General features: G+C 40.2%; 52 protein-coding genes and 1 pseudogene (2 of these 53 only partly in view). 13 read left to right on the forward strand and 40 right to left on the reverse strand.

Going from position 1 to position 57,671, the window contains the following annotated elements:
• Nucleotides 1–1,464, reverse strand: partial view of an AAA family ATPase gene (locus EHQ49_RS15775; protein ID WP_135580768.1) — the beginning only. The gene continues 1,554 nt to the left of window position 1, outside the view; 1,464 of the gene's 3,018 nt are visible here — the first part of the coding sequence; the start codon lies at nt 1,462–1,464; its stop codon lies beyond the left edge, outside the window.
• An 81-nt stretch (nt 1,465–1,545) separates the two neighbouring features.
• Here EHQ49_RS15775 and EHQ49_RS15780 point away from each other — a divergent pair, with 81 nt between their 5' ends.
• Genes EHQ49_RS15780 through pdxH form a run of 3 tightly spaced genes read left to right on the forward strand, consistent with a single transcriptional unit; the run spans nt 1,546 to nt 4,164 of the window.
• Complete coding sequence (locus EHQ49_RS15780; RefSeq protein WP_208732227.1) at nt 1,546–2,643, forward strand: pyridoxal phosphate-dependent aminotransferase; 1,098 nt, start codon at nt 1,546–1,548, stop codon at nt 2,641–2,643.
• A gap of 41 nt (nt 2,644–2,684) precedes the next feature.
• Nucleotides 2,685–3,533: a prepilin peptidase gene (locus tag EHQ49_RS15785; protein WP_135580586.1), complete on the forward strand. Its 849-nt coding sequence runs from the start codon at nt 2,685–2,687 to the stop codon at nt 3,531–3,533.
• Complete coding sequence (gene pdxH, locus EHQ49_RS15790) at nt 3,526–4,164, forward strand: pyridoxamine 5'-phosphate oxidase (RefSeq protein ID WP_208732236.1); 639 nt, start codon at nt 3,526–3,528, stop codon at nt 4,162–4,164. The genes EHQ49_RS15785 and pdxH overlap by 8 nt, the downstream gene beginning before the upstream one ends.
• A 113-nt stretch (nt 4,165–4,277) precedes the next feature.
• Here the strand turns inward: pdxH and EHQ49_RS15795 are convergent, their stop codons facing one another.
• A complete protein-coding gene (locus tag EHQ49_RS15795) occupies nt 4,278–5,486 on the reverse strand; it encodes a bifunctional 3,4-dihydroxy-2-butanone-4-phosphate synthase/GTP cyclohydrolase II (protein ID WP_135580587.1) in 1,209 nt (402 codons plus the stop codon).
• A 118-nt stretch (nt 5,487–5,604) separates the two neighbouring features.
• Here EHQ49_RS15795 and EHQ49_RS15800 point away from each other — a divergent pair, with 118 nt between their 5' ends.
• Complete coding sequence (locus EHQ49_RS15800; RefSeq protein WP_135580588.1) at nt 5,605–5,982, forward strand: STAS domain-containing protein; 378 nt, start codon at nt 5,605–5,607, stop codon at nt 5,980–5,982.
• Here the strand turns inward: EHQ49_RS15800 and EHQ49_RS15805 are convergent.
• The 17 genes and pseudogenes from EHQ49_RS15805 to rplM form a co-directional block, all read right to left on the reverse strand.
• A complete protein-coding gene (locus EHQ49_RS15805; protein WP_135580589.1) occupies nt 5,979–6,587 on the reverse strand; it encodes a riboflavin synthase in 609 nt (202 codons plus the stop codon). The genes EHQ49_RS15800 and EHQ49_RS15805 overlap by 4 nt on opposite strands.
• 4 nt (nt 6,588–6,591) lie before the next feature.
• A complete protein-coding gene (locus tag EHQ49_RS15810; protein ID WP_135580590.1) occupies nt 6,592–7,893 on the reverse strand; it encodes a bifunctional diaminohydroxyphosphoribosylaminopyrimidine deaminase/5-amino-6-(5-phosphoribosylamino)uracil reductase in 1,302 nt (433 codons plus the stop codon).
• Nucleotides 7,894–7,903: 10 nt separating this feature from the next.
• Nucleotides 7,904–8,842 (reverse strand): protein translocase subunit SecF, encoded by a 939-nt coding sequence (gene secF, locus EHQ49_RS15815; protein ID WP_135580591.1) that lies wholly within the window; start codon nt 8,840–8,842, stop codon nt 7,904–7,906.
• Nucleotides 8,835–10,769: a protein translocase subunit SecD gene (secD, locus tag EHQ49_RS15820; RefSeq protein ID WP_135580592.1), complete on the reverse strand. Its 1,935-nt coding sequence runs from the start codon at nt 10,767–10,769 to the stop codon at nt 8,835–8,837. The genes secF and secD overlap by 8 nt, the downstream gene beginning before the upstream one ends.
• Nucleotides 10,770–10,790: 21 nt before the next feature.
• Nucleotides 10,791–11,414, reverse strand: coding sequence for an SRP-less Sec system protein (locus EHQ49_RS15825; RefSeq protein WP_135580593.1), 624 nt, complete (start codon nt 11,412–11,414; stop codon nt 10,791–10,793).
• Nucleotide 11,415: 1 nt separating this feature from the next.
• Nucleotides 11,416–11,739, reverse strand: a complete 324-nt coding sequence (yajC, locus tag EHQ49_RS15830) for a preprotein translocase subunit YajC (RefSeq protein WP_002973971.1) — start codon at nt 11,737–11,739, stop codon at nt 11,416–11,418.
• A 26-nt stretch (nt 11,740–11,765) separates the two neighbouring features.
• Nucleotides 11,766–12,794 (reverse strand): anthranilate phosphoribosyltransferase, encoded by a 1,029-nt coding sequence (gene trpD, locus EHQ49_RS15835; protein WP_135580594.1) that lies wholly within the window; start codon nt 12,792–12,794, stop codon nt 11,766–11,768.
• The gene (pgsA, locus tag EHQ49_RS15840; protein ID WP_135580595.1) at nt 12,775–13,521 is read right to left on the reverse strand and encodes a CDP-diacylglycerol--glycerol-3-phosphate 3-phosphatidyltransferase; all 747 of its coding nucleotides are present in this window, start codon (nt 13,519–13,521) and stop codon (nt 12,775–12,777) included. Before pgsA ends, trpD begins: the two co-directional genes overlap by 20 nt.
• The gene (locus EHQ49_RS15845) at nt 13,521–14,867 is read right to left on the reverse strand and encodes a MiaB/RimO family radical SAM methylthiotransferase (protein WP_135580596.1); all 1,347 of its coding nucleotides are present in this window, start codon (nt 14,865–14,867) and stop codon (nt 13,521–13,523) included. Before EHQ49_RS15845 ends, pgsA begins: the two co-directional genes overlap by 1 nt.
• A complete protein-coding gene (locus EHQ49_RS15850; protein ID WP_135580597.1) occupies nt 14,867–15,967 on the reverse strand; it encodes a helix-turn-helix domain-containing protein in 1,101 nt (366 codons plus the stop codon). The genes EHQ49_RS15845 and EHQ49_RS15850 overlap by 1 nt, the downstream gene beginning before the upstream one ends.
• Before the next feature lie 17 nt (nt 15,968–15,984).
• Nucleotides 15,985–16,626, reverse strand: a pseudogene (locus tag EHQ49_RS15855) (LolA family protein); the annotation flags it as partial.
• 100 nt (nt 16,627–16,726) lie between these two features.
• On the reverse strand, nt 16,727–19,738 hold the full coding sequence (locus tag EHQ49_RS15860) for a DNA translocase FtsK (RefSeq protein ID WP_135580599.1): 3,012 nt from the start codon (nt 19,736–19,738) through the stop codon (nt 16,727–16,729).
• Between the two features lie 66 nt (nt 19,739–19,804).
• The gene (locus EHQ49_RS15865) at nt 19,805–20,302 is read right to left on the reverse strand and encodes a YajQ family cyclic di-GMP-binding protein (protein WP_100742611.1); all 498 of its coding nucleotides are present in this window, start codon (nt 20,300–20,302) and stop codon (nt 19,805–19,807) included.
• A gap of 29 nt (nt 20,303–20,331) precedes the next feature.
• A complete protein-coding gene (gene alaS, locus EHQ49_RS15870; RefSeq protein WP_167483018.1) occupies nt 20,332–23,091 on the reverse strand; it encodes an alanine--tRNA ligase in 2,760 nt (919 codons plus the stop codon).
• Between the two features lie 49 nt (nt 23,092–23,140).
• Nucleotides 23,141–24,346 (reverse strand): MFS transporter, encoded by a 1,206-nt coding sequence (locus tag EHQ49_RS15875; RefSeq protein ID WP_135580600.1) that lies wholly within the window; start codon nt 24,344–24,346, stop codon nt 23,141–23,143.
• Nucleotides 24,347–24,414: 68 nt separating this feature from the next.
• Nucleotides 24,415–24,810 (reverse strand): 30S ribosomal protein S9, encoded by a 396-nt coding sequence (rpsI, locus tag EHQ49_RS15880; RefSeq protein ID WP_135580601.1) that lies wholly within the window; start codon nt 24,808–24,810, stop codon nt 24,415–24,417.
• Nucleotide 24,811: 1 nt separating this feature from the next.
• On the reverse strand, nt 24,812–25,264 hold the full coding sequence (gene rplM, locus EHQ49_RS15885) for a 50S ribosomal protein L13 (protein ID WP_002973943.1): 453 nt from the start codon (nt 25,262–25,264) through the stop codon (nt 24,812–24,814).
• Between the two features lie 77 nt (nt 25,265–25,341).
• Here rplM and thiL point away from each other — a divergent pair, with 77 nt between their 5' ends.
• A complete protein-coding gene (gene thiL, locus EHQ49_RS15890) occupies nt 25,342–26,250 on the forward strand; it encodes a thiamine-phosphate kinase (RefSeq protein WP_135580602.1) in 909 nt (302 codons plus the stop codon).
• A gap of 74 nt (nt 26,251–26,324) precedes the next feature.
• On the opposite strand, the gene pcnB is transcribed toward thiL, so the two are convergent.
• Nucleotides 26,325–27,812: a polynucleotide adenylyltransferase PcnB gene (gene pcnB, locus EHQ49_RS15895; protein ID WP_135580603.1), complete on the reverse strand. Its 1,488-nt coding sequence runs from the start codon at nt 27,810–27,812 to the stop codon at nt 26,325–26,327.
• A 67-nt stretch (nt 27,813–27,879) separates the two neighbouring features.
• Here pcnB and EHQ49_RS15900 point away from each other — a divergent pair, with 67 nt between their 5' ends.
• Nucleotides 27,880–28,881, forward strand: coding sequence for a M23 family metallopeptidase (locus tag EHQ49_RS15900; protein ID WP_135580604.1), 1,002 nt, complete (start codon nt 27,880–27,882; stop codon nt 28,879–28,881).
• A gap of 136 nt (nt 28,882–29,017) precedes the next feature.
• Here the strand turns inward: EHQ49_RS15900 and EHQ49_RS15905 are convergent, their stop codons facing one another.
• Entirely contained in the window at nt 29,018–29,464 is a 447-nt protein-coding gene (locus EHQ49_RS15905) for a DoxX family protein (protein ID WP_135580605.1), read from the reverse strand.
• 137 nt (nt 29,465–29,601) lie between these two features.
• On the opposite strand from EHQ49_RS15905, the gene EHQ49_RS15910 reads away from it, so the two are divergent.
• Nucleotides 29,602–30,528 carry a prolipoprotein diacylglyceryl transferase gene (locus tag EHQ49_RS15910; RefSeq protein WP_135580772.1) on the forward strand — a complete coding sequence of 309 codons (927 nt, stop codon included), beginning with the start codon at nt 29,602–29,604 and terminating at the stop codon, nt 30,526–30,528.
• Nucleotides 30,525–31,355, forward strand: coding sequence for a crotonase/enoyl-CoA hydratase family protein (locus tag EHQ49_RS15915; RefSeq protein WP_135580606.1), 831 nt, complete (start codon nt 30,525–30,527; stop codon nt 31,353–31,355). The genes EHQ49_RS15910 and EHQ49_RS15915 overlap by 4 nt, the downstream gene beginning before the upstream one ends.
• Here the strand turns inward: EHQ49_RS15915 and EHQ49_RS18745 are convergent, their stop codons facing one another.
• Nucleotides 31,356–31,511: a hypothetical protein gene (locus tag EHQ49_RS18745; RefSeq protein WP_167483019.1), complete on the reverse strand. Its 156-nt coding sequence runs from the start codon at nt 31,509–31,511 to the stop codon at nt 31,356–31,358.
• Between the two features lie 80 nt (nt 31,512–31,591).
• On the opposite strand from EHQ49_RS18745, the gene EHQ49_RS15920 reads away from it, so the two are divergent.
• Together EHQ49_RS15920 and EHQ49_RS15925 are read left to right on the forward strand one after the other, a co-directional pair.
• Nucleotides 31,592–32,443, forward strand: a complete 852-nt coding sequence (locus EHQ49_RS15920; protein ID WP_135580607.1) for a tetratricopeptide repeat protein — start codon at nt 31,592–31,594, stop codon at nt 32,441–32,443.
• On the forward strand, nt 32,428–34,254 hold the full coding sequence (locus EHQ49_RS15925) for an AAA domain-containing protein (protein WP_135580608.1): 1,827 nt from the start codon (nt 32,428–32,430) through the stop codon (nt 34,252–34,254). The genes EHQ49_RS15920 and EHQ49_RS15925 overlap by 16 nt, the downstream gene beginning before the upstream one ends.
• A gap of 87 nt (nt 34,255–34,341) precedes the next feature.
• On the opposite strand, the gene EHQ49_RS15930 is transcribed toward EHQ49_RS15925, so the two are convergent.
• Nucleotides 34,342–34,995 carry an adenylate/guanylate cyclase domain-containing protein gene (locus tag EHQ49_RS15930; RefSeq protein ID WP_135580609.1) on the reverse strand — a complete coding sequence of 218 codons (654 nt, stop codon included), beginning with the start codon at nt 34,993–34,995 and terminating at the stop codon, nt 34,342–34,344.
• 188 nt (nt 34,996–35,183) lie between these two features.
• Between EHQ49_RS15930 and EHQ49_RS15935 the strand changes: the two genes are divergently transcribed.
• On the forward strand, nt 35,184–35,576 hold the full coding sequence (locus EHQ49_RS15935) for a DoxX family protein (RefSeq protein ID WP_135580610.1): 393 nt from the start codon (nt 35,184–35,186) through the stop codon (nt 35,574–35,576).
• 163 nt (nt 35,577–35,739) lie between these two features.
• Here EHQ49_RS15935 and EHQ49_RS15940 read toward each other — a convergent pair whose 3' ends face one another.
• From EHQ49_RS15940 to rlmN, 13 genes are all read right to left on the reverse strand, one after another.
• Nucleotides 35,740–36,309: a hypothetical protein gene (locus tag EHQ49_RS15940; RefSeq protein ID WP_135580611.1), complete on the reverse strand. Its 570-nt coding sequence runs from the start codon at nt 36,307–36,309 to the stop codon at nt 35,740–35,742.
• A complete protein-coding gene (locus EHQ49_RS15945; RefSeq protein ID WP_135580612.1) occupies nt 36,306–36,761 on the reverse strand; it encodes a MarR family winged helix-turn-helix transcriptional regulator in 456 nt (151 codons plus the stop codon). Before EHQ49_RS15945 ends, EHQ49_RS15940 begins: the two co-directional genes overlap by 4 nt.
• 247 nt (nt 36,762–37,008) lie before the next feature.
• Nucleotides 37,009–37,524 carry an Lsa16 family lipoprotein adhesin gene (locus tag EHQ49_RS15950; RefSeq protein WP_135580773.1) on the reverse strand — a complete coding sequence of 172 codons (516 nt, stop codon included), beginning with the start codon at nt 37,522–37,524 and terminating at the stop codon, nt 37,009–37,011.
• A 10-nt stretch (nt 37,525–37,534) separates the two neighbouring features.
• On the reverse strand, nt 37,535–38,785 hold the full coding sequence (locus EHQ49_RS15955; RefSeq protein ID WP_135580613.1) for a hypothetical protein: 1,251 nt from the start codon (nt 38,783–38,785) through the stop codon (nt 37,535–37,537).
• A gap of 8 nt (nt 38,786–38,793) precedes the next feature.
• On the reverse strand, nt 38,794–39,381 hold the full coding sequence (locus tag EHQ49_RS15960; protein WP_135580614.1) for a c-type cytochrome: 588 nt from the start codon (nt 39,379–39,381) through the stop codon (nt 38,794–38,796).
• Nucleotides 39,378–39,944 (reverse strand): DUF3341 domain-containing protein, encoded by a 567-nt coding sequence (locus EHQ49_RS15965; protein ID WP_135580615.1) that lies wholly within the window; start codon nt 39,942–39,944, stop codon nt 39,378–39,380. The genes EHQ49_RS15960 and EHQ49_RS15965 overlap by 4 nt, the downstream gene beginning before the upstream one ends.
• 1 nt (nt 39,945) lies before the next feature.
• On the reverse strand, nt 39,946–41,319 hold the full coding sequence (nrfD, locus tag EHQ49_RS15970; RefSeq protein ID WP_135580616.1) for an NrfD/PsrC family molybdoenzyme membrane anchor subunit: 1,374 nt from the start codon (nt 41,317–41,319) through the stop codon (nt 39,946–39,948).
• A 19-nt stretch (nt 41,320–41,338) separates the two neighbouring features.
• Nucleotides 41,339–44,467, reverse strand: coding sequence for a TAT-variant-translocated molybdopterin oxidoreductase (locus tag EHQ49_RS15975; RefSeq protein WP_208732239.1), 3,129 nt, complete (start codon nt 44,465–44,467; stop codon nt 41,339–41,341).
• A 24-nt stretch (nt 44,468–44,491) separates the two neighbouring features.
• Nucleotides 44,492–45,004: a cytochrome c3 family protein gene (locus tag EHQ49_RS15980; protein WP_081581578.1), complete on the reverse strand. Its 513-nt coding sequence runs from the start codon at nt 45,002–45,004 to the stop codon at nt 44,492–44,494.
• 273 nt (nt 45,005–45,277) lie between these two features.
• Nucleotides 45,278–47,278, reverse strand: coding sequence for a methyl-accepting chemotaxis protein (locus EHQ49_RS15985; RefSeq protein WP_135580618.1), 2,001 nt, complete (start codon nt 47,276–47,278; stop codon nt 45,278–45,280).
• Nucleotides 47,279–47,524: 246 nt separating this feature from the next.
• Nucleotides 47,525–49,231, reverse strand: coding sequence for an ArnT family glycosyltransferase (locus EHQ49_RS15990; RefSeq protein ID WP_135580619.1), 1,707 nt, complete (start codon nt 49,229–49,231; stop codon nt 47,525–47,527).
• A complete protein-coding gene (locus EHQ49_RS15995) occupies nt 49,228–49,512 on the reverse strand; it encodes a Cys-rich protein (protein WP_135580620.1) in 285 nt (94 codons plus the stop codon). Before EHQ49_RS15995 ends, EHQ49_RS15990 begins: the two co-directional genes overlap by 4 nt.
• Complete coding sequence (gene rlmN / locus EHQ49_RS16000; RefSeq protein ID WP_135580621.1) at nt 49,499–50,557, reverse strand: 23S rRNA (adenine(2503)-C(2))-methyltransferase RlmN; 1,059 nt, start codon at nt 50,555–50,557, stop codon at nt 49,499–49,501. Before rlmN ends, EHQ49_RS15995 begins: the two co-directional genes overlap by 14 nt.
• A 214-nt stretch (nt 50,558–50,771) precedes the next feature.
• On the opposite strand from rlmN, the gene EHQ49_RS16005 reads away from it, so the two are divergent.
• A complete protein-coding gene (locus EHQ49_RS16005) occupies nt 50,772–52,091 on the forward strand; it encodes a sterol desaturase family protein (RefSeq protein ID WP_135580622.1) in 1,320 nt (439 codons plus the stop codon).
• On the opposite strand, the gene EHQ49_RS16010 is transcribed toward EHQ49_RS16005, so the two are convergent.
• Both EHQ49_RS16010 and EHQ49_RS16015 read right to left on the reverse strand, forming a co-directional pair.
• The gene (locus EHQ49_RS16010; RefSeq protein WP_244241514.1) at nt 52,075–54,090 is read right to left on the reverse strand and encodes an LTA synthase family protein; all 2,016 of its coding nucleotides are present in this window, start codon (nt 54,088–54,090) and stop codon (nt 52,075–52,077) included. The genes EHQ49_RS16005 and EHQ49_RS16010 overlap by 17 nt on opposite strands.
• A gap of 22 nt (nt 54,091–54,112) precedes the next feature.
• On the reverse strand, nt 54,113–55,348 hold the full coding sequence (locus EHQ49_RS16015) for a PQQ-dependent sugar dehydrogenase (RefSeq protein WP_135580624.1): 1,236 nt from the start codon (nt 55,346–55,348) through the stop codon (nt 54,113–54,115).
• Nucleotides 55,349–55,421: 73 nt separating this feature from the next.
• Between EHQ49_RS16015 and EHQ49_RS16020 the strand changes: the two genes are divergently transcribed.
• Nucleotides 55,422–55,724: a transmembrane 220 family protein gene (locus tag EHQ49_RS16020; RefSeq protein WP_135580625.1), complete on the forward strand. Its 303-nt coding sequence runs from the start codon at nt 55,422–55,424 to the stop codon at nt 55,722–55,724.
• Between the two features lie 42 nt (nt 55,725–55,766).
• Here EHQ49_RS16020 and sufB read toward each other — a convergent pair whose 3' ends face one another.
• Both sufB and EHQ49_RS16030 read right to left on the reverse strand, forming a co-directional pair.
• Nucleotides 55,767–57,161: a Fe-S cluster assembly protein SufB gene (gene sufB, locus EHQ49_RS16025; protein WP_135580626.1), complete on the reverse strand. Its 1,395-nt coding sequence runs from the start codon at nt 57,159–57,161 to the stop codon at nt 55,767–55,769.
• Nucleotides 57,162–57,193: 32 nt separating this feature from the next.
• Nucleotides 57,194–57,671 carry the 3' portion of a peroxiredoxin gene (locus EHQ49_RS16030; protein ID WP_135580627.1) on the reverse strand. The gene runs 116 nt beyond the window's last position, so 478 of the gene's 594 nt are visible here — the last part of the coding sequence; the start codon falls outside the window, past its right edge; its stop codon occupies nt 57,194–57,196.

A 57,671-nucleotide genomic window follows, 5' to 3' on the forward strand; every position in this document is an offset into this window, starting at 1 on the left:
TACCGATTTGGATGCACGAAATGATTTCATTCCAAACACAATGGATTTTTCTGTAAGTTGGATGGGAAGATACTCACCCGACTCTGGAGGCAGAGTGAGGGAACGTGCATCATCCGTTAACATATTCATTTTTTCTACAAGTTCAGCACCGGCGGATTCAAGTCCTGAGATCAGAATGATATGACCTTTTCGAATGGACCTTGTTAGGGGCCCGTCTACCCAAGTCACACTTTCGATATTTCCTTCTTCTGTAGGTTTTAAGGCACCCACTACATCGGAGGTATGCATCCCTTTGGATAACATCACCGACTCAAGTTCAATTCCTGTGAGTTCTGTAAATAATGGTAAAAACTCTTGCGGGTCTTGGTCTTCTCTATATTCAATTAAGATATTTTCTTTTGCTTGGATGGCAGTGAAAACCTGGTCGAGAAAATGTAATACAGGTTCTGGTGTGGGATAAGTAGAAAGAAGGGAGATTGTTTTTTTCTCGTCCCAGGTTTTGATTTCTTTATCGTTCCAAAAAATGGTAGAACTTTGCACATAACCTTTGGTAGGAACCAGTTTCACCGATCCACCAAACTCGGATTCGATGAGTTCTCTTTGTTTGACTTTGTCTTCTTTTTTACGAAACGGTTCTTCGAATAAATAGAGTGCTTCTCTTGCCGCAACCGTTTTGTCCTGTGAACCAAATAGAACCAAACGATTACAATACTTTTGTAAGGTTCTTAAATTAAAATGATACTTTTCTAAATCACCCTTTCCAATCTCACCCGCTTTGATCCGAGCTTCCGATTCCAAACTGATACGAATGATTTGTTTTAAAACATCTTCCCCGAGCATGGGATAAAGTTTTTTTAAGATAAAAAACATTTCGTCTGGGGAATAAGGATCCACATACACAACTGCAAAATGTTTGGTGATATCAAAAGGAAGGGGTTTTCTTCCTTCAAATCCTTCACTTGGATTTTGGGTTCCGATAAACCAGAATCCAGTTTTTCCGTTTACTCTTTCCCCACTCCCTTCCAAAAGATCTAAGTAGTTGGATTCATAAACAGAAGAAAATCGTTTGATGATGTTTGGTGCACAGAGGTTCATCTCATCGGCAACAAAACTAAGTCCTTCTGACAAAGCATTGGTGAGAGGTCCATTTGACCAGGTAAATCCTTTCCCATCCAGAAGGATGCGGTAAGACCCAATTAGGTCTTCTGGCAATGTGTCTTCATTAAAACTAAACCGAAGTGTCGGTTGTTTGCGAAGAGAATTGATATAATATATGAGTGCGTTTTTTCCAACACCGGCATCTCCCACAAGAAGGACAGGAATCCCTTCGAGCATGGGGTATAGAATTTTTTGTAAGGTTTGTTTGACCGAGTCAGTTTCGACAAGGCTAGAAGGGAAAACGGGAAATTTCTCTGAGTGCGGGAGGACCGGCACTTTCACATCAGCGATGGTAACAAATTCCATATCCTTCAGATTTCTATCCATTTCCTAGGTGTAAACCAAATTCTATTGACCCGTACCTCCCTAAAAAACCATGATGATTCCATGGATTTCGCAAATAGAATGTATGGGATTGACTCCTCCCCCATCCGCAAGGCTTTTGAGCTAGCACGGAGTATCCAAAACCCGATCAATTTGAGTATCGGCCAACCGCACTTTCCTTGCCCACCTAACATTATCGAAGTTTTGACAAAAGCGGCGCAAGACGGGAAAACCTCTTATACCTTAACTGGTGGGATTCCTGAATTAAAATCTGCAATGGCTGAGAAATACCGAACACAAAACAAAATTTCTTATGCTCATGAAGATCGGATCCTTGTCACTTCAGGAATTTCTTCTGCTCTATTTTTACTCTTCAATGCACTGGTGAACGAAGGGGATGAATGTTTGGTGGTCTCTCCTTACTTTTTAATGTATCCTGCGATGTTAAAGTTCTATGGTGGAAAAGTTATCCCCTTAGAAGAAAGTTTCAAACCAGAAGATTTAGAATCATTAAAATCTAGAAAATTCAAACTCATCATTTTTTCCAATCCATCCAATCCCACTGGAAAGGTTCTTTCGAAAGATCAACTCCGAGCCCTTGCGAACTTAGCGGAATCAACTGGCGCTTATCTGATCAGTGATGAAATTTATGAACTCTTCGATTATGATAAACAGTTTCATTCGATTGGTTCAGAGTATGAAAAAACCATCACACTCACTGGTTTTTCCAAAACCTATAATATGACAGGCCTTAGACTTGCCACCATCCTTGCCGAAGACAAGGTGATCAAAGCACTCACCACCTTACAACAGTATACGGTTGTCTGTGCACCTTCTATCACCCAGTGGGCCGGAATCGAAGCTCTCAAGACAGATATGAGTGCTTACATCCAAGACTATAAAGAAAAACGTGACTTCGTTTATGAATCTTTAAAAGACTACTACCCCATCCAAAAATCAGGTGGAGCCTTTTATTCTTTTTTCCAAGTTCCTGTCACCGATGAAGAATTCATCCAAAGAGCAGTTAAAAAAGATCTGATCTTAGTTCCTGGATTTATCTTTTGTGACAAAAAGAATTTTGTGCGACTTTCCTTTGCCACCGAATGGGACACTTTGAAACGAGGAATGAAAGCCTTACAGGAACTTTCTAAGGAAAGTTAAACTCTTTTTAGTCAAATTAGATAAGGAAAACTTAGGATTTTATGGAAGAATCGATTTGGTTATCTCTTTGGACCCTCTCGACCTATGGAATCCTATTTTTTTTGGGAGCAAGTCTCGCTAGTTTTTATACAACCCTTGCGGAACGAATCCTGACTTTTTGTTATGGTAAAAAAAGAAAGGAAGCTAGCGGCTTCAAACGCTGGAAAATCATTTTCACAAAACCAAGCCATTGCACGTCATGTGGGCATTTGGTGAAAAAAAACCACCTCACACCCATTATTGGTTGGTTTTTAACAAAAGGAAAATGTAACTCTTGTGAAACTAGACTTCCCAAACTCTATCCACTTACAGAATTTCTTTTTGGGCTCGTTGCCATCTTTGTATTTTTTGTTTCCGAAGATATTCTTGGAACCATATTTCTTCTGTTTTTGTTTGGGCATCTACTCATTTCCATGATGACAGATGTGGCAAAATTTTCCCTCGATTATGAAAACCTTCCCTTCCTCATCGGATTTGGATTTCTTTCCAACTACTTCCTATTTGGTGAAGTGGCAAATATTGAATCGCTTTGGGTCTTTTTAGGATTTTTAGGTTTTTATCTTTTGATTTATCTTTTGTTCCGAGGTGGCACAGGCCTTGGTGATGTCCTCTTTTCTCCTACTTTCGCTGCCATTGCCGGAAATCCTTTTTGGATTTTGTATTTTAATTCTGCTTATTTACTCGCCGTCGGATTTAGTTATCTTTTACGAAAAAAGGGTGAACCCTTAAAGGGGAAAAAAATTCCTATGGGTTTGTATTTTTCCCTCGGGTTATTTTTCACTTATTTCGCGAAGTTACTCATCCACTACTACAACTGGGAGGGATTTCCAATCTATGGAACCATTGAATGAATTACCACATATGAGAAAACTCTACACTCGTTCTGTTTTATCCGAAGAAACTGCGGGTTCTGACCCATTAGAATTATTTCGCCTTTGGTTTTCGGAAGCAAAAGAAGAAGGAGAACTAGAACCAAATGCGATGAGCCTTGCAACAGTAAACAAAGCGGGCCAACCTTCGATTCGGATCGTTTTACTCAAAGGCCTAATCCGTGATGAGTTTCAGTTTTTTACCAATTATGATTCGGACAAAGGTAAAGACATAACAGAGAACCATCATGTGGCTCTGAATTTCTTTTGGCCAAAACTCGAAAGACAAATCAGAATCGAAGGACAGGCGGCGCGCATTTCCAAAGAAGAATCAGAAACTTATTTTGCCGTCAGACCAAGAGAATCCCAAATCGGAGCACTCGCATCAAATCAAAGTTCGGTGGTGCCATCTAGAGAATTTTTAGAAGAGAAGTTTGCCTCTCTCTCAAAAGAATGGGAAGGAATAAAAATTCCTAAACCTGAAAACTGGGGTGGGTATTCTGTTTTCCCTACCAAAATCGAGTTTTGGCAAGGAAGGGTGGGAAGGTTACATGATCGGATTTCTTTTGAAAGGATCGAATCTAGTTGGAAACGAAGTCGTTTATCTCCGTAAACCCATTCGATTCAAAAGAAATATTTTATAAATTTCGCAAACCACAGATCCGCTAAAAAGGTTTATCTTTCTAGCGGACATACAAATCGTTTGAGCCGTTAGATCGATTGTCATTAACCGTGAAGGTTTAATAGATGTCCTAACTTTGTTTTTTTGGTCTGTAAATACCGAGTGTTCTCTTCTACAGGATCAATCTCAATCGGAACTCTTTCCGTTACGTGCAAATTGTATCCTTCGAGTCCCACAATCTTACGAGGGTTATTCGTGATGAGTTTCATTTGTTTCACCCCGATATCTCGTAAGATCTGTGCCCCAATTCCATACTCACGTAAGTCAGGAGCAAATCCAAGTTTTTCATTGGCTTCGACAGTATCAAGTCCTCCCTCTTGTAAGGAATAGGCTTTCAGTTTGTTGATGATTCCAATCCCACGCCCTTCTTGGCGCATATAAAGAAGAACTCCTGTCCCTTCTTTTTCAATCATACGGAGGGCATTATGAAGTTGGGGGCCACAATCACAACGTTGTGATGAAAAAATATCTCCCGTCAAACATTCACTATGAACACGAACAAGCACTGGTTTTTCAGGATCGATCTCACCTTTCACAAGTGCCATATGGACTTTATCATCAATTTGGGTGGAATAAGCTTTGATTTTAAAATCACCAAACTCCGTTGGTAAACTTGCTTCCACTTCTAAATGAATTAACTTTTCTTTATGCCTTCTATAACGAATTAAATCTTCTATCGTATAGATATTGAGTCCGTGGGTTTTTGCAAATTTTTCCAAATCTGGAATCCGAGCCATGGATCCATCGTCATTCATAATCTCACAAATGACACCACTTGGGTAAAGACCCGCTAATTTAGATAAGTCGACAGCAGCTTCTGTATGTCCTGCCCTTCGTAAAACCCCACCTGTCACTGCTTGGAGCGGAAACAAATGGCCTGGGCGCACCAAATCTTCAGATTTGGTTTTCGGATCAAGGAGGACTTCGACAGTCTTCGCCCTGTCATGTGCGGAGATTCCCGTAGAGGTTCCGTGTTTGGCATCTACGGAGACGGTAAAGGCAGTTCCGTGTTTGTCGCCTAATGTTAGGTCATCCACCATTTTTCCTAGACCTAAACCTTGTAACCTTTCTCGTTCCATCGGAACACAGATGAGGCCTCGACCATGGGTTGCCATAAAGTTAATTTTGTCTTTATCCGCAAACTCTGAGGCGCAAACCAAATCACCTTCATTTTCTCTGTCTTCAGAGTCGACGAGAATGATCATTTTGCCTTGGCGGATTTCTTCGATTGCTTCTTCGATCGGACGTATCATAGGGAAAGGCCTCTATATACTAAAACTCTGAAAGCCGTTCCGAATTAAAGAAGATTCCCAAAGAAAGTCATTGATTTTTCCCCTTTCTTTTGTCTAAATGTTCCGGATCGGAGGCCATGTGGAACTGAAACTGAACACAACAGGAAAGATCAAAACCATTGAAATTGCAGGTAAATTTGACATTGAGTCCACAGAGGAATTTGAATCTATCTTTGCGAAACTGATAGAACCAAATCCAAACGTTGTTTCTATTGAAATGAGTCGTCTTGACTATATCGATTCTTCTGGAATCGGTTCTCTCATCAAAAGTCTCAATTCTCTCAAAAATAAAAAAGGAAAACTCATTCTCGTCGGGATGAAACCGATGATTCAGAACGTATTCAAATTAGCAAAACTAGATATGTTTTTTGAAATTATGAATGTTACAGATTTCCAGGCAAAGTATGTAGCTGACGATAGCGATTCTGATATCGACGATTTATTGAAAAGAAGTTAAGAACCAGACCTTTGGCTTAAATAATTTTCAATGTATTTGGCAAGAATATCCACTTCTACATTCAATCGTTGGTCTTTTTTCCAGGAACCTGCATTGGTTTTCTCCATAGTTTCAGGAATTAAGATCAATTGGATATTTCCATCCTTTACATCCACTACAGTAAGGCTAATCCCATCCAAAGTGACAGAACCTTTTTTGACAAAATAACGTCGGAGTTCTTCAGGGATTTCTACCCAAAACTCCTCCACTTCTTTTTCGATTTGTTTTCGGCTAATGACCTTTGCCATTCCATCCACATGACCTTGTACCATATGACCGCCAAATCTTTGCCCAAGAGCCATAGCCCTCTCTAAATTAACGCCATATCCTTCACCTAACCTAGACAAGTTGGTAAGTTCCAAAGATTTAAAAGAAGCATAAAACTTAAATACATTCCCTAATTCAGAGAATTCAGTAACAGTCATACAGGCGCCGTTAATAGCAATAGAATCTCCCAGTTTCAAATCAGGATTTTCCCATTCTGTTTCTATTGTAAATTGGATACCCGAATCAATGGGTTTAATTTCGACTACTTTTCCGATAGTTTCGACAAGACCAGTAAACATAGGTTTAAGCGCTCCTTTGAGGTTTTCTGATAAAAATACGATTGGATCCCACTTGGTATTCTGAAATTAAAAGTTCATTCTGAAATACAAAAGGAATTCCGTCTGGAAGAGATTTATTTTCATTTCGAATTTCAAGAATTCGATCCGATTCCGTAAGTTCCTCTGCTAAAAAAGAAGGGAAAAAATTCCCAGCTTCGCATAACAAAGTATTGATCCCGAGATCACCCAAAATCTCCAAAAATTTACTCGCATCATCCGGTTTGATACAAACCCCTTCAAACTTAGAAAGCGATCGAATATGGTTTTCTAACTCGCGACCAAAGGATTCTATATCCTCATCCGATAAAATAAAGAAAATACATTTTTTTTCACCCATCATTTCGGTGAGTTCTTTTTGTTTTCTAAAAAACTCATCAGTGGGTAGATGTTTTAGATCCAAACAGAATACACGATAGGGTTGGTAGAGGATTTCCTCCAAACGATGGATTTCTGTTGTATCTTTTGCATATTGTAAGATAGAGGAAACTAGTCCAGAGCCGGCCTCAAAAAAAGGTTCTAATTCTGTGATCCGATTTCCTGGTTTGTGAGAAAGTATCATCTCTTCTGAAATCCGAAAATGAAGGGAGGGTGAATCAGAAACCACTGTTCCTGGGCCCACCGCAATGGCATCTACTTTGGCACGTAACAGTTGCAAGGTGAGATCCACTTCTTCGGAACTCACCCTTTCTTTTTTTTTATCCAAAGAGGCAAAATTTCCTTCCTTGGAAGTAGCGGATTTAATCCAAACCCAAGGACGTCCTGTCTGAATTCTTGTGAGAAATCCCTGTAAATAAGGAAGAGATACCTTAGCGAGCATTGGATCAAGGCCAATGGTAATTCCAACCTTTGTATATGTTTCCCAGTCTCCGGATACAACGAGAGGGTTGGGATCTTTCCATCCGAGTTTGATTTCATTCGGTTTTCTTTCGATCACCAAATCTCGACAAGGTGGTGTTTTTCCAAAATGGGTACACGGTTCTAAACTAACCGAAAGAATCTCATTTGTTTGGTTTGGATTTTTAAGATCACTTGTTTCGGAATTTTTCTCTTCTTTTAAGTCTGTCGTTTTGGAGATTGGATAACGAGAATAAAGTTCTCGTTCTGCATGGTTTTTTCCAAAGGTTTGAGTATGTGCACTGGCAAGGACTGTTCCTTCCTTGTCAGTTAAAACAGCTGAGACGGGAGGATTGGCACCGGTTTTTCCCATAGCCAAAAACCCAAGTAAGGAATGCAGAGAATAAGTTTCCTTCCGTTTCTCTGCATTCATATTAGATTTGTTATGCGAATCTTTTTTTCCTGAGTTGGTCGTAAATCTCAGAAATAGGAGCTGCAATATAGATAGAAGAGTAAGTTCCTACAATTACCCCAAAAAGTAGAACAAAAGCGAAATCATACAATTCCACTGCACCTCCCACGATGATGGCCACGACGGAAATCATAGTAGTAAACGAGGTATTGATAGTTCTTCCCAAAGTTTGAGTAATGGATACGTTGATGATATTAGAAAGTGCTAAATTGTCTTTCCCGTGAGCATTCTCGCGGATTCGGTCAAACACAACAATTTTATCGTTAATGGAATAACCAAGTAATGTGAGAAGAGCTGCAATGATGGGAACACTTGGTTTGATTTGTAAAAAACCAATGAGTGCCAATGTCATTAAGATATCATGAACAAGCGCGATAGAAGATGCCAAAGCAAACTTAAACTGCGAACGAATACTCAAATACAAAAGAATGATGGCAAGAGTAGTGAGAAGGAGTGTAATTCCGACTTCAGTTAATTCACCACCTACTACCGCTCCCACTTGATCAGCTGACAAAACTTTTTCCTTCGGCAATTTGTATTCATACCGAAGAAGTTGGACAAACCGGTCAATAGCTGAAGTAGAAGATTCCCTATTTGCTTCAGGAATTTCTTTATACAAAGATTCAATGGTGTCTAGAGATCCAAGTCCGATATCCAATTGGTAAATGTTTTTCTCTTTTTCCAAAAGAATGACAACCGCTTCAATGTTTTTGGATTGGAAGTATCCATCTAAATCGCTACGAGTTTTGTCGGCGGGAAGTTCTACAACTGTCCGAAGTCCACCGTTAAAATCGAGAGAGTGAGCAAACCCACCATACTTAGCGAAGGTAACAACAAATCCGAAAACAATCGCAAGAAATGAAAAACTAAGGGTAAAGTATTTATACTTTGTAAAATTGATGTTATGCATGAGTAGTCTCCTTTTTCCCAAAGAAGAAAGGTCTTAAATTCAAGTGATGGATGCCGATTCGATTCACAGCCAATTCCATAAACAATCGAGAGAGGAAAAGGGAAGTAAAAAGAGTCGTGACAATACCCCAACAGAGTGTGATCGCAAAACCTTTGATCGGTCCATTTCCAAGACGAATCATGAGAATCCCTGCAATGAGTGTGGTGACGTTTGCATCCATAATGGTCCAGAACGCATTTTCAAAACCACGAGTGACTGCAATGGAAAGTGCCCTACCCTCTTCGATTTCTTCTCGAATCCGTTCATAGATAATTACGTTTGCATCCACTGCCATACCGGCAGTCAATATGATCCCCGCAATCCCCGGTAAAGTGAGAGTAAAATCCATTAAAGTAAGAAGTGCCGCTAATATGATGATGTTCACAAGAAGTGAAAGGTCAGCAATGAATCCACCCAAACGGTAATAGAAAATCATATAAGCCATTACGAGGAAAAATCCAATGGCAACCGCTTTCAAACCCACTTCAATTGATTCAATCCCAAGAGTCGGCCCAATGAATCGCATTTCTAAAACAGAAAGTGGAATAGGAAGTGCTCCTTCAGAGATCACGTTAGCCAATCGAATGGCTTCCTGTTCAGAAAAACTTCCAGAAATTTCAGCACGGCCTCCTGCAATTGGGTCGTTGATCACTGGATTGGAGATTACCTTATCCCCCCAAACAATTGCTAGGTTTCGTCCACGGTTCTCTGAAGTAAGATCAAAAAATTTCTCAGCACCATTTGGTGTGAGTGTAAAACTCACCATCCATCCATACGAATTGGAATTGTAGGATGGTTGTGCGTTGGTCATATCATTCCCGGAAAGGGCGATTTTACGTTCCAAAACTACAAAACTACGAGGGAGTAAGTTTGATTTTGCAGAATTTCCACGAGCCCACATCGCATAGATTTTAAAGTCTGGTGGGATATTATACTTTTTCTCTAGGTTTTCTAAAAACTCATCTTGGGCTTTTTTCCCTGCTTTGTTTTTCACAAGCTCTTGAAAGAGATAAATATCAGTGTTTTCTCTTTTACCCAAATCCATCATACGACGTTCGCTGTCAGCAATTTGGCCCTTAAATACAAATGGAGTTGGTTCTTCTAAACGATACTCCACAGTTTCCGTGTTCTGTAAAATTTCTAAGATGGCCGCAGAATTAGAAACACCAGGAAGAGATACTTCAATCGCATCCTGTTCTTTCTGGATACGAACTTGTGGTTCTGTTAAGTTTTGAGTGGTTAGACGATTATCGATAATCATCTTTGCTTTTTCTAATTCTACAATTTTACGCATGGGAGAAAGATCAAAACTAGATTCAATTTCAGCGAGTCTAGATTTTGCTTTTTCTTTATCCTCAACCTTGGATGCCGGGTTGTTTAAAGTTAGTTTTAATTCGTTAAGTTCTTTTGCGTAAAGGTCTTTGAGTTTGGAAGTATAATCATCAAAGTCTCCTTTGAGAACCACTCGCATACCACCCTGTAAGTCGAGACCCAATTTAATCGATAGAGATTTACCACCGCGAATCGTTTCTTCAATCCAAGTAGGTTCTAATTTGTTTTTAGATTCACTTACAAAAGACTGATTCTCTTGCGAGATTTGGTTGATCTTTGCGGAAGTGATAAACCTTCCTTTCACTGTGTAATATGGATTTTCTTTTGGAGGAAGAATTCCTTGTGGTTCAATGGTCCAACCTGAACCTTTACCATAATCTTTCGCCCAACGTTCAAAAAGTGCATTCACTAATGTTTTTTGATCTGCTTCAGGAAGTGCATACACATCCTCTCTAACAACGATCTTTAACGTGCGATCGGCAAAGTTCGGATACAAGATTGTAAAAGAAACCGCCAGAATCAAAAAAGGAAGAATCAATAGTCGATACGATTGCAAGTTAGTTTGCTCCTAAAATTATTATCTTCTATAAGAACGACTGCTAGATCCCGGGCGAGCAGATCTAAGTCTGTAAAAAGCAAAGAGTATGATAATCCCAAGGATCATCATCGCTTTTTTATATTTAGCAAAAAAATCAGAGAAATTAAAGAGTGATTTTCCAGATTCTTTGTTGGTGGAAGGATTCGATTCAATAGGAGAACCTTCCGTTTTTCCAATTTTTAAATCTGCAGAAAAACCAGGAAGACCTGACGGCTCCACTGCAACATTGGAATCCATCCACAAACCATTACTGACAACTTCCTCTTCTTCCGTTACCGGAACTTGTTTTTCTAAACTAGGAAGGGATTTTTCAGTAACATTTGGATTCACAGCCAAATTAGTATTTTGTGGAAGTGTTTCCGAAGTTACCAGCTGACTTTGTTTGGATTTCTTTTTCGATTTCTTCTTTTTTCCCGTAGTGGGTGCTGTCGTAGTCACAACATTGGTTTGTTTTTTTGTTGTGGTAGTAACTGTTTCCTCTTTCGGTTTGGTGGTAGTCGACTTTGGTTTATCATTTACCTTATCTAAAAAATCCAAACCCTCTTGTGCAAAGAGGGAAACCGAAAAAAAGAATATCAGGGAAATAAAGAAGAATCGTTTCATCTTAGGCTTTCTTCTTCAGAATAGCGCTAGTTTCAAAGGTAATGTTTGTGTTGGCAGCAACACTCAAAACTACGGTCTCATTATTATCTTTGAATTCTACAATCTTTCCGTGAAGGCCACTGTTTGTCACAACATTGTCCCCTTTTTGGAGATTTGTGATCATCTCTTTACGTTTCTTTTCTTCTTTTTTGTTTGGAAGAATCACAAGGAAGTACATAGCAACTAACATGATCGGAATGATGATGAGTGACTGTAGGGACGACTTTGCACCCTCTTCTTGGGCAAGGATTAGGATATCTGGTGTTAAAAAATTAAAATTGAGCATAGCTATTTATCCAATGTTTACAGGCCTTATGTTAAATTCAATGTTTCACGAACGAATCGGAGAACTTTTTTCTCGAGGATGGCTGCCTTGGCAGTTTCGTATCCTGTTCGTATATCGTCCACGGCTCCGAGTAAAAACATAGCGACACCAGCATTGAGAGCCACCATGGAAGTGCCTCCGGTAGATTCTTTCGGATCGAGAACAGCACGAAACAGGGCCTCAGCCCCTTCTTTAGAAGAAGAGAACACTGTATTCCTATCCAATTCTTTGGCATTTAAGCCCAGTTCTTTTGGCTGAAAGACCAATTCTTTGGTCTCTTTCCCATCAAAATAGGCATAATCTGTGCCTTCAAAGATAGAGAATTCGTCCAGTCCGTCTCGAGAGTGACAAACAATTGCCTTTTTGGAACCTAACCTTCCCAAAATTTCAGCCATCGGAAGACAGAGAGATTTGTCATAGACCCCGACCATTTGGTGTGAGGGGGCAAATGGGTTGGAAAGAGGACCAATCAAATTAAAAAAAGTACGAAACCCTAAACTTGCACGAACCGGGCCTGCATATTTCATGGCTGGGTGCCAAGCCGGAGCAAACAAAAAGACAAATCCTGTGCGAAGAAATTCGGACTCTGAATCGGCAGTGGACTGGTCCAACTTGTAACCAAGCCCGGATAAAATATCAGAACTTCCAGAGAGTGAGGAAACAGACCGGTTTCCGTGTTTGGCAACCTTAAACCCAAGGCTTGCTAGAGTGAGGGCCGAGAGAGTGGAAACATTGAGAGTGCCTTTGCCATCCCCACCTGTCCCACAAGTATCCAAAAAATCAAAATCAAATTTTTTAGAAGGTTTTACCGCATGGTTACGCATCGCACGAACAAATCCATACAACTCGTCAGTGGTTTCTCCCTTCATTTTCATAGCAGTGAGAAAAGATGCAAGGACTGTTTCAGGAACCTTACCATCCATCACTTCACTTAAAAAAAGTTCCGCGTGAGTGTCTACTAAGTGGTGCCCGGATACAACTTGACCGAGGATTTCTTTAGTTGTTGGAACGGTCATAAAAAATCCTTTTTAAATTCGAAAAAGTTAAGAGTTGATAATTGGTCACAATATAACGAAGACCCGAAATAACGGTAATGAATGTTGTGAATAACATTCCAAAATAGGGAACAAAAGAAGCAATCGAATCAAAAAAATCTTTGAAACTTAATGTTTCCGTTGTTTCGACAAATGTATAAAACTCATTTGCGTGTTGCGAAGCCACTTCAAAAGTAGAGTAACCAGCTAACTTCCCCATAGCATATGTTTCATTGATCATGGCACGCCTTTTACCAGAGATCAGCATAAAAACCACAAGAATGATAAGGATAGCTCCCATTTGGAAAGCCGTTTTTACTTTTCCCATCATGGTTGTACGAAGGCTATTTCCAGACCGAACTGCAATATAACGTAGGAAAGTGATGAGCATATCACGTCCGACGATGAGAACTACCATCCAAACCTCGATAGGTTCATGAATGAATAAAAATGTAACAAAACACCCGATGACTAAAAATTTATCAGCCAAGGGATCAAGAAACTTTCCAAACTCGGTTTGTTGGTTCCACTTACGCGCTAAGTATCCATCCACAAGGTCTGTGAGAGAAGCTAGGGCAAATAGGACGAAGGCAAAAATTTGGTATTCCCATTCTTTTTGAAAAAGAGCGAAGATAAAGAAAGGAAGGGCTAAAACCCGCAGAACCGTAAGTAGGTTCGGAATATTGGCTATGGTTTTCCAATCTTCCACTAAACCACCCAAGTCCCTGCCATGTCTAGTTCATAGAAAGAGTCCACCCGCACTTGACCGAACTGGCCGACTTTTAAACCTTCCTCTTCCACATAGACAACTTCATCGATCTCAGGTGCATCTTGGAAACGACGAACCATCGCACCCTTTTCCAAAACTTCATCCACTACTGCTGGATAAAGTTTTCCAATCCGATTTTGGTGAATGGATTTCAAAGTTCCAAGATAGGCATCACGAACCAAATTCACACGACGAGCGATTTCTTTGTCTTTGATTTGACCATCCATAGTGGCGCCTTTCGTTCCCTCTTGTGGGGAATAAGGAAAGAGATTTACCTTTTCTGGTTTTACATCTTCCACAAATCGAATGATCTCTTCCACATCGTCCATAGTTTCTCCCGGAAACCCAAGGATGAAGGAAGTACGAATCTCCAAATTGGGGCGTATGTCGCGAGCCTTTTGGAATAACGATTTGAAATAAGAGTATTCGCCGGTACGATTCATCGATTTTAAAACGGACTTGGAAACATGTTGTAAGGGGCTTTCCAAATACGGTGCAATTTTAGGGATTTCTTTATAAAGATCGAGTAACTTTTCTGTTTTTTTGTCAGGGTAAAGATAAAGGAGGCGCAGAAGTTCGAGTCCTTCCACATCAGCCACGGAACGAACTAAATCCAAAAGTTTGTCTGTATCTTTTCCATAAAATACAGTATCTTGCGAAACAAGGCAAATTTCTTTGGATCCGGCCTTCACAGCCCGTTTTGTTTGTTCTAAAACATCAGAACTTTCTGTATCCCGATACTTCCCTCGTAAATTAGGAATGATACAAAAATGGCAACCACGGTTGCAACCATCGGATATTTTTACATACGAGTATGGTTTGGAATAGTTTTCGATGCCTTTACTCGTTACGAGTCTTTCTAAAAGATCTTCATTGAATTCCGAAAGGTCTTTAAATTCTAAGGGAAAGTTTTTACGAAGGATCTCCCCTGCTTTATCATATTTACCAGTTCCAAAGTGAAGGTCTACTTCGGGAAGATCGTCCGAAATTTCTTTTCCCGCACGTTCGGCAAAACATCCAACAACCACTAACTTTTGTTTGTTTTTCTTTTTAATATCAATCGAATCCAAAATGGTTTGGATGGTTTCCTTGGTTGCATCTTGGATAAACGTACAGGTATTAACTAAATGGAAATCACTGGCTTCGGGACCTGCCGCAGGAAGGAGACCTTCCTTAAGGAGCGACTGGTGCATTGCCATGGAATCAACAGTATTTTTAGGACAACCGAGAGTCGTGATAAAAAACGACTTTGGTGTCTCTTCGGTTTTTTCCTTTACCTTTGGCATTATTCGCCTAACTCTCCAATGATGGATTGGGTTGAATCATAAGGATTTGGTTTGCGAATGAAGATTTTTTTGACCAGTTTTCCTGGTTTTCCAAGAACAGAACGTTCTTTTCCATTTTGAACCATTTCTACAGCCCCACCGTCCCCTACTTTGATCTCGAGTCTGTCCCGAGCTTCTAGATGTTTGACTTCGCCAGCAGAAACAAGTCCCCTTTCTCCCATCTGTCCATCTAACACAAATTCTACGTAACTAGGTTTGGAGAAAAAGAGAGTCACTTGGATAGGAACATCTCCCACAGGAGATTTAACAGCAGCGCCTTCTCTTTCTTCTTTTAAAGTCACAAGAACTTTGGCTGATTTTTCTGTAACCGCTTGAGTCACAACTCGAATGTCACGACGTAAGGATGTAAGTTCTTCAATGCGATAAGAAAGAATGGTTTCTTCCCCTTCTGAGGTTTGGAAAAAATATACATTTTTTTCAGGGAAGATATTAAACCCAAGATTTGCTTTTCCATTGGAAACACCTTTGATGAACATCTTACACTGTTGGTTGTTCACACTGAAACTTACACCGCGGTCTTCTGTTAGAATAAAAGGAACACTGGCATTTTCGGGAACACTTTGAGATACAAAATTAATTCCAGAAGGAATATCGGAACTAGCAACAGTTTCGACAGAAGAACCAACTTCAGTAGTTTCCTCATCCATAGATCCAGATCCGGAATCTTCAAAACTAATATAGATGATATAAGCGGAGATCACAAAAAGAAAAACGGAAACAAGACTAATGATTTTATTTCGATCCAAGTTAAATGGAGTCGTAGTCGGACGAGTGAGCTCTTCCAAAGGTGCTTGGGATTCCTCTATTTGTTCTCCTCGATAAAGATTCAGAAGCATCGCTGCATCTAATTTTAAATAACTCGCATAGTTTTTTAAAAACCCAAGAGCAAATGTCTCTGCCGGAAACTGGGAGTAATCTTCTGTTTCCAAAGCAATGATGTATTTGGCTGCGATGTTTGTTTCTTTAGCGACATCTTTAACGGAGAGTTTTTTATCTTCCCTAGCTTCTCGTAGTATTTGACCGACTCGTTTTGTGTTCAAAATGATATCCTCTTAGCTTAGTTCTCGGATACAAGTGGATTGTTTACAATTTTGGCGTTCCCGCTCATATGAAAATTGAAAACTCCATCTTGAATTTCTTCAGAAAAATTAATATTGGAAAATGAGATGGTGGTTACTTTTCCGCGACCATCGGTAGCCACTGCTTTTTTGATTAAGTAAGATTCGGAATCTACAAAAAGTTTCATCTTCTCGAATCCACCAATCTTTTCTCTTTGGTCTAGATCCAAAACGAAGTATTTAGCCGCATCTCCCATGGAACGAGGTTGTTCGATGGTATCAAATTTATAATGGTATTTACGAAAGAGCCGGTTGAGACCATCAGGACTATTGGTTGTAAAGATAGGGCCAGAAGTGTTTTTACGATCCAGAGTTAAGTCCTGTTTTCCAACAGCACCTAACCTCTTAATAAAGATATGCAGTGTTTTTCCATCAGATACAATTTCGTCCCCTTCCGGTTCCGCAAAGTTATACCTGATTTTTCCGGGACGTTTGTAGAAACATTTCCCTCGCATCTGCTTTTCCTTTTTGTTGTCTTCTGTTTTGATGAGAAAATCAGCCGAATAGGAATTAATATCACTAAAGTTCTTCTTTATCTTTTTCACCACTTCGGAGGGTGAGTGCCAATTGTGAGCCGGACTTGTTTGGGCACTGAGAGAGACCCCAAATACAAGTAAAAAACATCCGATCCATACTTTCATAGTTTCCCAATTTTTCAGACAAAGTTCTCTTGTCGATGATTTACGCTGAACGCAGGATTTCTCGAGGTTTGGCCCCGACTTGAGGCGAAACATAACCCCGCATTTCCATAAGTTCCATAAGCCTTGCCGCTTTATTATAACCGATACGCATCCGGCGTTGGAGGTAACTGGCACTGGCTTTTTTTTCGGTAACCACGATATTCCAAGCCTCGTCAAAAAGTTCTTCATCTTCATCGGAGGCCATTTCCACGCTAGTTTCATCATCCCAGTTCATTTCCACATATGCAGGAGCACCTTGTTTTTTGGCCTCTTCCACGATGGATTCAATTTCTTTCTCTTCGATAAAAGGGGCTTGGATTCGCATTAGGTCACTGGAAGTCGGAGAACGGTATAAAAAGTCCCCTTTTCCAAGAAGGGTTTCCGCCCCGCTTGTATCCAGAATGGTCCTTGAGTCTGTTTTTTGCGCCACTTGGAAGGCAACGCGAGCCGGGCAATTTGCTTTGATGACTCCGGTGATCACATCCACAGAAGGCCTTTGGGTTGCCATCACCAAATGGATTCCTACCGCTCTTGCTTTTTGCGAAATTCTTTGGATTTGTTCCTCTAGATCTTTTCCGGAAACCATCATAAGGTCAGCAAGCTCATCAATAAAGATGACAATGTATGGAAGTTTTTGAAATCCCTTCGCATGGGCATATTCATCTACCTTTTCATTGAAACTTTTGAAGTCCCTACTTTTCAATTGAGAGATCATTTGGTAACGACTCTCCATTTCTTGGATGGCCCAAGAAAGTGCCTTCGTTGCTTTTTTAGGATCTGTGATCACTGGCATAAGAAGGTGGGGGATTCCTTCATAAAGAGTCATCTCCACCATCTTTGGATCGATCATAATGAAACGCACTTCTTCGGGGGAGCGAGTGCAAATCAAACTTGTGATCATCGCATTGATACTCACCGACTTACCAGAACCTGTGGTTCCCGCCACAAGTAAGTGAGGGAGTTTAGCGATATCAATCATCACAAGTTTTCCGGAAATATCTTTCCCGATACAAATCGATAAGTCTTTAGCCTTATTTTGAAGGATGGTATCTTTTAGAATCTCTGATAGAAATACATCTTCACGGATTCGGTTCGGAACTTCGATTCCAATTGACGCCTTACCTGGGATTGGTGCAACAATCCGAATGTTTTTTACCTCTAAATAGGCACGGATTTCATCAGAAAGGGATACAATCCGATTCAGTTTGATTCCATTCGGGATGGTGATCTCGTAACGAGTGATGATGGGTCCCCTTTCTTTGGTGACCACCTTAGATTCAATTCCGAAATGTCCCGTGGACTCTTCGATTTTACGAGAGATCAAATCCAGTTCAGAATCATTTTTTAGAATGTTGGCCACAGGAACTTGGTGGGACACAAGAAGTCTTGGAGAGATATAATACTTTCCTTTTTTTAGTTTTGGTTTGGGAACCATGGAACCAAACATCAGTTCTTGTTGTTCTTTCGATTCTTTTGGTTCTAACTTTTTCTTTCCAAAATTTCCAGAACTCAGATTGGATTTTACTAATGGAGAACTCTCTTCCACAGCCAATGTTTCCAGAGTTTCCTCTTCGTAAACATCATGGTTTTCCTCATCCTCTTCTTCGGAAGATTCTTCTTCACTCACGTCCCAACCCGTCTCTTCTACTAAAGACAAACGAACGGATTCTGGAATGGCAATGGCAACGGAAGTTTCCTCATCTTCTTCCTCAACGTAGGAAAGAGAGGCGGATTCAGATTCCCTATCTTCGGATGAGTCTTCTTCCAAATCACCATCGTCCTCATCTTCGTATGGAAGGGAGGAAGAAGGATTTGAAGCTTTAAGAATATTATTTTCTCTACCAAACGAAGATTGGATCGGATCGAGTTTTGGAAGTTCCAAACTTTCTAAACTGACAGCAGGATCCAAATTTGGTTTCCATTTGGCCTCGGGAAATTGAAAAAGAATTTTAGATTCTCTTGTACTTTCGATTTCTGATAATTCTTCCGCAACTCGTCTGTTGTCCGTTAGTTTTAGGCGTGAAATCAAAACTTCATTTTTTTCAAATTCAGCAAGGGAATCTAGTTTTGATTCTTGTTTTTGGAATCGAAACACTTTTCCCGCCTCATCAAAAAAACCTTCAAAATGAGAAGTATTACGATATCGAACTGCCGGTGTTTTTTTAAAAGTTGGATTTCCTTCCGTAAGGTTCCCTTGACCATTTCTACTAGTAGAATTTCTTTCCTCTTGGAAATAGGAATTCAGATGAGAAACATCTTTCTTGGAACGGGAATTTACATTTGGATTCGGAGTTTTTTTCTCATCCGCAATCACATTCCAAAAATGATTGGAAAGGTCTTCTTTCGATTCTTCTTCTGTCTGCACAGCAAACCACTGTTTGTTTCGAATTTCATCTTCTGTTCCGCGACGAGTAGAAACCACCGATTCCAAAAATGAAGGTAATCGCAAATGAGGGAGTTCGTTTCTTCCCCCCATCATCCGGTAAATTCCATTTGAGTATTTGTTGATGGCAGCAAAGGTAAAAGACCAAGCCCCGTCTTCTAACCAAATCACTGCAAAGTATAAATATAAAAAGAAAACAACAAGGATACGACCGGTCTCTCCAAAGAGATACGAAAAAACCCAAGAGAAAAATTGCCCAAGGATTCCACCACTATCCCCCACATGACCGAGTGGTGTTTCCAAAAGATTCAAACTCACAGTGGTAGCGACAAGAAAGAGTGGGAAAAAAAGTGCCTTACTGAGTCTATCAAAGTCAGGATTTCGTAACGAAAGAACACCTAACATCAAAACAAAGCCAGCGAGTAAAAAAGAGGACTTTCCTAAAATATAAAGTAAGGTAAAAGCGATGTAATGACCAAGTCTTCCAAACCAATTGAAAAGCGATCCGTCCTCTCCTTCCTGAAAAGAAAAGAGAGAGAGAAGTAAAAACACACCGGAAAATACTAATAGATACGGAAGGAAGTCTTTGCGAGGCAAAGTCCATCCCCATACGGATTTTTTAGGGTCCATACGGGAAATATCGGACGGTTTTGAGACATAGACAGAAAAAAAAAGGCGGCGGTTTAAGCCAAAATTTTATCCCTTAAAATTAGTAAAATTGGCGTCAAAATTGAAATTGGCATTTCGAATCGCCGCCATTACCTCTTGTAAGTCGTCCTTTTTTTTGCCCACAACTCGGACAGATTCCCCTTGGATGGTAGCCTGAACCTTTAGTTTTTGGTCTTTGATGAGAGTAGTGATTTGTTTGGTTTGTTCTTTGTCCAAACCATTCTGGATTTTTACCTTTTGGCGCACCGTTTGGCCCGTCGCCGATTCAATTTTGGAATCAAAATCAAAGGCTTTCAGACTGATTCCTCGTTTGGCCATTTTGGTGGTAAGGACATCAATCACCTGTTTCAGTTTGATATCGTTTTCCGAAGTCAAAACCAAACTATCTTCTGTGAGTTTGATCTCAGAGTTGGATCCTTTAAAATCAAACCTTGTTTGGATTTCCGTCATGGCCTGAGCCACGGCGTTTTGTAATTCCGGTCTTTCTATTTTTGATACAATGTCAAATGATGGATCTTGAGCCATACTTTACTCCTTACTTACCTTAATGTCTGTTATCCTAATTTCTTTTTGGAAAGGTCCAAGGCAAATTCCAAAGCAGCACCAAGGCTCTCTGGTTTTTTACCGCCACCTTGTGCCATATCGGGCCTTCCCCCACCTTTACCATCTAACATCACCAAGGTTTCTTTTAATAGATCCCCACAGTGGATTCCTCTTTCATTCAGAACCTTATTACACATAAATACAAGGGTACTAACATCCCCATCTCTCGTTCCAAACAAACAAAGAATTTCTGGTTCTTTGGCTTTGAGACTGTCAGCTAAATCCTTTAAAGCTTTTGCATCCACTGCTTCAAAAACTTCTGTCACCACTTTTCCTTTGGAAAATGAATGTGCTTTCTTCAGAAGTCCATCCACAAGTTCTGGATTCATTTGAAAACTCAATTGTTCCTTTTTCTTTTTTGCTTTGAAAAGGGAACCAGACTTTTCTTCGAGTTCCGTTTCTAAATCCTCTCGAAGTTTACGTAAATGTTCAACTGCCGCATTTCCTTGTTTCACAAAAAGGCTTTGTAGGTCTTCAGGAGCTGGCACTGGAGAAACAATCCCAAACTCCTTCAAATCTCCAAAGGTTTCTTTGGCCGACAAGTTATGGGTTTCTATTTTTGCCGCCAGTGTTTGGAACTGTGATAAAAAGTATTCAATCACTGAATCCCCACAAATGGCTTCGACCCTACGGTTTCCGGCTCCAGGACTTCCTTCTTTGATGATAGCAAAGTATCCGATTTCTTTTGTGTTCGATACATGGGTTCCCCCACAAAATTCTTTGGACTTATCTCCCATAGAAATCACACGAACTGAACTTCCATATTTCTCATCAAACATAGATAAGGCGCCTGATTGTTTTGCCGTATCGATATCCAACACTTCTGTTTTGACGGGAATTTTGGCATTCACTGCCTCATTCACATCTTTTTCAATAGAGATAATTTCTTCTTCCGAAAGTGCTTTTGGATGTGAAAAATCAAATCGCAAATAATCAGAAGAAACAATGGAACCTTTTTGTGCCACATGGGTTCCGAGAATTCTTCGAAGCGCTCCATTTAGCAAGTGTGTGCCGGAGTGGTGGTTTGCTAAATTTTGACGACGAGTTGTGTCTATCTCTGCTTCAATGGTTTCCCCCACAGAGATTTTCCCTTTCAAAATGATTCCGAGATGTAAAAAAGTTTCGTTTTCTTTTTGTGTGTCCTGGACTTGGAACTGGAACCCCTCTTTTTTGAAGTAACCCCAGTCTCCAATCTGACCACCACCCTCCGCATAAAATGGAGTTTTGTCGAGAACCACAACCGCATCTGATCCTTGGTTTGCCTCGGATACTGACTTCCCATCTACAAAAAGATAGATTACTTTTGCCGGTGATTTGGTTGCCGTATATCCTAAAAATTCAGTTTTGAGTTCCGCACTTGCACTAAGGCCAGTTAGGTATTGGACTTTTTTTCCTTTCCAACTAGCACGCGATAGATCACGATCTTTTTCGAGTTCGGCTTCAAATCCCAAGTCATCGAAACCAAACCCGCGATCTTCCACAAGTTCCTTTGTCATTTCACGCGGGAACCCATAAGTGGAATACAAACGAAATCCTTCTTTTCCAGTAACCAGAGTTTGGCCATTTGATTTTAACTGGCTTAATAAAGATTCTAATTCTTCCAATCCCACTTCTAAAGTATGTAAAAAGAGTTCTTCTTCTTTTTTTAAGATGGATTCAATGTCTTTCGCTTTGTCTTTCAGTTCAGGATACCGAACTGAATATAAATCGCGAAGTGTCGCAATTAGTTTGTATAAAAATGGTTCGTGGATTCCTAGTTTTCTAGCAAAAAGCGAGGCTCTTCGGATGAGCCTACGAATCACATACCCACGTCCCGTACGATCAGGATAAATCCCATCCCCTAACGAAAAGAATACGGAACGGGAATGATCTGTGATTACTCGGAAAGATTGTTTTGTAGATTCGTCGTAAGTTTTTCCGGATAACTCTTCTATTTTACGAATGATGGATTTTAATTCATCTGTATCGTAAACAGAATCCACTTCTTGTAGTAACATAGCCACTCGTTCGAGGCCAGATCCTGTATCAATTCCTGTTTGTTTTAAAGGAAGGAGTTCTCCAGATACCGTTTGGTTAAATTGGTTGAATACTAAATTCCAATATTCTAAATAACGATCACAGTCACAACCTGGTTTACAATCCGGATTGTTTCCACAATTCGGGCCACCTTTTTCTGGGCCACGATCCAAATACAATTCAGAACAAGGACCACAGGCCCCACTATCTCCGGCAGGCCCCCAAAAATTATCTTTTTTTCCGAGCCTTACAATTCGTTCTTCAGGAATTCCGGCTTCCATCCAAATTTTTTTGGCTTCATCATCATCTAAGTAAATGGTCACCCAAATTTTTTCTTTGGGGATATGTAAGTGGTTTAATGAAAAATCTAACGCGTATTCGATGGCTTCTTTTTTGAAATAATCGCCAAAGGAAAAATTTCCAAGCATTTCAAAGAAAGTACAATGTCTTTCTGTTTTCCCAACTACCTCTAAATCGGTAGTACGAACACATTTTTGAACCGAAGCAGCGCGAGTGTATGGTAACTCCACGGCTCCTGTAAACAAAGGTTTGAATTGAACCATCCCGGCGGTTGTGAATAAAAGTGTTGGATCCCCTTTCGGGATAAGGCTTGAGGAAGGCACAATGGTGTGGCCTTTCCCTTTGAAGTAACTAGTATACAACTCTGCAATTTCGCGGACGGTTTTCGACATCATACACTTACAGCGAAATCGGTTTCACCTCCTAGGGCAAGGAAATTAGAAGTTAACTCTGCCGTAATTCTTTGTATTGGAGAAAGGAAATTAAGGCAAAAAAGAGAAATATTCCACCCAAAATTCCGAAGGTCAGTTGCGAACCGATGGTGTCCGCAAGTAGGGCTGCCAGAAATCCAGAAACAGCTGGTGTGAATTGGAAACAAACCGTATAGAGAGATAGGACTCGTCCTCGAATTCCATCATCGGTGCGCTTTTGTAAGATGGCCGGAAGAAGGCTGGAAAGCACTCCTCCAGAAACGCCAAAACAAAATAAAAACAAAGATGTAGCGGAAGCTTTCCCAAATGGAACAAATCCCAGAAAGAACAAAGAGGATAAAGAAAAAACAATCAGTAAAATAAGACCCTTTCGCTCTACATGATGAAAAAGAATCGTTAAAATCCCGCCTAAAAAAAGGCCCGGCCCTAAAAATACAAGAACCGTCCCCCGTGCCAACTCTCCGAGTCCTAGTTCTGTGCGAACATATTTAGGTAAGATGACTTGGATGGGTCCAAGAGCAAGCATACTGAGGATGGTCATATACATCACCTGTCTAGAAACGGGATCTGTTTTTAAAAAATCCAAAATGGTTTTTAGATTGGATGTAAGAGAAGGAAAACTTGCGGTTTTGTCATAGGCACCTAGGGACTTTATCTTTTCTTTGGAATTCGAATCTCGTAACAAAGTAAAGGCGAGCATTGATAGAAAGTGAAAACCAGCTAAAACCAAAAATAAACTAGAATACCCTCTCCCTTCCCGAAACCAACCCACAGCAAGCGGACTCATTCCGAAAGCAAAAATCAAAAGTAAGTTTCCTGCAATTGTATGAAAGACTAACCGATGTGACTCCATCACTTCTCGTAAAATGGCCATCCTACCGGGGAGAACCGTTGTCATTCCAATTCCATTCACAAAAGCCAGAGGTAACAATAAAAATGGGTAAGTTTGAAAAACTCCAGTTAAACCACCTAACAAAAAACTAGCGAAAAAAAGAAAAAACTGGAAACTAACAACAACCCACTTTTTGGAATAGTGATCGAGTAAGTAACCTGTGTATAAGAAAAAAATAGGAAAAGGTAAAAACAAAAAGAAGAATACGATCCCCGAGAACCCTTTCACTGCATCTAAGGTTTGGCAAAAAATTACGATGGAATATAAAAAACAGCTGCTGGCGAAGGTTCCAAGAGCAAAGGCAAAATAGAATACTAGTCGGTTCAAGTTTTTACCTACCTAAAAAAAAAGCCTCCCGGAGGAGGCTTCGTATCGGAAAAAAAGAGGATTTCCGATTAACGTTTTGAGAACTGAGTTCCTCGACGAGCTTTGCGTAGACCGTATTTTTTACGTTCCACCATACGGCTATCTCGAGTGAGAAAACCTTCTTTTTTCAAAGTAGGTTTTAATGATTCATTGAAAGCTACGAGTGCACGAGCCACTGCATGTCGAATCGCTCCTACTTGACCAACAACTCCACCACCAGTTACATTAAGTGCAATGTCATACTTATCACGAGCTTCTAAAACTAAAAGAGGCTCAAGAGCACGGCGAACAAGGTGTTCTCCGTTTTTAATGTAGTCATTTACATCTTTGTGGTTTACTGTGATTTTACCAGTTCCAGATGCGATTTTTGCACGTGCAACGGATGTTTTGCGTCGGCCTACTGCCCAAACTGCTTTTTGCGCCATATTATTTCAACTCCAGTTTTAGGGGCTTTTGAGCTCCCAAGTTGTGGTCATTACCAGCGAATACGCGGCAATTTCTCAACATTTGGTCACCTAACTTAGATTTAGGTAACATTCCTTTAACCGCTTCCATAATCACTCTTTCCGGATTTTCTTGAATGAGTTTATGAAATGCAATCGCAGTCATACCACCTGGGTAACGTGAATGGTGGTAGTAAATTTTTTGTTCTCTTTTGCGACCTGTTACAGCCACTTTAGAAGCATTAACGATAATGATGTTATCACCACAGTCCTGGTTAGGAGTGAAGGTAGATTTGTGTTTTCCGCGAAGGCGGGAAGCTACTTGACTTGCCAATCTTCCGAGAGTCTTATCAGTTGCGTCCACAACAAACCACTGTTTTTGTACGGCTTCTTTTGCGATAGAAGGGGTCTTGTGGGCTTTAGACAATAGTTCCATAAGTACGAGATTTTCCTCTTTTATGTCAGGATTTTCGGTTTTCACACCGGGTCAAACAAATTTATTGGAATCTAACTTTGAAAGAATCCGAAATTATACGCACTTTGTTTGGGCGAACCCCTCCGCCCGAAGATGATTGTTACTTTTTGGCCCCAAACCGATTAGTGACAACGGATTCCCTTTCGGAAGGCACACATTTCCTCCATGAGTGGTCTTCTCCACAGATTCTGGCACGAAAACTAGTGGAAGTCAATGTATCCGACATCACCGCTTCTGGTGGAAGACCCAAAGAATGTTTCCTAAATCTGGGCCTATCTCCCCTCTCTCGTAAAAAAGAATGGATTCGCGCCTTTTCCAAAGAACTTCGTAAATCCTTAGACCAATATGGAATGAAACTAGCGGGGGGCGACACCTTTTCGGCATCTACAACTCAATTGACACTTACCGTCGTGGGAACAGTGGAGCGACCTTGGCTTCGTTCTGGGGGAAAACCGGGAGACTATCTTTATGTCACCGGATCTCTCGGCAAAAGCCAACTGGGTTTCCAAACTTTAAAAAAGAAATCGAAAGAAAGTAAGTATATAGATGCCATTACACACCACCTTTCTCCGAAGTCTCGTTATGCGATCCTAGATACACTCAAAAAATTCAAAATCCACGCTTGTATGGATATCACCGATGGTCTCATCCAGGATGCCGAAAGATTGGCCATCGCTTCTAAGGGAAAATTGAAAATTCAAATCGAATCCCTTCCTTTGGATTCACTCGCTTTATCTCATCTTGGCTTAGATCTTTGTCTGGGCTCAGGAGAAGAATTAGAACTTTTGTTTCTTTCTCCGGAAATTCTACCAACGGAACTAGCCGGAATTCCTGTGACAATGATCGGAAGATTGGAAAGTGGAAAACCTGGGGTTGCATTTTGGAAAGTGGGAAAAACCTATTCACCAAAAACACGAGGTTTTATTCATTTTTCAGAAAAAGAATGAATGGGTTTTTCTCGCTCCACCAGACTCATCGAAGTGAGGAGCCTGGCTGAAAGAAGGGAATCAAAAAACCGATTTTAGTCTTCGGTTTCTTCAACTTCCGAGGAAGCCTCTCGTCTTTGTCGAGATTCTTGTTCCTTCGGTTCAGAAGAATTTGATTGTTGAGACTCAGACTGGTTTTGGTTCTGATTTGGGGAACCACCACCTCTTCTGTCCCGATGTTTCTTTCTGGGTGGGCGTTTTTTGTTAGGTTCTTTTTTACGATTCTGCTGCCCAAACTGATGGCTGTCAGGTTTTGGTCTTTGTCGTAAAGAAATTTCCCAAAAGAAAGCGGTTTGGACTGCGGATTCATTTCCTTCCGAAATCGCTACGATCTTATAGACCATAAACGCATCGTAGAAGTAATCCTTCTTTTTGAAAAAGGAATTTTGTCTTTCTTTTTCATCATCAGTGACCTGGAACCTTGGTTGGCTGATAAAAATCTTAACCAAATTGTCTTGTTCTCGTTTAGGAATTCCCATACGTTCGAAAACAGGTTGGAGACTTTCTTTAATGTTATGCGCTAGGTGACCACGGTCATTTTCATAAAGATCTTTTACGATATCATAGAAAATTAACGAATAAAAGATAGCTGGAGTCATCTCTTCTCTTGCGGAGAGAAGTTTATCAGTGACTGCTAGTCTTTTTCCAAGTGGGGTTTCCATAAAATGTTCACGCCACTCCGGATCCGTTTTCTTTAGTTTATCAGCAGGTTCTTTGAAAAGTACATCGAGCAAATGGTTCTCAGCAAGGCCTTCGAAGATGATCGAAGTTTTCCAAGTTCTAAACATTTTGTTGTATTCTTCTAATAATCTTGCAGTAGACGATTTCTCGAGTTCCAAACGGTTCTTTTTGATTGCCAGTTTGGTTTTTTTCTCGATATCGAGTCCGAGTAAAACAGAAAACTTAACCGCTCGTAACATACGAACTGGATCTTCTTTAAAGGAAATATCTGGATCACCAATGACCCTAACGATTTTCTTTTGGATGTCTTCGAACCCACCAACGTAATCCAAAATGGAATCGTTTTTAGGATCATAAAACAAGGAATTGATGGTAAAGTCGCGTCTTGCCGCGTCTTCCTTTGCTGTACCGAAGGAATTGTCCCGTTTGATGAGATAATCGTTTTCTGCTTTGTGTTTTTCCAAACGATGTTCCGGTAGTGATCGGAACGTAGACACTTCAATAATTTTACCTTTAAAAATGATATGTACAATTTTAAATCGTTTACCGATGATTCGGCAGTTATTGAAGATCCTTTTGATTTGGTTTGGAGTCGCACTTGTGACTATATCAAAGTCTTTTGGGCGTTTGCCCATAAGCAGATCTCTGACCCCTCCACCGACTAAATAGGCCTTGTAACGAAACTTGTTCAATCGATTGATGATTTTGATGGCATCTTCATCGATATTGGCCCTGCGTATGGAATGGGTTTCTCGATAGTATCTCTTTCCCTCGGGGTACATCAAAAAGGAATCGACAGAGTCGGCTTTCTTTCTGAAAAGAGAAGTGAGAAATTTAAACATATTGGATTCATCCACTTTCCCTTGAAAAATGGCATGGGCAAGGAAAAAATTGGCGGAATAACGAACATTGGCAGAAACTTACGTCACAACCGCCTACGAAAGGCTCCAAATTGCACACTTACGTTGGCGAAAACGCGCCCAAAAATGGATTTCCCGTAGTCGGGAAAAAGTGAGCTTTGTCCTCATCCCCAACGACGAAAAACCTTTTGCCCAAATTGAGATCTCCATCGGAATGCTCGGGTTTTTATTCGGACTCTCTATTTCTCTGGTTCTCCTATCCTTTGGCCTACTCCTTTACTTTTCCTTCTTCTTTGATCGCAATCTATCCTTAGAGAAAAAAACGGAAACCCAACTCGTCTCCTTTTTGTTTTATGACCTTCTATCACAAGATTTAACAGATTCTGTAGAAGAACTAGAGTCGACTGCCGAATCTCTAAACCTTCTTGCTTGGGAAGAAATTCCTGAAAAAGAAATGATCACCCAAGATTATTTATTAAAAGAAGAATTTCGTAAAGATGCAAGCGAACTAGATTCCAATCTCTTATTGTTCCAACAAGTTGTGACCACCTACACTCAGTTTGGTGTTAGACTTGGGAACCTTGTGCCGAATTTTCAAAATGCCATTGATTATCTTTCGATGAGGGAGAGTATATTTTATTCCATGCCTAGGGGTAGACCTCTAAAACCTGGTGTGGGCGTTGTGACTTCTACCTTCGGGTATAGGAGTGATCCTTTTGGAATTTTACCTGTGGGTGAGTACCATTCGGGGATTGACTTTGCCGCTGGGGAAGGAACTCCGATCTATGCTACAGGCCCTGGAATCATTGCTGTAGACACAGCAGTTGGTGGTCTTGGGAAATCAGTTCGTATCAATCACGAAAACGGTTTTTTTACTCTTTATGGTCACTGTTCTTTGATTCTAGTCAATCCGGGAGATCGTGTCAAACGGGGTGATAAAATTGCCCTTGTAGGACAAACAGGAAAAGCAACAGGAGCTCACGTCCACTATGAAGTGAGAATCGGACTGGATGCACCACTTGATCCCGAAGAATATATTAACTTAGATTGATTCTCTGGAAGATACATTCAAAGAGAGAAACAACTTCTTCTTTTTTTCCTAAGGGTGATTAGATGAAGATTGGTTCGAACCCTTGTTTGCTTGTGATAAACAAAAGACAAAGGTCGAACCAGTTCGAAATTGGTGATTAGAATTTTCCGATTAAATTAAAATCAACAGAATACACACCAGCACCACCCACTACGAGGGCAATGAGAAGTCCCGCGGCAAGAATATGAAACTCATACCCTTCGCCTTTTTGGTTTCCGTTCCAATTGATAAAAAATCCATTTTGTCTATGGGCAAGAACCGCAGCACCAATCATAATGATCGCAATGGAGGCAGCAGCAAATTTAGTTAAAAACCCAACGAGTAAAAGAACAGGTCCAAAGGACTCACCTAAAATGATAAGAACCGCGAGGATTCCAGGAAACTTCATTTGTCCTGTAAAAAATCCGTAAGTTCCTTTGAATCCGTATCCACCAAACCAACCGAGTAGTTTTTGGGCACCGTGTGGGAAGATCACAACAAAAGCTGTGATGCGTAGGATTAGGGGGATGATGTCCCCAGAAGTAGAAAATAGGTAATCGAACATATGGTTCTCCTTAAATCAATAAGAGATAGTTTAATATTAAACTATCTAGAGTCAAGCTAATTTTTTCCCTTATTTCCAGGTTTCGTCGGTTTTAAATTCTCCTTTCCCCCATGGGCATAAATTTTACTCTTTCCCCTATGTTAGATCGAATTCCGATTCCGAATCCCTTTGGTTGGGAGGGTTTGTCCACTTTCAGCCTTCTTATGATGTTAGCCTTTCTTGTTGGTTCCTACCTCCTCCCCAAAGAGTTGGAGAGAAAAAAATTGGATCCGAGCCATTCCGATTGGTTGATTTTCCTTGGGATTTTAGGTACCTTAGTGGGTGCCAAAATATTCTTTATCTTTGAAATTTGGGACCAAGTGTTTATTGATGTTCCCGGCTATGACGGAAAGTATACCTATCCACTCACACATTGGAACGGATTTCCGGGACATCCTGGACTTTGGTCTTCCCTTTTTAGCGGTGGTGGCCTTGTATTCTTTGGTGGCCTTCTTTTTGGATGGTTATTCATTACTCTCTACTTCCGACACCACAAACTAGACATCGGTGCCTATTATGATGCAGTGATACCAGCAATTAGTATGGGTTATGCGATTGGAAGATTAGGATGTTTTGTGAGCGGAGATGGTTGTTATGGATTTGCCACTGACGCGAGGATCCCATTTTTTGTTTTTGATTTCCATGGTGCTCACCCATCTGGTGTACCTGTTTGGAATACTCCTGTAATGGAATCGCTTATGGCCTTTGGTTACTTCGCTTATTTCCAATTTTGGGCAAGATACCAAAACTTTCGTAAATGGAGTATTGGTGCACAGTTTCTCATCATTCACGGATTTGCAAGGCTCATCATTGAGTTCTTACGTGTGAACAAAGCAGTCATCCCTTTTATTGATCCACCGACTCTTGTGAACATTCCAGATGCCAACGGAAATCCTACCTTCCTTACTGGTTACTACTGGCATGGATTTTCTCAGTCACAATATATCTCCATTGCGCTCATCCTCTTCGGTGTGTATTTGTTAGTTTCTAAAAAACTTTGGCTAAAGGAAAAAACAAACGTATGAACCCTTCTCCATTTTTCGAAATTGAAAAAAGAAAAAATGTAGCCATTCTTTGGTTAAATCGTCCAGAAAAACGTAATGCCATGAATTGGCCTTTTTGGCGAGACCTTCCCGATATGGTGGAAGAGATCAATGCTGATCCACAAATTCATTGTTTTGTGATCGCAGCAAAAGGAAAATCTTTTTCAACAGGCCTTGATTTGGAAGAGTTCTTTCAAGAATTCAAACCAGTTTTCCAAGGAGAATTTGCTGACGGTAGAGAAAAACTCTACCAACTGATTCTCACAATGCAAAAGGGAATTAATGCCATTTACAATTCTAAAAAACCGTCCATTGCCCTCGTTCAAAAACATTGTATCGGTGGTGGGCTGGATTTAGTTTCTGCATGTGACATTCGTTATGCGTCAAAAGATGCTAGTTTTTCACTTAGAGAATCCAAGGTAGCCATCGTTGCCGATATGGGATCCTTACAAAGACTCCCTCATTTGATTGGGAATGCCCATACTAGAGAATTGGCTCTGACTGGAAAAGATATTAGTGCCGAGGAAGCCTATCAGATGGGACTTGTGACAAAAGTGACGGAAGACTTTGATTCCCTACTTCAAGCTGGACTCAGGACAGCAGAAGAAATTGCAGAAAACCCGACTATTGTCATCCGTGGGGTCAAACAAGTGCTAAACCATGGAATAGGAAAAACCATCGACGAAGGTTTAGACTATGTAGCGGTTTGGAATGCGAGTATGCTCGATTCTAAAGATTTTCGTTCCGCCATCGGTGGGTTTATGGAAAGAAAACGACCTGTCTTCAATCCAGAAACCCGGGTAGATTAATTAACAGTAAATGTCGAGTAACCGTTCGCTTTTTGCGTTTGAGCCTACTTTTTCTTCCACAGCCAACTTCATGAGTTTTTCATTGAGTTGGTTTTGTGCCTGGAAAATTTCCTTCGGCAAATTGACGACTGAGTTAATAGGTGTAGATGGAACCATAATAGGACCTCCTTTTACAATCTTTACTCCCTATTCTACCCATCGGCGAATCCCTTATTTCCTGAAGTAAAAAACGGCGTATGAGCTCTTTTTTTTCCCTAATCCGCGAAGCCAAACTCCTGGAAGAGGAAAAGGAATTCACACGAGCTTTTAACGTGTACGCAGAAAGTGAATCACATACACAAAACGAATCTGCACTGATCAAAATCAAAGCGAAAAAAGCCTGGTGTTTGTATGCAGTAGGAAATCCAAAAGAAACAGAATCCCTGTTTCAAGACATTATTAAAAATTATCCATCGCATCCGTTAAGTATCACCGTATACTCACGTTATCTAATCAAATTAAAGAAATTTAAATCAGCCAAAGTACTACTTCAAAAAAGTATTCTCTATTTTCCTTCCTATTTGGAGAACTACCTACTCCTTGCCTCTCTCCTAAAAGATATGGAACGATCAGAGGAAGCGATTAAGGTATTAAAAAAAGCACTTTCGCAAGAACACTTAAGTAATGGCCGCGGGATTGATCGAAAAGATATTTGGGCCGAACTTGGGTCTTTATATTTTTCTCGTGGAGACTTTAATTCGGCCCTCGCTTCTTTAAAAATGTCACTTAAGATGGTGGAACCAGAAGAGTTCTTCTATTATGATTTATTAGCCTTATGTTATCTGGAGGCGGAAGACCCAGAAAATGGACTCACCTCTATTAAAACTCATATCGAATTCTGCAAAGAAATTGATCCAGAGACACTGATTATTTTGGCCCGTGCCCATTGCCGGCTGGGAAAATTAGAAGAAGCAGCGAACAACTTAATCCAAGCTTACTCCATTGAAGATTCCTTATATTTAAAAGCAGCAGATTTTATAGATTTTGCGCCACTACTAAGAAATGGTTTTTTTACAACCTTGGAGAACATTGAATGGGAAGAACCATAAAACAAACGTTTGGTTCATTAAAAGAAGAAATTTTACACATAAAAACAATTCTATCAAAAGAACGCGATTATGAACGTTTTATATTTTTAGAAAAAGGTCAAGATTCCAAAGCGATTAAAAATGCCGAGTTGGAAGACTTAAAGTTTGTTGTGGGTAATACATGGAGGGCGGAATTCAATATCTCTCCTTCTTCGAAAGCCAAAGAGTGGTTAAAACCAGGAGTTCCCGTCCTCCTCAAATCCGAAACAGAATCTATATTTGGAAATATTTATAAAACATCCGATACAAAACTCACCGTCCAAATCCGAGGAGACTACGAATGGGAAGATACTGAGTTTCAAATCTCAAAGTGGTTCCAAGAATCCACATACGACTTGTATAATGATATCATCACAAAAATATTAGCTGATACAAGTAGTGAATCACATAAAAAATTGAATTGGATTTTGGGTTTTGGACTCGGTGAAAAACCAACGCCTCCTAAGTCTAGTCTTAACAGACCACCACTGGAACGCATCTTTCAAATTCATGACTACGGAATTATCTTTGGACCACCAGGAACAGGTAAAACCACCTTACTGATGCAAGCTGTGCAGGAAATCAAAACAAAGGGTGAATCTGTTTTGACACTTTGTCCCACAAACTTTGCCTGCGATTATATTGTAGAACTTGCAATCAAAAAAGGAATTCGTGTGATTCGTTTAGGAAACTCTACAAAAATCAAAGAAGATGTTTTGCCCTACCATATAGATCATCTCATCCAAACACATCCTGATCAAAAACAAATTCACAATTGGCAAACCGAACTAAAAGCACTTCAGAAAAAAGCCAATGCTTGGAAACGTAACTTTGGAAAAGAAGAAAGAGAAGAACGAAAGACAATCCGAAAAGAAGCTAAGTTTTTACTCTCCACAATCAGAGAAGCAGAATCGAATATTAGAACGAAGCTACTCGACGATGCAGAACTCATAGTATCTACCTTTTCGGGATTTGGAAATGAATGGGGAAAAGGTAGGACCTTTGATTATGTATTTGTAGATGAAGCCACTCAAAGTTTAGATCCGGGTTGTTATATGGCACTCTATGCTGGTAAAAAAACCTTCTTTTTTGGAGATCCGAAACAACTTGGCGCTAGTTACTCCCACCCTGATCACCAAACTATCGATAGTTTTTTGGAAAAAGCTGTGGCATTTGATTCAGGAGAACGAATTCTATTTTTAGAAAAACAATTCAGAATGAAGGCAGAAATTCTTGGTTTTCCCAATCGAACTTACTACGAAAGTAAAATTCTAACCCATCCTGATGCAATATGGAATCCAACAATCACTATCTCTGAGGCCATAGGTTCCAATCCATCCATCCTTTGGATTGATACTGCCGGCAGTGATTCCGAAGAAGAAACAGAAGGTGAAGAGCCAAGTTTTTTCAATCATATAGAAATCCAGTTGATCGAAAGATTGTTTGAATTGGGAATTCAAAGCAATTTAATAACCGTTATATCTCCATATCGAGGCCAAGTTGAAAAATTAGTACTGGCATCACAAGGTAGATGGATCACCCAAACTATAGATTCCTTCCAAGGAAGAGAATCAGAGATTGTCATTTTGAGCCTAGTTCGCTCTAACCTAGAAGGTGAAATTGGTTTTTTATTGAATCCTAAACGTTTGAATGTAGCTTTAACAAGGGCCAAATCTCATTTAATTCTTATTGGAGACTCAGGAACCCTTTGTCAAAATAAAGAGTTCCAAGATCTTTATTCCTACATCGAATCAAACGGTGAAATTCGTTCGATTTATGAATTTATGGAATGATAACAATACACAAACCCAAAACACAATCGGTAGATCATTTCCTTTCTAAATCAAATTTCAAACCATTCCTTTAATTCGACCAAATGGTCATAAGACAACCCATTTCGGTTCTTCCAAGGTGTAAACCAAACGATACGCGCCATCGGAACCTGGTGGGATCTCAGAAATTCCTTCAAAATCAAAGTCTGTGGTTTCATCAGCATTTTCTTTCACGGCATTTGTCACTAAGATTTCCCATGCTTTCGCAGTATCTTCACCTAACTTAGATGCAGCGTTTACCTCTGCTCCAAACACATCGGTATCGCCTATTTTTAATATTTTTCCAAACCCAAGTCCCACACAAAGTAAAATTTGTTCTTCGGCCGTTCGTCCTTCGTTATAACGTTTACATGCCTTCTGCATATGAATCGCACATTGAATGGCTTTGTTAGTATTTCGAAAGAGAACCATAAGGCTATCCCCTTCGTCTTTCATAAGGATTCCATCAAACTCATCTAACACAGGAATAAGGATTCTTTGTGACTCATAGATGGTTTGTAAAAAATGAATGATTCCAAATTTGGCAACACCACGTGAAAATCCAGAAAGGTCGGTAAACATCACACACCAAGTTTCGCCAAAAAGATCCCAAATCCGTTTGTCGATGATTTCTTGGTTGGAGCCAGGATTCAGTCTTTCTTCTAAAAGTTTTTCCAATCGTTCTTCCGATGCAGAGGTGGCTATAGCCCGTTTTTGACCCATGCGAGCGAGTATAACAAAGAAAAAAGGAATGTCAAGATACGTAAAAACAAAAGGTACGAAACATACTCTTTAGTTTTAGTTTAAACATTGATTCGATAACACAAAAAAATATTGTAATTTTCTATTGATCACATTCCATTCTATTTGTTTTCCTGACTAAACCAATTGAATCAAATCTAGGAGATTTTATGAATGATATCAAAAGTTCAAAAACAACACTTTGGGTGGGAAGGGTTTTAAGCGGTCTGGTCATTGCTTTTTTACTCTTCGATGCTTGGGGTAAACTTTCCGAATTAGAAATTGTATTAACAACCATGGGAGAATTGGGTATACCTGGATCCCTATCGATAACGATTGGAACCATCCTACTTGTAATCACAATTTTATATGCAATCCCACAAACTTCTGCTTTCGGTGCCCTTTTACTCACAGGGTATTTAGGCGGTGCTATTGCGATCCATGTTCGAGTGGGAAATCCACTTTGGAGCCATATTCTTTTTCCGGTTTATGTAGGAATTCTACTTTGGGTAGGTCTTGCTTTAAGAAGCCGAAAAGTAAAAGATCTTTTCTGGGGATTTTAAAAACAAACCAATCTTTTTGTTTTTTAGAAACATAAACTTCTTCTGAAAATGAAAATTTAGAGAGAAGCTGTTTATGTTTCTGACAATTTTTCATTCAACTGCTACATTCCACTGGTATCGATTTTAGAGATACAAAACCAATTATATCATTCAAGCGAACGTTTTATCCGTTTATCTTTAAAAGTTTTACAACCAACGGTATCATCATTATTGAAATTCCAATATAAATAGAAACACGAATGTAATTCCAAAAAACCCACTTCTTAATTTCATTTGTGAGCTCAAAAGAATGGGAGCCTATTGTATTTGCCAAAAACTGAAACCTAATGATTTTCCCAGCAAAATAAATAACTGTCCAAACCCTCACAGCCATATGAAGGAGAAACAAAAGTACCAAACAATTACCAATGCCTTCGATGGAATAACAAAACACGAGGGATATTAAAAATATGATTTCATGAATAGAATGAAACAAAATCCAAAAATATTTTAAATTGGCAGATTTGATCTCTGTATTTAAAATCTGGAGGTTGGGTCGATTGCCACTCGCCCAACGCGGAACAAAAACGAGAGTTTCAAAAATTTGAGCACCATTCATTAAAAAATAGATTAACAAGTTGATGAGTAACGAATATTTAGCGAGCGATAAAGAATTTTCGAAAACAAAAGATGTCATATCTTGTATCCCGATTATGGAAGCGATAACAAAAGACTTTTCTATCATATAACTCATATTTCATTTTTTTCCTGTAGTTTTTTAGACATTCTTTCCATAATTCCAATGGCAGATTCAAAATAACGATGAACTACTTCTAACTCCCGACTTGAAAAACTAGAAATCAAAAGTTCAGTATCTTTTTGTAATTTTTTAAAAATTGGCGAAAACAATTGGTTTGCTTTTTCTAAATTAGGAACAATCATCACCTTCCTTCTATCTGCTTGTAAAAACTTTCGTTTTACTAATTTATTTTTCTCTAACCGATCAATGACACCGGTAATGGCTCCCGTCGTAAGGCCGGAGATCTTTGCTAGTTCCCCAGCACTCATTTCCCCGTTTTCAATCAGGTATCCTAAATATTTATGATCTGTTCCTGTAAGACCGGCTTTTTTTGCAATTGCCTCATGCATACCTAGAGCAGTTTCAAAGTATTTACGTGTGGTTTTTTTAAAATTTATAATTTCCATTGGTTTAAAGTTTAAGAAATATCTTAATGACTATATATCTTAGTAACTAAGATATATAGTTTTGACAAACAGAAATTTTTATTATTTTTGGAAAAATAGTTTAATTCGTTAAATAATTTAGTAAAAAATCGAGGTTTTTCAGTTTTCGATTAGATGGTAAAAAAAAGACCCTTGGTTTCCCTTGGGTCTTTTTTTAAAAGAAGTTAGGTCGAGATTGTCTCTCGCCTAATATTTCTTAGCAAAAATCTTAGTTTTGTTTTAACATGTTTTTGTTTGTGTAAGGAACTTCTTCCAAACCTTTTGTCAGGTCGGAAAGTGGAATCTTATCTTTCGGAAGATCTTTTAAGCTACCATACTCATATCCACGAGGATAGTGTTCTTTGTCTGTTGGGCTGTAAAAAGGGTTATACTCCTTTACTAGGCCTTTGGAATATCTCCAAACACTTTTTTCTGGATCTTGGTTCACAACAAAACAACGAGGGCTCATATAACCTTCGTTCTTTGCAGTTTGCACTTTTACAAAATATTTCGGCGCCCAAACGTTGTGGTTACGAGCTTCAAATACTTTGACAACAGTTCCAGCAGGAACAAATTCCACTACTTTTGAGTTAGAATCTGCTTCTGAATACAAAGGAACAGTAAAATCCAAACTTGCTTTGTTTGTTTTGGCATCACAATTTTTATGCCAAGCCACTTCTGCGTTTTTAGAACAAGCTGTGAAACTTGCTCCAACAATCATTAGTAATACAATTTTGTTTTTCAATTCCATTCTCCTATTGGTGGTGGTGGAGGCACTCATCTAAACGAGGATCCCCAACCGGAACTAAGCTGTGTTTTTCCAACTTTTTGAAGATAAAGAAACCGAAAATTCCCACAACACCCACTGTTCCACCAAAAGCTAAAACGAAGTGAAGGATGGAAAATTTTTCGAAGTTTGCAGGGAATACCAACCAGAATAGTTCGAAGAACTGAACGGCAAGAATCCATACAGACAATTTCCAAAGGAAATCGATATTTCTTTTGTTAGGACGATTGAGAAGGAGAAGGAAAGGAATCACAAACTTCACAAATGGAAGTGCGAGTGTTGTATAACCCCAACCACCAGTCATACGCATTTCATAGAAAAAAGTTTCTTCTGGGATGTTTGCATACCAAATGAGCATAAACTGTGAGAATCCCACGTAAGCCCAGAAAGTAGTCATACCTAAAAGAAATTTTGCAATGTCATGGTAATGGTTTTCATTCACTGCTTCACCGAGATATCCATTTTTCTTCAAAATTGCGATCACAATTAGGTAAGAAGCAAGGGATGTTTGGAAAGCACCTGCAAACGCATACACACCAAACATAGTAGAGAACCAGTGTGGTGAAAGTGACATGAGAAGGTCGAAAGACATGAAACACCAAGAAAGTGCAAAGAAAAGGATAAATCCTCCAGAGACCTTTGCCAAAGTTTTAGTAGTATCAACTACCTTGTCTTTGTCCTGGCCTACTGACTTTCCGTGAAAGATGTAAGCGAAGATCGTCCAAATTCCAATGAAAGCTACACAACGAATGATGAAAGCTGTTGGATTTAGGTATCCCGACTTATGGTGGATGAGGTGGTCGTTTTCACGAACACTGGCATCAGCCCACTCATATAAGTCGTGCATTCCAAAAATCACACCCACAAGCAAAAGGCCTGCGATTGGTGTAAAAAGTCCGTAGGTTTCAAAAAGTCGTCTAACCGTAACAGACCAATGAGATCCCGTTAAGTGTTGGATTGCTGTAAAAAAGATTCCTGTGATGGCAAGACCAATCACAAAGTAAGTTCCAATGAGTAGAACATGGTAACCTAAGTTTGTGTGGTGGAAATGACCTGCTTCGTCCATATGACGAGATGTTTCATGACCAAATCCGAGGAAAGCGATGAGAAAACTCACCACTCCCACTCCGATCATAGCAATGAGGGCATTACGAAGGCTTGCTGGCAGTTTGAACTGCAGTAATTTTTCGTCTAGTTTAGCTGCTTTTGTCGCGCTCATAGTTTCCCCTAGTTCGCCTTTTTATTTTGAACTTCATATTCTTGAAGTTTTCGGATGTAAGCAATGAGCTTCCATCTGTCTTCTGGTTCGATTTGGTAAGCATAACTTCCCATAAGTCCACGACCCATAGTAATGATATGATAAACTTGTCCATCGGACCAACCTCTGATTTTGTCAGAAACAACAGAAGGAGGTGATTGTTGGAACCTTGGAGCAGGTCCTACAACCGTTCCATTCCCAAGTCCCCTTACCCCGTGGCAAGGTGTACAGTAGGTTTGGTAACGTTTTTCACCAATCATAAGATCACCTAAGTTTGCTTTGGCGATTGGATTTTTTAATCCTTTGTCAGCTCCTGGAAGAGTATCAGGAGTTGCTTCTGTTGCATAAGGGTATGGAAAGTATCCTACCGGAATCGCACCTTTGGGTGGGATTCGAGAAGCAGATCCATTAGTTGCAAAGGAATCGGCTTCTTGTGATTCCCGTGCAGGAGAATCATACATACTAGGAAAGTATTCATAAACGGGAGTTTTGTAATCGCAATTCACGAGAACAAGGAATCCCGCAAGTGCTAAAACTCGAAAGATGTTTTGTTTCATTTTTGGTTCTCCGGTTTTACCACGGTTACTTCCGCTCCACCAAGGCCTTTTACGAACGAAACAACTTCTGATTCGTTATAACCTTTAGCAGATTTTGGAATCCAAAGTCCGAACCTGTGAGATGTCAAATCCGGGTGAAGGATTCGTCGGGTCGCTTTTGGAATACCGCTTAAAAAACATAGGGCAGCTACAGTGTAAATCCCTGCAGAAAATACTGTTAATTCAAAGATGATTGGCACATAGGCAAACCAAGCGTTGAGAGATTTTCCAGAGATATTGAGAGGCCAGTCATGGGCATGAGTCAGATACTGGAATAGAATTCCGATCGTGCATCCAAAAATACCTGCAAAGAAAGTGACCCAAGGAAGTCCAGATCTTGGAGTTCCCATCGCTTCATCGATCCCGTGAACAGGATATGGAAGGATACAATCAAATCCTTTGTAGTCTTTTTCTTTGGCTTTTTCTGCCGCATGCATGATTGCTTCGGGAGTCTCGAAAATTCCGAGAACTCCTTCATCCATTTCTTTATATTTGTGAAACTGTTCTAATTTTGGAAGATACATACTAGTGGTGTGCTCCTTCTTTCTGTGGCATCACTGTTTTTACTTCTGCAATCGCAATCACTGGCATAATTCGGCACCAGAGAAGGAAGAGAGTAAAGAAGATACCGAAAGTTCCGATTAACATTGCATAGTCGAAAAGTGTCGGTGTATACATGGCCCAGCTGGACGGTAAAAAGTCACGGTTCAGAGTCATCATGATCACAAATCGTTCGAACCACATACCTACGTTTACCACAAGAGAAGCCACAAACATCACCGGGATGTTGTAACGAAGTTTGCGGAACCAGAATACTTGTGGTGACAATACGTTACATGAAATCATGATAAAGTAAGCCCAACCGTAAGGACCGAATGCTCTGTTCCAGAACGCGAACACTTCATATTCGTTTCCAGAATACCAAGCGATAAAGAACTCTGTTCCGTAAGCAAGACCTACGATAAGACCCGTTACCATCATGATTTTATTCATGTTGTCCAAGTGTTTCATCGTGATGTAGTTTTTAAGATTGAATACTTCACGAGCAATGACCATGAGCGTTACTACCATAGCGAAACCGGAGAAAATCGCACCGGCAACAAAGTATGGAGGGAAAATAGTCGTGTGCCAACCAGGAAGGATGGAAACCGCAAAGTCAAAAGATACGATGGTGTGAACCGAAAGAACGAGTGGAGTGGAAAGAGCTGCCAAAATCATGGAAACGATTTCCAAATGAGACCAAGATCTCGCCGATCCAACCCAACCAAAAGAAAGAACGTTGTATAAGTTCTTTCTCCAAGTTTCCGTTGCACGGTCACGAAGTGTGGCAAGGTCAGGAATGAGTCCTAAATACCAGAACACCATTGAGATGGAAAGGTAGGTTGATACCGCAAACGTGTCCCAAATGAGTGGGGAACGGAAGTTCACCCAAAGTGGACCTCTTTCGTTTGGATAAGGAAACAACCAAAACCCGAGCCAAGGACGACCTACGTGAAGGATGAGGTTCGATGCCGCAACGAGTACGGCAAAGATTGTCATCGCTTCCGCAGCACGGTTAATCCCCGTTCTCCAACCTTGACGGAAGAGGAATAGAACCGCAGAAATCAATGTTCCTGCGTGACCGATACCGATCCAGAATACGAAGTTTACTACGAAAAATCCCCAACCTACTGGGTTGTTGATCCCGAGTAAGTAAAGACCTTCATAAAACAAATAACCGATGATGGCTACGTCAATCAGGGTGATCGTAAGAACCAAAAGGAAGGTGTTCCACCAAAGTTTGGTAGGAAAATCTTCGTTTGGTTTTGCGATATCAACGGTTACATCTTTAAGCGACTTCCCGCCTGTTACCAGGTCGGGGATGTCTAATTTATCTCGAACTGCTTGTGCTAATGACATTCCCTTTGTGTTCTCCCTGTTAAACTTCGTTTCGAACGCGAGTCATGTAGCTGACAGCAGGTCCGATGTTTAGGTATTCCAGAAGTTTGTAAGACCTAGGGTCTTTCAAGAGCTTCGCTACTTTAGATTCAGGATCGTTTACGTTACCGAACACAATGGAATTAGAAGAACATGTTTGTTCACATGCAGCTTTCACTTCTCCATCTCGCAATGTTCTTCCTTCGTTTTTCGCTGCGATTTTTTTCTCAGCAACTCGAGAAGCACAGAAGTTACATTTTTCCATAACCCCACGAGAACGAACGGTTACATCTGGGTTGAGACCAAGGTTTCTTGGAGGGCGTGCCTTAAATGTAGGTGTTGCTTCGCCAAGTAAGTTGTGTTCATTCCAATGTTCTAACCAATTAAAACGACGCACTTTGTAAGGGCAGTTGTTCGAGCAGTAACGAGTTCCCACACAACGGTTGTAAACCATATCGTTGGTTCCTTCCGTACTGTGAACAGTCGCAGCTACCGGACAAACTGTCTCACAAGGAGCATTGTCGCAATGTTGGCACATCAGTGGTTGGTGCGCAATTTCGAGTGATTCCGGTTTTTCAGGATCACCGATGTAGTAACGGTCAATACGAAGCCAATGCATCTCACGACCCATTCTGACTTCATCACGTCCTACCATTGGCACGTTGTTTTCAATATTACAAGCAACAACACAAGCTCCACAACCAGAACAAGAAGTAAGATCCACAGCCATACCCCATTTGTATCCTGGGTATGCGAATTGGCTTCCTGGTTGGTCAGAAGGAGCGTTAGCTCCTTGGGCTCTTTGTAGTTTTCCATCGATTAAGATTTTTGGAATCTCTGGTTCAGGAATTCCTGCACCAGGATTTTTAGCATAATCTTGGAGTTTTGCAGAAATGATAAGAGGTCTTTCTTTCCACTCAACACCCATCATCACACCAGGGCTCATCATATGATGGTCTTGTGTGGTAGCGAGTTTGTATTTCTTTCCTGTAGGAGAGAGAGTGATCGAAAGTCCAGAGTAAACAAAGGATCCGTTTACTTCTGCTGCAAGAGTATTTGCATTTTTCCCTACTCCGTTTCCAATCTCACCCACGTTTGTTCTTCCGTAACCAAGAGCAATTCCCACTGCTTCTGGATGGAGACCTGGTTGGATGAGAGCCGGAAGTTCAAATGATTTACCGCCAACAGTGACTGTGACAACATCATTCAATTTGATTCCCGACGAACGAGAGTATTGTGGGCTGATCGCAACATAATTGTCCCAAGTGACTTTTGATACTGGATCTGGAAGTTCTTGGAGTTGCGAGTTGTTTGCTCTTTCGCCTGCCCCGAGTGCGGTGCTTTCGTAAAGAGAAACAGTTAAACCAGACTTAGAAGCCGTGAGAGGTGCGATGTTTCCGCGGAAGGAACGCGCGCCTTTGTCAGCTTTTGGATTACCAGAAACCAACACACCTTTTCTAAGTAGGTCTTCCCAGTTTGTTTTTTTAGAGTATTTTGTTTTGAGGTAGTCGTATAACGAACTCGCACCAAGGAGAGATCCGCCAGCCCAAGTGATGAGCATGTCTTCAAACGCTTTGGATTGGAAAATTGGTCGGATGGTAGGTTGTTGTACAGATACAATTCCTGCTACCGATTCGTTATCTCCCCAAGACTCAAGGAAGTGTGATACTGGAGCAAGCCAGTTGGAAGCAAGAGCTGTTTCATCCACTCGGTCAGAAACTTGTACTACTTGTGCTGCTTCGTGAAGGAGTTTTTTCCACTCATCTCCGTTTGGCGCTTGGTAGACAGGGTTCACACCGAAAAGAATAACCACACCGGCCTTTCTTTCTTTTAAGTCTTTTGCGAGAGTTTTTAAGTTTTCGGTATAGTTGGATCGTCCTTCTTTCAAAGGATTTCCAGCATCGATGGTTTTTCCATCGTTACCGAGCATGCTGTTTAACATGTTCACTGCGATTTGTAGATCAACAGAATCCTCAGTAAGAGTATTGGATCCACCAGCAACAACTAGAGACTCACCCTTTGCCGAAGCAAGAGCTTTCGCTGTGCGAAGAACGACTTCTTTGGAAATTCCAAGCTCCGCTGCCGATGTTTCTACGTTGATTCCAGAAACTCCGGTTGCACCACCCACTCCCAAATCAGAAAGAGCCTTAGCAATCACAAGAGCAAACTTTCTTTGGTCACCTGGTTTTAAAGGGACTCTTTGGTCAGCGTTGGAACCCGTCATTGACGGATGAGTTTCTGCCGCAATGAAAGCATTGAAGGATTTTACACCTTTGTCTTGCAGATCTCTTCTTTTAGAGAAGTCATTGTGGTAGTTTGTGTGATTTAAAAAGTCACTATCGATGGAAAGAATTACTTTTGCTTTGTCGAAATGGTAGTTTGGTAAAACAGCCTTTCCGTAAGATTTTTCTTGCGCAATTGTAATTGCATCATCAGAAGAAGCAAAAGCAACTTCGATGTGTTTTCCACCACCAACTGATTTTAAGAATTCAGAAATGAATTCTCCAGTTGCAGGAGAAGAAAGAGGTTTTGTAACAACAATGGTTTTCCCTTTGTTGGCATTTAGTTTCTCTTTTACAGCTTTGTCTAAAACAAACCAGTCACTAGACTTTGCAGTTCCATTCACCACTTGTTGTGGTTCTTTAGCACGGTCTGCATCATAAAGATCAAAGATTGAAGCTTGGCCAGAAGCACAAAGAGCACCTTCCGAAATAGGATGGTTTGGATTTCCTTCGAGTTTCAAAGGTCGTCCGTCTTTTGCTTTTACTAAAATTCCGCAACCAACAGAACATCCACCGCAAACTGATGCGTAGTGGTAAGAGTGTCCATGTTTTACGAAGTCGTATTGTTCTACTTCGTTATTGTCTGGGTTCTTGATGGTGAGGTTTACATAAGGAACAATTTTCTCTGCAGGTTTTTGGATACAACCAACCGTAGTCATAACTACAGAAGCACCCATAAACTTTAAGAAAGTTTTTCTGTCGAAATCACCCTTTTTGATTTTTGCAATTAGGGGATCTGGAGATTTATAGAACTCTTGCTTTTGCAATTCACGTTCGCGAGAAGTTCCGCGAAGTTCATAAGATTGCCAAAGCGATTTTTTTTCTTTTTGGAAACTATCGTCTTTCATCATAAATTATTACTTGTCTCCCGATTATCTGTGGCACGTAGAACAATCGTTAGGAGCATTGTTCTCTCTATGGCAATCGACACAAAATCCCATATTGAGGGACTTGGACTGTCTAACCTTTACCATCTCTGCCATGTTACCGTGGCATGTGGAACAATCGACACCGCGTTGTACGTGTCGTGAATGGTTGAAGTATACGAAGTCTGGTTGGTCATGGACCTTCACCCAGGATACTGGAGTGTTGCTATCGTACTGTTCTTTGAGCCATTTAACATGTTCTTGGTTTCCCGCTACGTTACCTGCTCCATGGCAGTTCATACAAGTGGAACTTGGGGGAACTGTGGCATGGGCCGAATTTTCAACACCAGTATGGCAATACTTACAGTCGATTTTGTTATCGCCGGCATGTATCTTATGGTTGAAGGGGATGGGCTGGTCGGGTGAATAGCCCACATAACGGCTAGGTGAAAAAATCAAATATGCTAAGGCTGCAATTGCAACGATAGGCACAGAGATCTTGAGTATTTTTATATTCATTCGCAGATTTCCTGAATCCGTTTACACTGTCTTCTGACAAGGAAAGGTAAAATCAGAAAAAAAGCAAGTATGTAAGGGTTTTGGTTGCGAAAAAACATGAAAAGAGACATAATTCAAAATTTTCTATGAACTTTCCTTATTGAAACCGAGTCTCAATAACTTGGGATAATGCCACCAAACAATCGTTATTTTTATTCTAAAATATTCAAATAGGATCACATAGGCCTAAGATTTGCATAAGGCCTACAAACAAACTACCAGAACCCTTTCCCATTACGTTTGCGAAATTCGAAATCGTTTCGTGATGGAACGCAAAGTGTCTGCTGCATGGGATAGACTTTTGGAGGAGGAAGCTACGAGATCGGACCCTGATGCAATGTGCATGGTTTCATTATTGATCCCAAGCACCGATTCTGAAATTTGTTGGATGGCTCGTTTCTGCTCCTCAATGGCACCACGAATGGATTCAGACTCACGACCTACCTCAGCGGAACGTTCATCGACTTCCTGGTTATAACTCAGTTGGGATTTAGTGGCTTCAGAAAGTCGTTTCATTACACTTTCCACTTCGGCTATATCTCGGATGATGAGATTGAGGAGTTCCACGGAAGAACGGATTCCTTTTGCACCCTCTTCCAATTCTTTGCTGTTCTTACCAATCATATCCTCGATGGCTTGGATGGAATGAGCTGTTTTATCGGAGAGTTTGGAAATCTCTTCTGCGACTATGGCAAACCCGCGACCTGCCTCACCTGCCCTTGCGGCCTCAATCGCTGCATTGAGGGCGAGTAAACTGGTTTGGTCGGAGATTTCATCAATGATACCGATCACTTCTTTCATCTCAGAAGAAGATTCCAAAATGACATTGATGACTTCTTTCATTTGGTTGAGTGATTCACCGCCGAGTTTGGCTTGTTTGGTAATGTTCTCTGTATTGGCAAGGGCCGCTTTAGTATCCTTTTCAATTTGGATCGCACCTTTCGACAGTTCCAAAATCTTTTGGTTGAACTCAACGATATTGTTATGTTGTTTTGCTGTGGATACGGCCGTTGTTTCCATGCTGGCGACCACTTCTTCTGTAGTGGCCGAGATCTCTTCCGAAGAAGCTGCTGTTCCTTGGGCCATATCAGAAAAACTAGCAGAAGACTCTCGTAATCCTTCGGAAGATGAAGCGATCTCCTCGGCTACCTTTTGGATTTCACCGAGGGAACTACGAATGCTTGTAATGAAACCATTGAGAGCCAAATTCATCCTTCCAATTTCATCATTGTTGGTAAGCGTTAATGATTCTGTTAAATCCCCTGCTGCCATTTTATCTAAAATTAATACGGAGGTTTCCAAAGGGAACAGACGTTTTTTTAAGAATCGGAAGATCCCCCAAACTACAAGAACTGTGATGATAAACACAACCACAAGAGCCGTGATTGCTACCTGAATGAATCCAGAATTCATATCAGATTTAGGCAGAACCACTCCAATGATGGTATTCCATTCTTCTAAACGTTTGATGAGAAGGGCATTGTCCTGCCCATTTTCTGTATATTCAAAGTAAGCACCATCTTTGGCTTCCAAGATGGGACGGCCTTCCGGAATTTTACTCAAATCGACTTTTAGAATTTTCGTTTTGTCAGGACCGGCAAAAACAACTCCCTTTGTGGTGATGGCTGTTACATAACCATTGGCGCCAACATGAATGCCTTCCCCCATTCTTTTGGAAACTTGTTCTAAATTCAAAGCGATCCAAAGAATTCCTACTAACTTTCCATTGTCTTCAATGGGAAAAGAAACCAAACTTACCGGCAAACCAGTGATAGGCGATTCCTGAACAGATCCAATTAAAAACTTTTTCTTTAGAGCGACAACGACATGGTCTCCTGTTTTGTCTTCCTCCAATTGGTAACCAATAGAACGGGGAATCCCGGCGGCGAAAATTTTTGCATTTTGAATGGGTGCTGATAAAAATATATTTTCATATTCGCCGTTAGCATCTTGCATAATCCCAACAAGTAAATTGGTCGCAAATTCAGCCTTACCCGATTGAAAGGATTCCACAATTTCTCTTTGTTTGGAAAGTAAACTTGCGATCCGCAGCTGCGATTTATAATAATTGGAAAGTTCGGCACCGGCACTTTTGCCTGCATTTTCCATCTCCCCTCGATACACTTTGACAAGGAGTCCCCAGTTCAGATACAAAATGAGAGTCGAAACAACAACGGACAAAACAAGAATCGAAAGAAAGGTATAGAGACCGAGGATGTATTTTAAACTTTTCATAGCACACCGTATGTGACGGGTATTAAACAGCAATTTTAGAAATTGAAAAGGATTTCTTAGAAAAATATTTCCAAAAAAAAGGGAAGGATCCAAATCCTAAATCTGGATCAGCAAGGCTGTTAGGGAGTATCACAAAAGAAGAAAAGGAAAAACGACAAAGAAACGAGACCTGGCTTGGACAAAAAAAAAGGCCCTGATTCTGACATCGAAGGGCCCTAAAAACCAGACTTACACAATTTAGCCTAGTTATACTTTCGAATTTTTAGAAGATTTCCCCTGAATTTTTTTTAGCCAAATCAAAGAAATTTTCTTTGTGACAAGGCCCCTCGTCTCTTTTTTCAAAAAACCAACGGTTGGAGTGGCCACTTTAAAGGACTCCCGCTCGAGAACCGGCTCTATGCTGTATCCAGACCCTACGAGGTCTTGCAATTGGGCGAGTTTTTCAGAAGGCAGGATGAGGAGCCTTTCTGGCTTTTCAGTCCAAAGTTTATCTAATTTCTCCTTATCATACACATTCCTAAAATTCCGTTCCGCATAAAAACCGTAGGAACGTTTGGAATTGGACAACCAAAAAGTATAAACCACAGGTTCGTTTGGTTCCAGTTCTTTGATTTTGGCACCAAACTCTTTGGAAGGTTGGTAACTTGTCAATAAAGGATAAAATTCTAAACTAATCGCACTGAAAAACAAAGTGGCTCCCACAAGAGTGACAAGCACTTCTAGGGGAATGAGTTGGGCCGACAATACAATAAATAGGATCCCAATGATTCCAAATACATAGTATAGAATTCCTACATCTGCTACAAAAACAGGGATGAGAAAGTATCCTACCAAATAAACAAGGCCAGCAATTAAGAAGGACGGACGAAGGCGTTCCACACTCGAACGAAATAAACTCTCTTCCGCAAGTTTTCCAAAATAGAGCGCCGCACCAGGAAGTACCCAATAGGTATATTGTGGGAGTGGAAAACGAGAAAACGAAATTAAAAACAAAAACAAAAAAACCCAGAATGGAATCACAAAATCAATTTCTTTGTATTCGTTGGCTCTAATTTTTCTGAGGATTTCCTTCCATCCAAATGACTTAATATAATTGTAAGTTCGAAAAGCGAGATAAATGATCATTGGCAAAACACCACTAAAGAATGCCCATGAAAAAGATTTATAAAAGTAAAATGGATCAAACTTCACATCATACATCTCTTTATAAAATCGCCCGAAAGACTGGATCCATAAAAAGAAGGAAGGACCATACGAGTTAAAACTTTTGTATAATAAAACACACCAAAAAGCAGGAAGGGAGGCGAGAACAAAAATACCTGTAGGTATTTTCATAGAAAGAAGTAACTTCCAATCTCTACGGAATAAAATATCTCCACCAATAGACAATGCAGGGATGACTACAGAAATTGGGCCTTTGGTGACAAACCCCATAGACATCATCAAATACATCAGATAGAAATAATTGGGATTTTTTTTCCTTCCAAGATAGTAAAAATGATAAGTAAAAACTAAATAAGCAGTGAGATAGACATCAATCTTTGGATCTACCACCATAGCATAAACCCCAGGTGCCAAAAGGTAAGCAAAAGAAGCAAGATATCCTTGTCTTTCTTTTCCACCAGTCAATAAGGTGATCCGATAAATTGAAAAAACGGAAAGTAAGGTGATAAGAATTGCTGGAATTCGAAATGCAATATTACTAATTCCGAATAAGGAAAAAGAACTAGCAATCGTCCAAAAAGTCAAAATGGGTTTATCTAAGTAACGTCTTCCATTATCAAATAAAGTAAAAAAATCTCCAGATAACACGAGTTCGCGACTAATACTAGCGTATTGCGAACTATCAATATCGATTACATCTAAAGGAAGAGTGAATAAAACCGGAAGGGATGCAAGAAGTAATAAAATTCGATAAAAAATTCTTTCTGAGGTGTTAAGTGTTTCTTTCATTCTAAAGTACCAATTTGGATGAGGCATTGTCCAAACCCTTTACAGGAATTGGGTTCTTGGTCATAACATTGAAGGATGTCACTATTGTGAGTGGTACATCCATCCATACATTGGATTCGGCCTGTACGTTTGACATCAGGTGCTAAGGTAAGTTTTAATTCTTCTTCCGTACAAGAAACAAATACTTCGCAAGCAGCTTGGCATTTTTTTTCCACTATATCTTGGCAATTTGCAAAACTGATAGCTATCGCAAGACTTAAGATCCATTTACCGTGTTTCACTTCGAATTCCTTTGAGTGCTAACATTCCACATGCGCCATTGATGTCCCGACCAGGACTCCTTCGGTTGAGAATGGGAGCTGTAGTTTTTGCTTTGAGATGCATTACAAAATCTTTGACTTCATCATCTGTTGGTCTACGCCAACCGGTAAAATCAGTATTGAGTGGGATTACATTGATTTTACATTTGTTTACAGAACGTGCGATTTTTGCGAGTCGTTCCGCATTATCACGACCCATATTGACATCAGGAATCATTACATATTCAAAAGTAATGGCCCGGTCGAGTTCCTTTGTAAACTTTTTAGCGGAATCAATCAATTTCTCTAACGGGTGTTTGTCGTTTACATCCATTATAGAAGAACGAGAATTAGGATTGGGGTGGTTCAGAGAGATTGCAAAATTAAACGGCTCTTTGTTTTCAATAAAACGATTGATCCCAGTGGTCACACCTGCGGTTGAAATAGTGATCCGCAGTGCCCCGAGACCAAAACCTTCCTGATCACGAAGGATATGTGCCGCCTTCATCACAGAAAAATAATTGTGCATGGGTTCGCCCATTCCCATAAAAACGATATTAGTCGCGCGGTCCCCCACTAGGCGTTCAACTTGCAAAATTTGGTCGAGGATTTGCCAAGTGTGTAGATTGCCCTTGTATTCCAAAAGGCCCGTCGCGCAGAATTTACAATTGAGGGTACATCCAATTTGGGAAGAGATACAAATGGTTTTACGGCCACCATCACCTGAAGGAATCCAAACGGCTTCGATCTCTTTGTTTTCACCCACATAAAAAGTGAATTTCCGAGTCCCGTCCTCTTTGGAGGCCAAGTCTCTTCCGATTTCAATTTCCGGGTAGGAAGTATGTTGTTTTAGTTTTTCACGAGCTTCTTTAGAAAGTGTCGTGAACTGGTCTAAATTCGTATAACGGCTCTTATAGATACCCGTATAAATTTGCGCTGCTCGGTATTTTTCCAGACCCAAGGAAACACATAACTCTTCTAGTTCTTTTTTGGTTTTCCCTTTGAGAACCGGTATTTCCTCTTTCATATGTTTGGATGATCCACCTTTAGCCAATCTTTTCGGTGCCCCCCGTAGGGACAAGAATTTCCGGCAATTCATTCAGTCTTACCCTAGAATCTCTTTAGGAACAAGTCTAAAATTGAATTCTAGAACGATTCTTAGTGAAATTACTGAATCTAAATGGACATTGACTTACATACAGAGATTCAAAAGCCTAGTATCTAGTGAGGAAAATATACGAATGAATAGCGACGCCTTTATGGAATATGCCTTTATCGTCATGGTCGCGCTGATAGGTATCGAAATTTTTGTTTCCTACATCAAGGGAAAACAATACTACCGATTGAACGTTCTCATTGCTGATGTGAGTACGGGAGTCATTTTTGCATTGATTGGGGTGGTAATTCTACTCGGAGCCCTTTATGTTTATGACCAAATCGAGAAAAACTTTTCACTTTCTACGCTTGGATACAATTTCTTTCCATTAGAAAGCCCAGTGAGTTTTTCACCGAGTTTTTCTGTGAACTGGTATGCATTGGGAGTTTGGAGTTTTACGATTGTCTTAGCTGATTTTATCTATTACTGGTTTCATAGACATTGCCATGAAATCAATTTGTTTTGGGCAACTCATGTCACTCACCACTCTACACAAGAAATGAATTTATCCGTTGCCTTTCGTGGGAATGGATTACAAAGAATATTCGAATATATTTACTTTTTATCTATGGCACTGCTTGGAATTCCAGGAGCGATGTTTTTACTGAGCCACCGAATTCTCAAAGTATATCAATTTGTGGTCCACACTCGTTTCATCGGAAAACTAGGATTTTTGGAACAGTTTATGGTGACTCCCTCAAACCACAGAGTCCATCATGGAATCCAACCAAAATACATTGACCGCAATCACGGTGGCATCTTTATCATTTGGGATCGTATGTTTGGATCCTTTGAATGGGAAGCGGAAGAACCTATCTACGGTTTAACAAAACCTGTCAATTCCTTCAATCCGATCACAGTGAACCTCCATGTCTTCAAGGATATGTTTCTACAAATATTGCATTGTAAGTCTTTTGGTGATGTTTTTAAAACCATCTTTGGACCACCAGGTTGGAAACCGGCTTACTTAATCACAAGTGCTGATGCCGCCCCAGAACCGAACAAAGTCGTGAAGTACGATCCCAAACCTCCAATGGGTGTTATGATTTATGTGGCACTCCAAGCGGCAGTTCTTATGGGAGTAGGTCTTGTGATTTGGAAGGTAGCAAAAATCAACCTAGAAAAAGATATGGTAACTCTTGGAATTTTATCGATTGTGATTGTCTTCAGTTTGTTCTCCATTGATCGAACCATGGAGATGAAACGATGGTCGAGAAGAACTGAAGTGGTAAGGAACGTGCTCTTTATTTTGGCATTTGTTTCCGCACTGGTTTATTCCAATATTCCCAATATTGAAATCTTTGCCATCCCACTCATTGGCCTCTCGTTTGTATCCTTAGTTTGGATCATCCTCAAACGAAAGACCTTCTTTGATTTGAGTAATATTTCTAATACTTGGTATTAGATCGAATCTCTTTTAGAACGGACTCCGAAGGGAACAAATGGTTCGACTTCAGGAGTTCGTCTCCAAAATTCAAAAAAGCCTTTGTTTTATCCCCATGTTTTTTACATAAATTGATATCTTGGTAACATAGACCAATATCAACAAACGGCGGTTTGATGGTTTTTGTCTCACCTAAACCACCTGCAACTGATTGGTAATATAAAAAATCGTCTTCAATCCATCCAAAAATATTTCCGTATGCAAAATAAGCTGACTGGCCCTTTACTTTTCTCAAGTCCCGACCCATTACACTAAAGTATACTTCCCTTTCCATAAATCCAAGTATGGTCGGAATTAAATCCAATTGAGAAGTAAAATCCTCGCGTAGTTCCGATTTGATCTTTCCTGGAGCATAAATCAAAAGAGGAACATTCCGATCCTCATAATAATTGAGAAAACGATGGTGGCTATGGTCAGAGACAAAAAAGAAAATGGTGTCTTTAAAATAAGGAGCTTTTTTTGCTTTTTCCAAATATTCATTTAAAGCAAAATCTGCGTAATGAAGAACGTTTAGGTATTCGCTGTCTTGGGTTTCTTTTCCAAACAAACGATATTTTTCCTCTGGCACTTTATAAGGATAGTGAGTGGTTCCTGTATGAATTACCGAAACAATAGGTTTGTCTGGTTTTACAAGAAGGAGGCGTTTGTGCATGGCATCGAGTGAGGCTTCGTCCAAATAACTCCAAGGCCCTGTTTTGTATTCAGGAACTTTTTCTAATTCATTTTTACCGACCAGAGTGTCAAATCCCCAGTGGTACATGATACTTCCCTTATTATTAAAACTGAGATCGGTTCCTGTTACAAAAAGAGTTTCATACCCAATGGTTTTCGCAATATTTCCAAGTCCTGAAAAACGATTCAGGATTTGTGGCGTACGAACAGCCGTTAGACCTGGCCTATCAGGAATTCCTCCCATTAGGGCCATAAGACCATTTGTGGTTCGTCCCCCACTTGCAAAAAAATTCTTAAAGAACATCCCTTGTCTTATGAGTTGATTAAAATAAGGTGTGACTACTTTCCCTTCTACCTTGCCCGTTCCAATGATATCAATGAACTTCCCCGTCCAACCTTCCAAAACAATGACAACAATATGAGGTAAAGGTTTGTTTGTGTTTAGTGTTGTTTTACGGAGTAAAGGATATTCCTCACTCACAAAGTTGGCACCAGGATAACTCACTTCTTTTTGAACAATGGCACTAGCATCGACAAGTTTCATAAAATGGCGGTCATCAACTTTGGTCATCTTTAGGTCTGTGATCACAGTAAAACCAGGATTTAGAACCAAATCATTGGTGATGGTTTCCTTAGTGATGATGGCGTCACTTGTCCTAAGGGGACTTGTTTGCACTCCTCCTCTGATTCCAAGAACCAAAAGAGCTAGAACCACAAGAAACTGCAAACTCGCCCACTTGTAATGTAAATTGATATGTGTGTAAGGGAACTTAGATTGAATTTTATAAATTCCAAAACAAATTCCAAAAATTACAAGAAGACCGAACAAAAATAAAAATGGATTTTGAGAAAATGCGGATCCCACAAGAGGTAACATCTCAAATCCAAGGTAAGCAAAGGCTTCATATCCTAAATGTTTATTTCCGTTCTCATAATAAATCAAATCGGCGATGAGAAGGAATAATAACAAAATGATAAAGACTACCGGCAATGTTCGCCACACAGCTCTATACACACGATTTCTATTCAGAAAGTGCAAAGTGGAGTAAAGTAAACTAGCGCCAAGTAACACGCACAATACGGAGATATCAAACCTGGCACCTTTGATAAATGCCTTCAGAATGATCCAAACAGATTTGTCATTCATCCGATAGGAATACATGACAAAAAAGGTAGCGCGGTAAATCGTAAGAAATACAATTCCAAGTCCAGCAAGAAGTAAATGAAACCGAATGTAAAACGGCAAATGCGAAAATAGTTTTTTCATAAATAGGAGATTAAAGTGCATCCATAGGGGTTTTTTATTTTGATTAAGGTTTTACCATTTTATAAATGGTTCCCGATTGGTAGTCTGCCACAAAGATTTCTCCATCATTATCCCGACCAAATGTCGGAATGAGTAGGTTCCATTTTCCAAGAGTTATGGTTTCTGTTACCTTTGTGTTATCTCCAGGTTTTGGAACAGGGATTGCCCAAATTTTTCCTTGGATAAAATCACCAAACACATACATTCCTTTCAATTCAGGAATAGCGGAACCAGTATACACATAACCGCCAGTGATGGATTGTCCTTCGTCTCTGCCATATTCATAAAATGGAGGTTCGTAAAGTGCCGTATTACATCCATCGGTAAAACAATGGAATCCTTCGGTTTGGTTCCAACCATAGTTTTTTCCAGAAAGGATGATATCTACTTCTTCATAAGCATCTTGGCCCACATCAGCTACAAGCAAACGTCCGTCAGGTGAAAAACTCATTCGCCAAGGATTACGAATTCCGTACGCAAAAGTTTCTGGAGCGAAACCTACTTTTCCCACAAATGGGTTGTCAGAAGGAATGGAATAAGGTTTTTTCGATTTGGAGTCTGGAGTCACACTGATTCTTAAAATAGATCCAAGTAAAGTGTTTGGATTTTGTCCGTTGTTTTTGGGGTCGGCTCTCCAACCACCGTCACCTAGTCCAATGTATAAATGTCCATCCAGACCAAATGCCAACTGCCCCCCGTTGTGATTGGGATAGGGTTGTTCCACTTGTAATAACACTCGTTCGTTGACAAGTTTCATATTTTCATAGTTAGTTGGATTTTCCACGACCCATTCAGAAACGATGGTCACATCTTTGTTGTTGATCGCGTTTACATAATTGGTATATAACTTTGGTTGTTTAGGAAATTGTGGATGGAAGGTTAGACCAAGAAGTCCTTCTTCGCTATCCGTAATGACGGGGAATTTGGCAAGGACACGACTTGTCTTTTTTTCCCGATGGAATAGAATCATATTCCCTGATTTCTCAAGGGCAAATAAAAAGGGAGTGTCCCCTGGAGGAAATTGGATGTCTGTGGGTTCCTTTACCTTTACGACTTCTTGCAAAGAAATGGCTACTTGTTTGCGACCAGAATCGGCACCAATAAAGAGAGGTTTAGATCCAAGGACCTGCCCATCGGTTTCATACTTTTTATTGTAGTTTTTTAGGATGCTACGACCTAAATCATCACAAGCTACGGACAAAGACAAAAAGGAAAACAATACAAAGAGTTGGATTTTCATAATACTTAAGGTTCCCCACATAAGATAATTGGCTTGGATTTGTCTCCGCAATCAAAAAACTTTGACGACATCTATGAAACTCTTTCGAATTCTTTCCGTCCCGACCTTCCTCTATTTTGCTTATTTGCAATTGAATGACCCAGACCCCTATCTTTGGTTCCCGATCTACGCATTTGTGGCTATCGTTGCCCTTGCCAGTTTGTTTCGCAAAATTCCTAGATTTGTGGGTTTCATTCTCATACCCATTTATTTAGTTTTGGCGGGGTATTACTTCACACAAACACCATACTGGGGAATGGAAGTAGAAGAAGTCAGAGAGTTTTTTGGCCTTCTCATTGCCAGTGCGGCTTTGACCTTACTTGTTTTTAAAAAATAGAAACCTTTACCTGGAAAAATCCTAAGGACGACCAGCCGAAATTTATGTTTCGGCGATCACCTTACCATCTTCCAAAATCATTTTGATGAGTTTAGTCATCTCGACGGAGTATTCTACATCCAAATGTTTGGTTACACCTTCACAAAATCCATTGATGATGAGTAACTTCGCATCGTCTTCTGACATCCCGCGTGATTGCAAATAAAACAACTGATCATCATCGATTTTAGAAACAGTGGCTTCATAGTTCAGAGTTCCCTCTTCCCCTGAAACATCATTATAAGGGTAAGCGTGAGACTGAGAACGATTGTCCATCATCAGTCCATCACATTTGATATGACTGTAAGATCCCTTACTGGAAGGATCGAACTTCACAAGACCACGGTAAGAATTAATTCCTCCGTCAAGAGCAACTCCTTTGGCAAGGATATTGGATCTAGTATTTTTTCCCACATGGATGATCCGAGCACCCGTATCTTGTACTTGCCCACTGCCAGCAAAAGCTAGAGAAAGTACATCCCCAGTAGAATGATCTCCTTTTAAGATGATCCCAGGATATTTAATGGTATTGGCTCCAATATTACAATCTGTCCAAGTGATATGGGCGGCTTCTTCGCAGATCCCACGTTTCACGGTCCAATTGTACATATTCTTTTTCCAATTCTGAATGGTGGTATAAAAGATCTTTGAATTTTTTTTAGCTACAAGTTCGACAACGGCAGTATGAAAATTGGTTCCTTTGTCTTGTACTGACGTACAACCTTCGCTGTATTCTAAATGAGCTCCTTCATCGGCAATGAGAAGAGTTCGTTCATATTGTCCGGAACTCGCAGCAGTCACTTTAAAATAAGCCTGAAGTGGCATCGGAGTTTTGACTCCCTTAGGAATATAAGCAAAAGAACCACCACTAAACACAGCAGAGTTGAGTGCGGAGAATTTATTATCTCCAATGGTAATCACAGTTCCCAAATATTCTTTTACCAGTTCTGGATACTCTTTAATCGCAGTGTCCATATCACAGAAAATGATACCAAGGTCTGTGAGTTCTTTTTTAACATTGGCATAAATGGTTTCGGAATCGTTCATAGTTTCGATTCCGGCAAGGTATTTCCTTTCGTGTTCAGGAATTCCTAATTTTTCAAAACTACGTAGAATTTCTGGATCTACTTCGTCCCAAGATTTTTTCTTCTTTTGATTGGAACCTACATAGTGTACATAGTCATCGATATTGATATGAAATTGGGGAATAAAACCCCAAGTAGGCATCGGTTTTTGTTCATAGACCTCAAAAGCCTTTAAACGAAATTCCGCAAGCCAACTTGGTTCGTTTTTGATATGAGAGATGGATTCCACAACCTTACGAGTGAGTCCCTTTGGAAAATTATCAGGTTTATAAAATTCGAAAGGTGCCTTGTCTAAACTGGCTGTAGATTCCATATTATCTCCCTTCTCTATCTCAGAGAATCTAATTAGTTGACTGAAGAGAAGTAAGCTTTGGATCCAGTAGGATCTGCTTTCATTGTTTTTTTCCCTTCATCCCAGTTCGCTGGACATACTTCACCATGTTTTTCCACAAATTGGAAAGCTTTGATGAGGCGAACAGCTTCTTCAATGTTACGTCCCACAGGAAGGTCGTTAACAGTTGCTTGGCGAATGATACCTGCAGGATCGATGATGAAAGTTCCTCGAAGGGCAACTCCTGCATCAGGACCTGACTCAATTAACACTCCAAAAGCCTTCGCAATCTCTTTTGTTTTATCAGCGATGAGAGGGTATTTGATCTCTCCAATACCACCTTCTTTTCGGGCCGTTTTTTTCCAAGCTAAGTGCGAAAATTCGCTATCAACGGAAACACCCAAAACTTCGGCTCCGATCTTCTTAAAATCTTCGAGTTTGGCATCGTATTCAATAATTTCTGTCGGGCAAACAAATGTAAAATCGAGTGGA

The organism is Leptospira perdikensis (assembly GCF_004769575.1).
Taxonomy (GTDB): domain Bacteria; phylum Spirochaetota; class Leptospiria; order Leptospirales; family Leptospiraceae; genus Leptospira_A; species Leptospira_A perdikensis.

What these genes read in the sequence shown, in the direction of transcription:
- EHQ49_RS15780 (WP_208732227.1), top strand. Translation starts at nt 1,546, where the DNA reads ATGGATTTCGCAAATAGAATGTATGGGATTGACTCCTCCCCCATCCGC.
- EHQ49_RS15785 (WP_135580586.1), top strand. Translation starts at nt 2,685, where the DNA reads ATGGAAGAATCGATTTGGTTATCTCTTTGGACCCTCTCGACCTATGGA.
- EHQ49_RS15795 (WP_135580587.1), bottom strand. Translation starts at nt 5,486, where the DNA reads ATGATACGTCCGATCGAAGAAGCAATCGAAGAAATCCGCCAAGGCAAA.
- EHQ49_RS15805 (WP_135580589.1), bottom strand. Translation starts at nt 6,587, where the DNA reads ATGTTTACTGGTCTTGTCGAAACTATCGGAAAAGTAGTCGAAATTAAA.
- EHQ49_RS15810 (WP_135580590.1), bottom strand. Translation starts at nt 7,893, where the DNA reads ATGAATGCAGAGAAACGGAAGGAAACTTATTCTCTGCATTCCTTACTT.
- secF (WP_135580591.1), bottom strand. Translation starts at nt 8,842, where the DNA reads ATGCATAACATCAATTTTACAAAGTATAAATACTTTACCCTTAGTTTT.
- EHQ49_RS15825 (WP_135580593.1), bottom strand. Translation starts at nt 11,414, where the DNA reads ATGAAACGATTCTTCTTTATTTCCCTGATATTCTTTTTTTCGGTTTCC.
- yajC (WP_002973971.1), bottom strand. Translation starts at nt 11,739, where the DNA reads ATGCTCAATTTTAATTTTTTAACACCAGATATCCTAATCCTTGCCCAA.
- trpD (WP_135580594.1), bottom strand. Translation starts at nt 12,794, where the DNA reads ATGACCGTTCCAACAACTAAAGAAATCCTCGGTCAAGTTGTATCCGGG.
- EHQ49_RS15845 (WP_135580596.1), bottom strand. Translation starts at nt 14,867, where the DNA reads ATGCCAAAGGTAAAGGAAAAAACCGAAGAGACACCAAAGTCGTTTTTT.
- EHQ49_RS15860 (WP_135580599.1), bottom strand. Translation starts at nt 19,738, where the DNA reads ATGGACCCTAAAAAATCCGTATGGGGATGGACTTTGCCTCGCAAAGAC.
- EHQ49_RS15865 (WP_100742611.1), bottom strand. Translation starts at nt 20,302, where the DNA reads ATGGCTCAAGATCCATCATTTGACATTGTATCAAAAATAGAAAGACCG.
- alaS (WP_167483018.1), bottom strand. Translation starts at nt 23,091, where the DNA reads ATGATGTCGAAAACCGTCCGCGAAATTGCAGAGTTGTATACTAGTTAC.
- rpsI (WP_135580601.1), bottom strand. Translation starts at nt 24,810, where the DNA reads ATGGCGCAAAAAGCAGTTTGGGCAGTAGGCCGACGCAAAACATCCGTT.
- rplM (WP_002973943.1), bottom strand. Translation starts at nt 25,264, where the DNA reads ATGGAACTATTGTCTAAAGCCCACAAGACCCCTTCTATCGCAAAAGAA.
- pcnB (WP_135580603.1), bottom strand. Translation starts at nt 27,812, where the DNA reads ATGTTTAAATTTCTCACTTCTCTTTTCAGAAAGAAAGCCGACTCTGTC.
- EHQ49_RS15905 (WP_135580605.1), bottom strand. Translation starts at nt 29,464, where the DNA reads ATGTTCGATTACCTATTTTCTACTTCTGGGGACATCATCCCCCTAATC.
- EHQ49_RS15910 (WP_135580772.1), top strand. Translation starts at nt 29,602, where the DNA reads ATGTTAGATCGAATTCCGATTCCGAATCCCTTTGGTTGGGAGGGTTTG.
- EHQ49_RS15915 (WP_135580606.1), top strand. Translation starts at nt 30,525, where the DNA reads ATGAACCCTTCTCCATTTTTCGAAATTGAAAAAAGAAAAAATGTAGCC.
- EHQ49_RS18745 (WP_167483019.1), bottom strand. Translation starts at nt 31,511, where the DNA reads ATGGTTCCATCTACACCTATTAACTCAGTCGTCAATTTGCCGAAGGAA.
- EHQ49_RS15920 (WP_135580607.1), top strand. Translation starts at nt 31,592, where the DNA reads ATGAGCTCTTTTTTTTCCCTAATCCGCGAAGCCAAACTCCTGGAAGAG.
- EHQ49_RS15925 (WP_135580608.1), top strand. Translation starts at nt 32,428, where the DNA reads ATGGGAAGAACCATAAAACAAACGTTTGGTTCATTAAAAGAAGAAATT.
- EHQ49_RS15930 (WP_135580609.1), bottom strand. Translation starts at nt 34,995, where the DNA reads ATGGGTCAAAAACGGGCTATAGCCACCTCTGCATCGGAAGAACGATTG.
- EHQ49_RS15935 (WP_135580610.1), top strand. Translation starts at nt 35,184, where the DNA reads ATGAATGATATCAAAAGTTCAAAAACAACACTTTGGGTGGGAAGGGTT.
- EHQ49_RS15940 (WP_135580611.1), bottom strand. Translation starts at nt 36,309, where the DNA reads ATGAGTTATATGATAGAAAAGTCTTTTGTTATCGCTTCCATAATCGGG.
- EHQ49_RS15945 (WP_135580612.1), bottom strand. Translation starts at nt 36,761, where the DNA reads ATGGAAATTATAAATTTTAAAAAAACCACACGTAAATACTTTGAAACT.
- EHQ49_RS15955 (WP_135580613.1), bottom strand. Translation starts at nt 38,785, where the DNA reads ATGAGCGCGACAAAAGCAGCTAAACTAGACGAAAAATTACTGCAGTTC.
- EHQ49_RS15960 (WP_135580614.1), bottom strand. Translation starts at nt 39,381, where the DNA reads ATGAAACAAAACATCTTTCGAGTTTTAGCACTTGCGGGATTCCTTGTT.
- EHQ49_RS15965 (WP_135580615.1), bottom strand. Translation starts at nt 39,944, where the DNA reads ATGTATCTTCCAAAATTAGAACAGTTTCACAAATATAAAGAAATGGAT.
- nrfD (WP_135580616.1), bottom strand. Translation starts at nt 41,319, where the DNA reads ATGTCATTAGCACAAGCAGTTCGAGATAAATTAGACATCCCCGACCTG.
- EHQ49_RS15975 (WP_208732239.1), bottom strand. Translation starts at nt 44,467, where the DNA reads ATGAAAGACGATAGTTTCCAAAAAGAAAAAAAATCGCTTTGGCAATCT.
- EHQ49_RS15980 (WP_081581578.1), bottom strand. Translation starts at nt 45,004, where the DNA reads ATGAATATAAAAATACTCAAGATCTCTGTGCCTATCGTTGCAATTGCA.
- EHQ49_RS15985 (WP_135580618.1), bottom strand. Translation starts at nt 47,278, where the DNA reads ATGAAAAGTTTAAAATACATCCTCGGTCTCTATACCTTTCTTTCGATT.
- EHQ49_RS15990 (WP_135580619.1), bottom strand. Translation starts at nt 49,231, where the DNA reads ATGAAAGAAACACTTAACACCTCAGAAAGAATTTTTTATCGAATTTTA.
- rlmN (WP_135580621.1), bottom strand. Translation starts at nt 50,557, where the DNA reads ATGAAAGAGGAAATACCGGTTCTCAAAGGGAAAACCAAAAAAGAACTA.
- EHQ49_RS16005 (WP_135580622.1), top strand. Translation starts at nt 50,772, where the DNA reads ATGAATAGCGACGCCTTTATGGAATATGCCTTTATCGTCATGGTCGCG.
- EHQ49_RS16010 (WP_244241514.1), bottom strand. Translation starts at nt 54,090, where the DNA reads ATGCACTTTAATCTCCTATTTATGAAAAAACTATTTTCGCATTTGCCG.
- EHQ49_RS16015 (WP_135580624.1), bottom strand. Translation starts at nt 55,348, where the DNA reads ATGAAAATCCAACTCTTTGTATTGTTTTCCTTTTTGTCTTTGTCCGTA.
- EHQ49_RS16020 (WP_135580625.1), top strand. Translation starts at nt 55,422, where the DNA reads ATGAAACTCTTTCGAATTCTTTCCGTCCCGACCTTCCTCTATTTTGCT.
- sufB (WP_135580626.1), bottom strand. Translation starts at nt 57,161, where the DNA reads ATGGAATCTACAGCCAGTTTAGACAAGGCACCTTTCGAATTTTATAAA.